A 57,357-nucleotide genomic window follows, 5' to 3' on the forward strand; every position below is an offset into this window, starting at 1 on the left:
GGGGGGGGTTTTGGGGGGTTTACCCCCGGGGCCCCCCCCCCCGGGGGGGGGGGGCCACAACCCATCGTGGCGGTCTCGCCACGCAGGCCGTATTGCTGATCTGAGGAGTGAACGATCATGGAGGCACTGCTCTTCCTGGGCAACCGACCCGTCGAACGGATCGCCGCAGACGCAATCCCCCAGGTCGTGCGCGTCCTGCGACTGACCGGCCACCGGGTGCGTTGGCAGCCCGACGTGGGGTGCCTGTTCGTCGACTCCCCCCTGGAGGGACGCATCATCGGCTGCCGTGTCCACGGCGACGCCCGCGGCGTCGCGGCGCAGTCGCTGGATGAGCTGTTCCGCTGGGTGCGCATGGCGGGAGGCGTTCCGGCCGCGCCCGGGATCGCGGCGGACGCGGTGATCCGTCTGGTGGCTGAACCGTGTGCGGCCGGGGACCTCCCGTCCATCCTGGTCGCAGGCGGCCGGCGCCGCTGGTTCCTGCGAAGGCAGGGCGGTCTGGTCACGGCGGTGGCCGACTGCCTGCGCGACCTGGTGGACGTGCCGGTCGGGGTGGTCTCCCGCCCGACCGATGGCGCTGAGGTCGAAGTGCGCATCAGGGTTCCCCCCGAAACCCGGGTGTCGCAAGCGGTCGCGCGGGCGATCTGGCTCGCGCTGATGGCGACCTGCGGCCGACCCCCGGGCGAGCGCACGCTCTCCACCGCCTGGGTCGTGCAGGTGCGGGAGTGGTGGGATTCCCGGGCGGCAGCCGAGGAGGCGGAACCGCCAGCCCCGCCGCGCCCGGCGGCAGGGCCGCGCGCGGTCCGCCCGGCGCTGCGCCCGCCGGTCGATGCCGTCGTGGCCCGGCGGCCGCGCATCGTGTGGGAGTCGGAGGGCCGCGATCCACTCCCGCGCACGGCCGTGCTGCCGGAGTCGGGGACTCCTGACGAGGGGGCGCCACCTCTGCCCGTCGCCGTCTTTGCTCCGGCGGCGCCGCCTGAGGGCGCGGCCGCTGGACTCGAGGGCACGGCCCCCGCCCAGGCCCCCTGGGTTGACCTGGCGGGCCCCCGTACGACCGCCGACGCCCCGGCGGAACCGGGGGCAACCGGCACCGCCGCCGATGCTTCACCGGCGCCGGGGATCAGCGCAGCCGCGCCGGAGGGCGCCGGCCCGAACACCGTGGCCGGTGCGGCGCCCACGCCGGCTGCGACGGCGGTCGTCACCGAGGCCGCGCCCAAGCAGGCTGTCACGGTGGCCGGCACGGAGGCGGCGCCGAAGCCGGCAGCGCCGGAGAATGCGGCACCCGGCGCCTCGCACGAGCCGGGCGGTCCCGGTGCAAGCGACGTTGCCCCGTCAACGCCGGCAGGGACGACCGGCGCAGCCGCAGCGGCGGCGTCGACGTCGAACGGGACCACAGGTGCGGCCGGGACCGTGCCGTTGGCGGCCGGCGCGGAAACGGCGGCCGAGCCCGCACCGCCGGAGAGCACGCGCAGGCGGGTAGCCGCGGCGTCGCACACCTACCGGTTCCCCGTGTTCGGGGGGCGGTCTTCCCAACGCTGAGCCGCCTCAGCGGAGCGTCACCCCCCGGGCCACGCGGTCCATGTCGGCCCGCACCATCATCTCCACCAGCTGGTCGAAGCTCACCGTCGGGGACCAGCCCAGCTTCTGGCGGGCCCGGGTGGAGTCGCCGATCAGCAAGTCGACCTCGGCGGGGCGGTACAGCGCCGGGTTCACCCGCACCAGCAAGCGGCCGGAGGCGCGGTCGAGACCCCGGGTCAGGGCGCCTTCTCCGTCCCACGTCAGTTGGAAGCCTGCCGCCTCGGCCGCGCGCTCCACAAAATCGCGCACCGAGTGGGTCTCCCCGGTGGCCAGGACGTAGTCGCCGCCCTCCGGCTGCTGCAGCATGAGCCACATTCCCCGCACGTAATCGCCGGCGAAGCCCCAGTCGCGCCTGGCCTCCAGGTTGCCCAGCTCCAGCACCTGCGCCTGGCCGTGCCGGATGAGCGCCAGGGTCGCCGTCACCTTGCGCGTGACGAAATCCATGCTCCTGAGCGGAGACTCGTGGTTGAACAGGATCCCCGACGAGGCGTGCATGCCGTATGCCTCCCGGTAGTTCACCGTGATCCAGTGCGCGTACACCTTCGCCGCACCGTACGGGCTCCGGGGGTAGAACGGCGTCTGCTCGCGCTGCGGGACCTCCTGCACCTTGCCGAACATCTCGGAGGTGGACGCCTGGTAGAAGCGGGCGTCAGGCCGCACCTGCCGCAGTGCCTCCAGCAGCCGCGCCACTCCCAGGGCGTCGGCCTCGGCCGTGTAGACAGGCATCTCGAACGAGACGCCGACGAAGCTCTGGGCGGCCAGGTTGTACACCTCATCCGGCCGGACCTGCTCCAGGACGCGCTGGATGTTGCTGAACTCCAGGAGGTCCATGGGCACCTTGCGGATCTGGTCCTCCACGCCCAGCTCCGCCAGGCGCCAGAAGTTCGCGGAGGCGCTGCGGCGGTAGGTCCCGTAGACCTCGTAGTTCTGCTCCAGGAGCAGCCGGGCCAGGTAGGCGCCGTCCTGCCCTGTGATTCCGGTGATCAGGGCGCGTCGCGCCATGCTCTCTCCCCCCTTGCGCCGTTCGGAGGAGGATATGAGCGAGGGCGACGCCCTTATGCTGCCGTCAGGTGGAACGGAATTCGACGTTCTGCAAATCCCACATGTATACCGCTAAGGGGAGTGATCCCATGCGCCAGAGACGCAGGCCGCATCCGCTCCGCCGCAAGGCCGCGCGGGGCGCGCAGCAGCCCGTGCCTTCCCACACCTGTCTCTTCACCGTGCCCCTTCCTTCTGCCGTCGCCGACGCGGTGGGCCGCCCGCACCTCAGCCTGCTGGGCGTGGAATCCGACATCAGCGTCGTCGGCGAGGTCCGGCGCAAGGGCCAGTATGAACCCCATGTGATGGAGGCCATCGCCCGCTTCCTCGCCCCCGGCGGCACTTTCGTCGACGTGGGCGCCAACTTCGGCATCCACTCCGTCCTGGCCGCGGCGCTCGTGGGCGAGACAGGCCGCGTGTTGGCCGTGGAGGCCTCGCCGGTCACCCACTGCCTGTTGGCGCACAACCTGGTGTCCTCTGGCTGCCCCGGGGCCGTCGCCATCCACGCTGCGGCCTGGAGCCAGCCCGAGGTCTTGTCGCTCCGCCACATCACACAGGTCGTCGGCGGATCCCACGTCACCTTCACCGGCGGGGAACGCCCGTGGGAGGGAGTGGCGTATCGGGTGCTGGCCATGCCGCTGGACACGCTCGTCGCGCTGGCGGGCCTGGAGCATGTGGACCTGATCAAGATCGACGTGGAAGGCTCCGAGTACCGGGTTCTGCAGGGAGCCAGGGAGACGCTGCGGCGCCATCGCCCGGCGCTGATCATCGAGTTCAACCAGGAGACCGCCCGGTTCTACGACGGGCGCACCGCACGGAACCTCCACCGCCTGGTGCGGGAACTGGGTTACCAGATGGCGTTCCTGAACCCCGCGTTCACAGCCTACGACGCCAACGACTACGCGGTGCTGGAGCGTATCTGGCGAATGCGCAATCAGGTGCTGGAGGTGGCCTGTACTCCCGCGTGAGGTGAAGGCGAGATGGCGATTGGCGTGATCAGCACCTACCCGCCCCGTCGCTGCGGCATCGCCAGCGTGGCCTTCCACCTGCGCCAGGCGCTGCTCGCAGCCGGCGAGGACTTCGTTCCCGTGGTCGCACTGGTGAAAAGGCCTACAGACATGCAGGTCGGGCCCGAGGTGGTGGCCCTGGTACGCCACCACGAGAAGGGCGACTATCGCAAGGCGGCAGCCGTCCTGAACGCCCTCCCCCTGCGGGCCGTCATCCTCGAACACGAGTTTGCACTGTTCGGCGGGCCGCTGGGGGCGCACGTGCTGGAGATCCTCGGGGCGCTGCGCACCCCGGTAATCACGGTCTTTCACACCATCCTGGCCAGCGCCCCTCCCCCCATGATCGAGGTGGTTCGTCGGGTGGCTGCCGCCAGCGCCGCCGTGGTCGTCCTCTGCGAGCGGGCCCGGGAGCTCATCCCCACCCGGTTCGGCGTGCCGGCCCGGAAGGTGGTCCACCTCCCCAACGGGGTTCCGCTGCCGCCGGAGGGAAGCAGCGCGGAGTGGAAGGAGCGGCTCGGCCTGGGAGGCCGAACCGTCGCCCTGACGCTCGGCCTGCTCAGCCCGCTCAAAGGGATCGAGACGGCGCTGGACGCGGTCGCCCAGGTTGCACCGGACCACCCCGACCTGCTCTACGTCGTCGCCGGGGCCACCCACCCCGAGGAGGTCCGGGAGCGCGGGGAAGGGTACCGGGCCCGCCTCGAGGAGCAGGTGGCCCGGTTGGGCATCGGCGCACACGTGCGCTTCGTGAACCGCTACCTGACCGAGGAGGAGGTCGTCCAGTACGTGCACGCGGCCGACCTGTATGTGACGCCGTACCTGTTCATGGAGCAGACCTCCAGCGCCACGCTGGCCACCGCGGCCTTCCTGGGCAAGGCGCTGCTCTCCACGCCTTACGACTACGCCGTCGAACTGCTGTCCGACGGAGCCGGCTACCTCTCTCCGCCGGGCGACAGCGCCGCGCTCGCCCAGGGGCTCCGGCGGCTCCTGGAATCGCCGGAGGAGCGGGCCCGGCTCGGCGAGGCCGCCCGCACTCGTACGGCGGGGTTCGCGTGGCCGGTGCTGGGCCACCGGTACCGCCAGCTGATCGACGAACTGCCGGGGCGGGGCCCGGTGCTGCCACCGGCGCCGCCGATTCCGCCGGGCACGGACATCCGGGCCCGCCCCCCTGTGTTCTGGCGGGGTGCGGCGCCCAGGCGGAGGTAGGCTACGGCCCCTCCCCGGCGAGGTGGATGCCCGCCAGCCGGATGAGGTGCAGCGCGTTGCTCGTGGTGGAAACCCCCGGCCGCAGCCTGTAGTCAAAGCGGATTGCGTCGCCTTCGTAGTGCTCGCGAAAGTGGTAGTTGACGATCCGGCCGCCGCTCTCCCGCTCCAGGTCGGCCAGCTCCAGGTCGTGGGTGGAGACGAGCCCGAACGCTCCCGCCTCCTGCAGCTGGGTGATGAGCGCCCTCGCGCCCAGGTGGCGGTCGCGGGAGTTCGTGCCCTTGAAGATCTCGTCCAGCAGGAAGAAGACCGGCCCGCCCGTGCGGGCGGCTTCCACGATGCGCTTGATGCGCAGGATCTCGGCGTAGAACGACGAGATCCCCTGCTCCAGGTTGTCCTGCGTCCGCATGCAGGTCCAGAGGTGTACCCGGGAGCAGGTGAACGCCTCCGCGCAGACGGGAGCGCCGGCGTAGGCCAGCACCAGGTTCACGCCCACGGTGCGCAGGAACGTCGACTTGCCCGACATGTTGGAGCCGGTGATCAGGGCCACCCGCACCGGCTCCTTCAGGGAGAAATCGTTGCACACGCGGTCGCTCCCCAGAAGCGGGTGACCCATCACCCTCGCCTCGAGGCCGGTCTGCCGGTCTTCCAACACCTCGGGCACCGCCCAGTCAGGGTGTTCGAACCGAATCCCGGCCAGGCTCGCCACGGCCTCCACCTCGCCCAGCGTCCTCAGCCAGGTCGGGAGCAGCCGGCCCGACTCCTGCTTCCACCGCTCCAGGGCGATCATGCTGTGGATTTCCCACAGAATCAGCAGGTTCACGATGATGGCGAACGCGTTCTGGCGGCTGGAGATCCGGTCGGCCAGCCGGGAAAGGCGGCGCACCTGTCGGTACGCGGGCTCACCGTCCGCGCTCCTCAGCCGCCGCTGCCGCTCCCGCAGCCAGGGTGAGGCGAAGGACTGCCGCTCCAGCCGCTCGAGCATCGCCGCGTAGGCGCCCAGGTTCTGCGCCTGGGGGTTGACCGCGCCGAGGGCAGCCGCGCGCTCCGCCCAGCCGGCGGCAGGGCCGGCGGACCGGTAGAGCAGAATGGCGACCACCAGCCCGCCCAGCGCCGCCGCGAGGCGGGCGTTGCTGAGCCTGACTGCCGCCCGCTCCTGCCGCGCCCGCAGCCGGTCGTAGGCCGCATAGCGTCGGGCGTAAACCTCCTCCGGTCGCATGGGCACACCCCCTCTGTACATGCCTCTCTCTATTCGGGGTCGCGCTCCCGCCCGCCTGCCGTCGCGCCCTCTGCGCATGGAGCATGGCGCAGCGGCGGGCCAGACATACGGAGGAAGAAACGCAACGAGGGCGAGGCGCCATAAGGGCCTCGCCCCCACACGGGGAGAGTTCGCACTACCGCGCGATCAGCACCGGGCACGGGGCCGTGCGCAGCACCTTGTCGGACACGCTGCCCAGCAGAAGCTCCTTGATGGGGCTCAGGCCCCGGCTGCCCATCACGATCAGGTCGATGTGCTCCAGGCGGGCGAAATCCACGATCTCCTCGGCCGGCTCACCCACCTGCACCTCCGTCACCACCCGGTCCTCGGGCAGACCCAGGGCAGAGACGGTCTTCCGCAGGATGGGTTCGCCCGTGCGCCGGATCATCACGTCCATGGGCACCTCGGGCGTCACCTTGTTGCCGAACTCGTCGGTGGCGTAATAGGAGCGGGGTACGTGCGCCACGAAGAGCACGAACACCTGAGCATCATCCCGGCCGGCGCAGAGTTCGCCGGCAATGCGGGCAGCGTGGAGCGAACTGTCACTGCCATCCGTCGCCACGAGAATCCTCTTCAAGCCCAAGACCCATCCGCCTCCTCAGCAGCTCCCCTTTCACGTGGTGGGGCAACCAAGTCTCTCTATTCTTAATGTCATCATAACCCTGTGTCGGCTAGACTTTCATCCTACCTTTGACCAGTTCTAATGTAGACTCCAATGCCCAATCTTCTGAGTGGGACCAACCAGAAAAAAGAACCACCTGTTTCCACAGGTGGCTCGAATCCCAGCACTACGGATCGCCCGCCAGGCCCTCGCGAATCGCGTAGCCAACCGCCTCGGACCGGTTGCGCAGGTGCAGTTTCTCGAGGATGTGGCGCATGTGGTTCTTGACGGTGGACTCCGCAACGTAAAGCTTGGCCGCAATCTCCTTGTACGTAAGACCGGTGGAGGCGAGCCTCAGCACCTCGATCTCACGCGGGGAGAGCGGTTGCCCGTCTTCCTTGCCGGCAGCGGTCGTGCGGGGCTGACGGAACTCCTTGAGCATCTTGGCGGCCATCACCGACGAGATGGGCGCCTCGCCGGAAATGGCGGAGCGCAGAGAGGAGACCAACTCCTCGGGGCCAAGGTTCTTGAGGAGGTAGCCGTCGGCGCCGGCCTTGATCGCCTCGAAGAGGTCCTTGTCGATCTCGGACACGGTCAGAATCACGACCTTGAGATCGGGATACTGCGCCTTCAGCCGCCTCGTGGCCTCAACGCCGTCCATCACCGGCATGTTGATGTCCATCAGTACCAGGTCGGGCTTCAGCTTTGGCACCAGGTCCAGGGCCTCCTGACCATTGGCAGCCTCCCCGACGACCTCCAGATCACTGTTCGAAAGGATACTCAGCACGCCTTTCCGCAGCATGAGGTGGTCATCCACGATCAAGACTCTCATTGCTAGGGTGCCCTCCTCTCCATCTAGCAATCTACCAAGTCTACGGATTTCGGACAACCCATCAAACACCCTAGTGCACACAGCACCTTCGGGCCATTTCTCCCTATTCAAATACCATTATAGCCTAGTGTTACCCTGTCTGTAAGTACGATACACGTGGCAACGACAACCGACACGGAGATACTACCGGCAGGAGTTCATGTCGCCCTGGTCGGTCCCAGGTCCAGCACTCGGTGGGCACCCCACCGTATCCTCGGAGACGGTTGCAAAGGAGGAGGCGGGAGCGTGTACACGGAGCTGCACCTGAAACTGCTCAACGGCCGTACCATCACCATTCACGTGGAGCCGGGGTTCGACGTGGACGACCTGGAGTACGTGCCGGGCATTCGGGCCGTATCGCTGGGCAACCTGACCGTGCTCTTCGAGGGCCTGGTCTACGACGTTCGCCCCAGCCGGAAGCTGCCCGCCCGGAGCGCGACTCCGCTCCTGACGCGCTGACGCGCGCTATGGCGCAAGCCTCCCGGGGGAGCCTGTCACGGCATCCGCCAGCCCGAGCTTGCGCCTTCCTTTGTGTCTATAAGCCTGTAGACCATATCGCCGCGCGTTAGATCTCGTCCAGTGAAATCAGGCCAGTCTTAATGGCGAACTTCGTGAGCTCCACCGCGTCATGCAGGTCGAGCTTCTCCATGAGATTCGCCCGGTGCGCCTGAACCGTCTTGATCGAAATGAAGAGCTTCTCGGCGATCTGCTGGTTGGTGAGGCCATGGGCGATGAGGGTGAGGACCTCCCGCTCCCGCTCCGTCAGCTGCTCGAGCTGTGCGTGGGCCGCGCTCGTGCTGCGCGGCTCCGGAGACGGGGCCGGCGCACTGCCGCCCTGCGCCTGGAGGTTGTCCATGACCGTCCGGGCGACGTCGGGGTGAAGGATAACCTGCCCGGAGGTGACCGCTTTCAGGGCGGAGACCAGCTCCTGCGCCGCGGCCCGCTTCAGCACGTAACCCGCCGCGCCCGCCCGCAGGATCGGCAGCACATACTCCTCGCTGTCGTACATGGAGAGGATGAGCACCGGCAAGTCGGGATGGCGCTTCTTCAGCTCCTTGGTCGCCTCGATGCCGTTCATGCGCGGCATGGCGATATCCATCAGGACGGCGTCGGGCTTGAGCTGTTCCACCATCTCCAGCGCCTCAAGGCCGTCCTGCGCCTCGCCGACGACCTCGACCTCGCCGCTGGCCGACAGCAGATACCGGATGCCTTCACGGAGAATGGCGTGGTCGTCCACCAGCAAGACGCGAATCGGTTTCAAACTGCCCTTCCCCCCCTCTGCGCTCCGGCACGGTGACCCGCACGGTAGTACCCCGCCCGGGAGCGGACTCGATCTCCACCTTGCCGCCGACCAGTGCGGCCCGTTCCTGCATGCCGAAGAGGCCGAGGCCGCGGTCGCGCACCGGCTTGCCGACCGTATGCACCACGTGGAACCCGCGCCCGTCGTCGCTGACGAGGCCCGTGATCTGCCCGTTCTCCCGGGAGAGCCGCACGACCACGTTCTTCGCGCGGGCGTGCTTCACCACGTTGTTGATCGCCTCCTGGAGAATGCGGAACAGCGCCGTCTCCAGCTCCTCCGGCAGACGGTCGCTGAGCCCGCTGGTCTGCAGGTCCGCGGTCAGCCCAGCCGGCAGGACCCGCTGGTTGATGAACCAGCGCAGGGCCGGGACGAGGCCCAGGTCATCCAGCACCGACGGCCGCAGGTCCATCATCAGCCGGCGGGTCTCGTCCAGCGTGCGCTGGGCGATATCTTTCGTCAGGCGCAGCCGCTCCCGCAGGGCCTCGTCGTTGTCGCTGCCGACCAGGCGCTCCACGGCCTCCAGGTTCACCACGATCGAGGTGAGCGACTGAGCGGTCTCGTCGTGCAACTCCCGCGCGATCCGCTTCCGCTCCTCCTCCTGCGCACGCAGGATCTGCGCCGCCACGGCCTGGCGGTGCTCCGCCAGCCGGTCGAGCATCAGGTTGGCCATCTCCGTCAGCCGGGCGATGTCCGGGTCACCCTCCACCTTCGGCACGCGGGCGGAAAAATCGCCCCGGCGCACCTTGTCGAGGGTGGCGTGCAGGGTGAAGAGAGGATGGAACGCAAGCCGGAGCAACGCGTAGTTCACCCCGAGGGAGACGGCGAGGCCCACAGCGATCAGGCCAATCTCCCAGGCCGGCGAGTGCGCCTCGCCGTGCCAGAAGTGCGTCGCGATCAGCACCGCCGAAACCGATCCGATCACCACGATGGCGGCGTTGGCCACCAGCACTTTGGTGAAGAGGCTGGTCCGGCTATGCAGGTACGTGAACAGCCGCATCTAGACCTCCACAACCTCAAAGGTATACTCGGTGCTGGCGGTCTTGTTCACCATATGCAGCACGCCGCAGTACTTCTCATCGATGTAATCCAGGGCCTTCTTCACCTTCGCCGGGTCGATCCCGCGGCCGTAGAGCCGGTAATGCATGACCACCTTGGTGAAGACCATAGGATCGGTATCGGCCTGCTCGGCCTCCACGCTGATGTCGATGCGCTCCACGTCCTGGCGCATCTTCTTCATCAGCGTGATCAAGTTGGAACCGCTGCAGGCGCCCAGGCCGAGGCAGACCAGTTCCTTGGCCCGCGGCCCCACGGGGTTGCCATTCTCGTCGCTGCCGATGCTGAGCCGCACCCCGCCGCCGGTGACGGCATCAAACACGTAACCGGAGCCGGACCAGGTCATCTCCGCCCTGTGCGTCATCCCCGTCTCATCCTCTCGCGTCATCTCCCCCGGCGCGGGGCATGCCCCATGCGCTTCCGGTCCGCGCCCGATGCGCAACGGTCCACAAAATATAAACTGAAAGGAGGAATTCGCCCCCGCCCCGCTGGAACCCTGCCGGGGCCTGGTCTGTTCTATCTACTCCTTGGACGGTACAAACTGAGGTTTGGATATTCGTGTGCAGGTGTGCGCCGAAAGGCGCACGCCTGCCTACCCCATTCCGGCGGCGTCCGGCGCGGCTGCAGCCCGGCCCCGGATCGTCGCGATGCCCGTCGCCACGAGGTAGAGCGCCACCACTGCGGAGCCGCCCTGGTCCACGTGCCGGGTGAGAGGGGCCGCGGGTGCCGCCGCGACGCAGGCCAGGGCCGCCGTCACGCAGGCGTCCACCAGCGTCTTGGCCCGGTAGAGCCGGCTCTGCACCGCGAGAATCGCGTCCGGCCGTTCCCGGTTCAGCCTGCTGTAGCGCCACCAGAACCACCCGTTGGTGGTCACCCCCAGCACGGCGATGATAAGCCCGGGGATAACGTTCCCCTTCTCTGCGCGCGTTGATAACAGCGCCACCAGGAGCATGGCCGCCCCCGAGAGGCACATGGCCGCGCCCACCCCGAAGTTGGCGGCCCGCTCCAGCCGCTCCTTCCGGGCCGGGTCGGGGGTGGCGCTGCCGTGCACGACCCGGTAGACGGCCCACGACACGATGATCGCCACCAGCTCGGCCGTACGGCGCACGAAGTCAGCCAGCTGCGTGGCCGAGCGGCCCAGCAGCAGCCCGATGCCCACCACGACCGGGCCGGGCGAACTCAGCACCACCGAGGCGAGGAGCGTGCGCTCACCAGACGTGCTCTGCACGGCGTCACACTCCCCACAGGCGGACCAGCGCGATCAGCACGGCCGCCGCCGCAAGCGGACAAGTGAGCGTGTCCAGGCCGCGCCGGGAGTACAGTTCCACCAGGGCCGTGACCGCCGCCGTCGCCGCGGCGATCAGCAGGGATGCATACCCGCCCGCCGCGCCGTGCAGCGAGAGCACGGCCGCCACGCACAGGAACGACGCGGCGAACATGGCCGTTGTGCCCTCCAGGGACTTGTTTCCCGGGAGCAGCCCCGTCTCGATGCGGTGCTTCCCAAAGCGGGTGCCCACCAGGGCGGCCGCGGCGTCGCCCGAGCCCCAGGCGAGTACCGCGGCGACCACCAGGTACCTCTCGCCGGCCCAGCCCCAGCAGACGAGGAACAGGGCCACGAACATCGTGAAGGCCAGCACCAGGCTGCTTTTGATCTCGCCCTGCCTGCGCTCGGTGAGCAGTTCGGTGTAGTCCGGGACGTAGCGCTCGGCGAGGGCGAGCAGCGGGTAGACCGCCGCCGCGAACGCCGCAGCCGCTGCGGCCGCCGCCCACCACGTGGGGAACGCATAGGCGAACACGAACACGGAGCCGACCAGAATGAGATGCAGGGTCTTGCGGAAGACCTCCCTGGGAACCCGGGCGAGGCGGTGCAGGAGCAGCGCACTCGCCGCGCAGACTGCGAAGTAAGCCAGCAGTTTCCCGAACGATGTCGCAAAGGCCAAACCCATTATGTATAACCCCCGCGGTGGGTCTCACGCCAGCAGACGCCCTGATTATGGAGCCCAATCGCCCGCCGGTCAACTCCCTCCGGGGGACAAAGTACCAGCCGCCCCCCGGCCTGTGAGGCTGGCGAGGACGGACGGCTGCGCGGCGGAACCCCGGAGGAAACGCCCGCTGGGGCGGCGAACCCTGTGCCATCCGCTTTCTTACAGGAGGTGGGCGATCCGTGACCAGCCCGACCGACGCGCTGGCCCGCCTGGCCGAAAGCTTCTCCGGCACCATCGGGGTGTGGGCCCGGGACTTCCAGACCGGCAAGGTCATCCAGTTCGGAGCGGCGGAGGAGTCGTTCCCCAGCGCCTCGACGATCAAGCTGGCCATCTTCTACGAACTGATGCGCCAGGCCGGCGAGGAGAGGCTGAGCCTGGACGAGATGCGGGAACTGAAGGCCGAAGAGAAGGTGCCCGGCTGCGGGGTTCTGCGCGACCTCACGCCCGGCATCCGGCTGCCCCTGCGCGACCTGGCCACCCTGATGATGACGATCAGCGACAACACCGCTTCCAACATGTGCATCGATGCGGTGGGAATCGAGGCGGTCAACCGGGCCATGGACGACCTGGGCCTCAGCGGTCTCCGGCTCCGTTTCAAGTTCTTTCGCGCCCTGCCGGGCCACCCGGTCAACTCGGCGGTACCGGCCCAGCTCGGGCAGCTGATGGACCGGATCGTGCGGCACGAGGTGCTCACCCCCGCCGCCTGCGAGGAGATGCTGGCCGTGATGAAGCGGGTGCAGTGCCCCTTCGCTGCCCGCTACCTCCCCGGTGGCGCGCAGTACGACCGGCCGCCCGAGGGTCCCGTCATCGCCGCCAAGTTCGGCATGATCACGGGCTGCCGGCACGAGGTGGGCGCCATCTGGAAGGGAGACCGCGGCTTCGTCTACTGCGTGATGACGAAGGACTGCCAGGACGAGCGGCCGGTGGAGGACAACGAGGGGCTGCTGGCCGTGGGCCGGGCGGTGAAGATCCTGTACGACTGCTTTGTAGCTTGAGGGAACCCGACCCTGCCCCACTCTGCGAAACAGGACCCCTGAGGCTGCGGCCTCAGGGGTCCTGCCGTGCGCGCAGACAGCACCTCTGCCTAGTCCTTCTTCCGCTCCCGCGGCTGGAGCACCTCGTCCACGATGCCGTACTCCCGGGCCTCCTCGGCCGACATCCACCGGTCGCGCTCGGAGTCTTCCTTCACCTTCTCCAGGGGCTGGCCGGTGTGCCTGGCGATGATCTCCGCCAGCTTCTCCTTGGTGTGCAGCAGTTCCTTCGCGGTGATCTCGATGTCGGTCACCTGGCCGCCGATGCCGCCCTTCACCCAGGGCTGGTGGATCAAGACGCGCGCGTGGGGCAGGGCGTAGCGCTTGCCGGTGCCGCCGGCCAGCAGGACGGCGCCCATCGAAGCCGCGATGCCGATGGCGTAGGTGTTCACCCGCGGCTTGATGTGCTGCATCGTGTCGTAGATCGCCAGACCGGCGCTCGTGATGCCGCCGGGGGAGTTGATGTACATGTTGATGTCCTTGTCGGGGTCGTCGCTCTCCAGGAAGAGCAGCTGCGCCGTCACGGCATTGGCCACCTGGTCGTCGATGCTGGTGCCCAGGAAGATGATGCGGTCCTTGAGCAGGCGGGAGTAGATGTCGTAAGAGCGCTCGCCCCTGCTCGTCTGCTCAATCACAATCGGGATAACCTGATTCCACGCCGTTCTCTCCATGACCGACTCTCCTTCAGAACAGGGGCTGCGCCGCCCCCGCCTTCTTTCCTTATCTTTTCATTGCCTAAGACGACGCGAATCAGTCCGCGGATGCTGTCGGTTCCGGCGCCGGGCCGACGGTCACGATCGTCAGCCGGTCCGGCCTGAGGTATCGCGCCGCCACCTCCTGTAACTTCTCCCCGGTGAGGGCGGCCACCTCCCGGGGATAGCGCTCCACCCAGTCCAGGCCGAGGCCGAACCGCTCCATCTCGGCCATGCGGGCTGCGATGCGCTCGGGCGCCTCGTTCTGCACGGCCGGGTAGCCCGCCAGGAAGTCCTGCAGGGCCTCCAGCTCGGCGGCCGGCACCGGTTCGCTGGCCAGGCGGCGCAGTTCCGACAACAACACGTCCACCGCGAAGTCCAGGCGGGCGGGGTTCACGCCCAGGTGAGCCGTCCAGGGCGCCGGCCCGCTGGTCCCGGCGAACAGCGCGTACTGGTAGTAAGACACGCCGTAACGCTCCCGCACATCCCGAAAGAGGCGGCTGCTCACGGGCGTTCCGTTGCCGCCGAACAGCGTCGCCAGCACCTCCAGGGCCAGGTAGTCGGGGTGGGTCCGGCCGACCAGCGGCCAGCCGAGGGCGATGTCGGTCTGGCTCTTGCCGGCCAGCGTCACGTGGCTGCGGCCGCCCTCCGGGATCGGCACCGCCGGGATCGCGGGCCTTCCCGCCCCGCCGCTCCACCCGGCCAGGGCGGCCTCCAGGGCGGCAGTGACCCGCTCGGGGTCGATGTCGCCCACCACGGTGATCACGGCGTCCTTTGGGCCGTAGTGGGCCCGGTGAAAGGCGGCCAGGTCGCGGGCGGTAAGGGCGCTGAGCGTGGCTTCGGTGCCCTGGACGGCGTGCCGGTAGGGATGGCCCGGCGGATACAGCCGCTCGGTCAGCCGTCGCGAGGCCACCGTGCGCGTGTCGTCCTCGGCGCGCCGGACGGCCACCAGCATCTGCGTGCGCACCCGCTCCAGTTCGTCAGCGGGGAAGGTGGGACGCCGGACCACCCCGGCCAGCAGCTCCAGCCCCCGCTCCAGGTCCTCCGGCAGGCACTTGAGCGAGGCGACGGCGGTCTCACGCCCCGCATCGACCCGGAGCACCATCCCCCGCGCGTCGGTCTCCACCGCCAGTTCGGCCGCCGAGCGGCCCTCGCTGCCCCGCGTGAGCATCGCCGCCACCATCTGGGCCAGGCCCGCCTGCGCCTCCGTCTCCCACACCGCGCCGGCCTCCATCTGCACCCGCACGAAGACGCTGGGCACGGAGGGTGCCGGGAGGACCAGCAGTGCGGCGCCCGAGGAGAGCGTCCGGCGGATGACCCGCTCGGGGGAGAGCACCGGCCGGGCGGGTGCGGCGTCCGGGCGCTCCGCGGGGCGGCTCGCCGGCCTCTGGTAGGCGGGCGTCGTCCCCAACTCGCCGGCCCCCTCCGCCCGGCGCCCCGCAGGGGCGGGGGCGGCGCCGGCGGAAGCCGTGCGCCCGACCGGCTCGAACCGGGCCACGGTGCGCCGCCGGGGCTGCAGGTAGGTGCGCGCCACCCGCTGCACGTCGGCCGGCGTCACCGCCTCCAGCTCCGCGAGGGCCCGGTCGAAGTGCTCCACGCCCCGGGTGAGCGCCGTGCTCCCCAGCTGGACGGCCTGGTGCATGGCCGACTCCAGCGCGTACAGGTAGGCGGTCCGCACCTGCTTCTGCGCCCGGGCAAACTCCTCCTCATCCACGGGCCGCTCCCGCAGGGCCTCCACCTCGGCAAAGAGCCTCGCTTCCAGATCGTCCAAGGCCACGCCCGGCGCGGGGGTGGCCGAGAGCAGGAAGAGACCCGCGTACTGCAGGGCCCGCGGCGAGGCGCTCGCCGCGACAGCCAGGCCCGGCTCCACCAGTTTCCGGTAGAGCCGGCTGGACCGGCCCGCGGTTCCCCCCTGGCTCCCCAGCGACGGACTGCCGGCCAGCAGACCACTCAGCACCATCAGGGCCGGCTGATCGGGGTGGGACGCCTCCGGGATCTTGTACCCGGCCAGCAGGATGGGGTGCGGGCCCGGGCGCCGCACGGTGACCCGCCGCTCCTCCGCCTGCTCGGGCTCGGCGACTGCGGGCGGGGGCACCGGGTCGCCGGACGGGATGGAGCCGAAAAACCGCTCGGCCAGCGCAAAGGCCCGGTCCGCCGCCACATCGCCCACGATGACCAGGGTGGCGTTGCTGGGCCGGTAGTAGCGGCGGTAGTGGGCCTCCAGCGCGTCGGAGGTCATGGCGCCGATGTCAGCCTTGCTGCCGATGATCGGGTTCCGGTAGGGATGAACCTGGTAGGCCGTGGCCATGAAGGCCTCCTGCAGCCAGAAGGAGGGCTGGTTCTCGCCCCCTTCCCGTTCGCTCGTGATGATCCCCCGTTCCCGCACGGTGAGGTCGGGGTCGAAGGTCATGGCCGTCATCCGGTCGGCCTCCACCTCCAGGGCCCAGGCCAGGTGCTGGGCGGGCAGGACCTCGAAGTACGCCGTGTAGTCGTACGATGTGAAGGCGTTCCAGAGGCCGCCGCGGCGCTTCACCCCCTCCTCCAGCGCCCCGTACGGAAAGCGGGGCGTTCCCTTGAACATCATGTGCTCCAGGAAATGGGAGATTCCTGTCTGGCCCGGAGCGTCGTCGCGGCTGCCCACGCCATACCAGACCATGGCCGCGACCACCGGTGCGTGTCGGTTCTCGCGCACGAGCACGCGCAGGCCGTTGGCCAGGCGCGCCGCCCGGGTCGGTGCAAATCTGTAGCCCATCGGCACCCTCCTCTACTCGCCGCGTGTGCGGGCTCTCCGCTCCGCCCACCAGGCAACTGCCAGGCCGGCGGCCGGCAGGAGCAGCAACCCCAGCCCCCACGAGAGGGCCGACAGCACGTGCGGGTTGCCGGCGAGCTGCCGGATGTACTGAACGACAGCCATGACGAACAGGACGATAATCAGGAGGCCAATCAACTGACGAAACCGGTTCTTGAGCACGGGCTTGCGTCCCCTCTAACCTGTGTTTCCCATTGCGGCTTGCAGATCCCCGGGCGAGTGGTTCCGGCCGCGGGTGGGCTTCAGCGTTAGGACGCCGCTGATTGACATCCGGATACTTGGACTCCCTCTCCGCGAGCGCCTGGCCCAATCGGACTACGACGATGAGTGTGAACGGTTACACGGCTCATCGTCCCAAGGAGGGCCGGCGCATCTCCTGACGGCCTCCATACCGAGCGCAGTTTGTCTATTCCGTTCACTCCCGTTGACAGCGGTTTCCGAACAAGGCTATTATGGTGGTGTAAACGGTTACATCCATTTCAGCTCCGAGCAACGAACGGCTGTCGGAGCACTTAGCTGAGGGAGACGGACTCATGCGTTTTCATGCCGCTTTGCTGGGCAACGGCCACACTGCAGCGCTGGTTGAACCCGACCTTTCCCTATCCTGGCTCTGCATTCCACGCTTCGACAGCCAGCCGCTCTTCGCCGCGGCCCTTGACCCCCGCCGGGGCGGCAGCCTGCGGCTCCAGGTGGAGGTCGATGGCCGGCCCGTGGCCCTCGCTCTCGTACACCAGGAATACGTGGACCGCTCGGCCGTGCTGCGGACGGAAGTGGCGGGCGACGGGATCCGCCTCGTGAGTACCGATTTCATGCCCTGGGGCAAGCACGGCCTGGTGCGCCGGATCAGGGTGGACGCCCCCGGCCGCCGGGTATGTCTCCGTCTGACCGCGGATCCGGTGCGGTCGGTCCACCTGCCCGTCAGTCGGGAGGAGGGACTGCTGCGCACCGCCGACGGCACGTTGCTCATCCGCGGCGAAGGCCTCGACCCTGTGGGGGAAGAAGCACGGGTCTACCTGGCCTGGGGCGGAACGACCGACGCGGCGCTGGCCGCCCTGAGGGAGGTGCAGACCGCCTCGGCCGAGGCTGAACTGGCCCACTGGGCAGACTGGATTGCTGCCGCCCGCAGGCCCCTTTCCGTTCCGCCCGCGTGGGCGGAGGCCTATTGGCGCAGCTTGGTGGTGCTCCGACTCCTGACCTACGAACCCACGGGGGCGCCCGTTGCAGCGGCCACCGCGTCGCTGCCGGCCATCCCGGGCGGAGACCACCAGTGGGACTACCGGTACCTGTGGCTGCGCGACGGCTACTACACCGCCATGGCCTTCGACGCCGCAGGGCTCCACCGGGAGGCCCGCCGTTTCTACGACTTCTGCTTTACCCTCCAGGGGCCGGACGGCCACTGGCAGCAGCCGCTGTATACCGTTGACGGGCAAACCCCCCACGAGCATCTGATCGATGACCTGGCGGGCCCGGGGGGCGAGGTGCCCGTGCGGCTGGGCAATGCCGCATCCGGCCAGCTCCAGCTTGACAACGAGGGCAGCATTCTGCACGGGCTCTGGTTCCACTACCGCTGCAGCGGCGACAAGGATGCGCTCCTCCGCCACTGGGAGGGCGTCCGCCGTGCGGCCGAATGGACCCTGGCGAACTGGCAGCGGCGGGAATCGGGCATATGGGAAATTCGCGAGTACACGGGGCACTGGGTGCACGGCAAGGCGATGTGCTACGCCACCCTCACCTCCGCCGCCCGCATCGCTCGCACATTGGGATATGCGGAGGAGGCCGGTCGGTGGGCTGAAGCTGCCCGCCGGATCGCGGCGGTCACGGTGGAACGGGGCTGGGACCGCGAGCGCCAGGCCTACGTGCGCCACTGGGGGGCCGAACCCCCCACCGTCGCCCCCATGGACATCTCCGTGCTGGCCCTGGTCTTCTACGGGCTGCTGTCGCCCCATGATCCGCGCATCCGCAGCACGGTGGAGCACATGTACCGTCCGGCCGACGACGGGGGACTTCTCCTCTACGGCGGGGTCTGCCGGTGGGAGAACGCCGCGGTGCCCTTCTACCTCCCCACCTTCTGGCTCGCCCGTTACCACCTGATGGCAGGCGAGATGGATCGGTGCGATCAGTGGGTCGAGGCCTGCCTGAAGGCGGCCACCAGCCTGCGGCTGATGGCCGAGCATTTCGACGGCCGCGACGGCACCCAGTGGGGCAACTTCCCCCAGGCTTTCAGCCACGAGGAGATCGTCCGGCTTGTCATCGAACGGTCGCAGGGCTGGACGTTCTTCGACTGGGAGTTCCAGGATTGAGGTGATGCCCGTGGCTGGGCCGACGATTCGGGACGTGGCCCGTCTCGCCGGGGTTTCGGTCGCCACCGTCTCGCGCGTGCTCACCGGCTCGGCGCCCGTGGCTCCGGCCACTCGGAAGCGGGTGGAAGAGGCGATGGCGCAACTCGGCTGGCGGCCCAACAGCACGGCTCGCAGCCTGGTGCGGGGGCGCACGGGCCTGTTCGGCGTGATCGTGCCCGACGTCGCCAACCCGTTTTTCGGCGAGCTGGCCACGGCGATGGGCTCGACGGCGGACAGCCTGGGCGTGCAACTGGTGCTGTTCCAGACCAGCTTCGCTGAAGAGCGCGATGTCCTCGCCCTCCGCCTCTGCAACGAGCACCGAGTCGACGCGGTCATTTACACTTCCGGAACCGTGGGCGACGGGCACAGAGAGGCGTTTCGTCAACTCGGACGCCCCGTGGTCCTGGCGGCGACCTTCGACCCGCAAGGCACAGCCCCCGGCATCCTCGTGGACTCGGAGGTGGGCGCCCGGATGGGGGCGCGCTACCTCCTCCAACTGGGCCACCGGCGCATTGCGCTCGTGGGCGGGCCGATGACCGACACGGTCTCTGCCGGCCCCCGTTGGACCGGCTGGCGCAGCGAGCTGGCCGCCGCAGGGTGCCTGCCCCCACCGGAATGGCAGATGGAAGTGGGCTGGAAGCACGAATACGGCTATCAGGCAGCAGTTAAGCTGCTGCGAGGGCGGAACCGGCCCACCGCCGTGCTGTGCCACTCCGACGTCATCGCCCTGGGGGTGATGGCGGCGGCGGCCGACATGGGCGTCTCCGTGCCGCACGAACTGTCGGTCATCGGCTTCGACAACATCTACCTGGCAGGCCTCTCCCGACCGTCGCTCACCACCATCGGGCAGCCCATCAGCCGCATCGGTCGGGAAGCGGTGCGCCTGGCCGCCCGGCTGGTGGCCGGCGAACCGGCCCCAGCCACCCGCTGGCACACGCCGGAACTGGTCGTGCGCGGCTCCACCTCCACGCCGCCGGCAGACCGGTGAGCGGGCGGCCGTATCCCCCTGCAAGCAAGTGTGGCCGGGCCGGGCACGGGGGAACACAATTCAGCCCCGTGGCTGCAGGCCCGAGCCCTGAATCACTCGCATCAACCCAAAACCCCGAAGGAGGGCAGAACCGTGCGACGCAAGTATTGGCTTCTCTCCCTCGTGCTCGCAGGCTCCCTCGTGCTGGCCGCATGCGGCGGACAGTCACAACCATCCCAGTCGACAGCCCCTGACACCGGCAGCAACACGTCTCAGACCCAGACCAATCAGTCCACCCAGTCCACGAGTTCTCAGAAGAAGACGGTCACGATTCTGGGCGCCGTGGTCGGCGTCGAAGAGGCAGGTTTCCTGGACGCGATTGCCGACTTCGAGGCGGCCCACCCCGATATTGACGTCCAGTACACCGGTACCAGCGAGTTTGCGACCCTGGTCGAAGTCAAGGTCCAGGGCGGCGACGCCCCCGACATCGCCATGTTCCCGCAGCCCGGCGGCGCCCAGCGCATGGCCGAGCAGGGCCAGCTCGTTCCCATGTGGCCCGAGCTGGAGAAGCTGGTTGACCAGAACTACGAGCCAATGTGGAAGGAGCTGGGCACCTTCAACGGTACCCCCTATGGCGTCTTCCACCGCGTGAACGCCAAGGGCTGGTTCTGGTACAACAAACCCGCCTTTGAGGCCGCCGGCTATCAGGTCCCCAAGACCTGGGACGAGCTGATGGACCTGATGGCGCAGATGCGGCAGACCGGCATCGCCCCGCTCTGCGAAGGTATCGCTGACGGCGACGCGACGGGCTGGAAGGGCACCGACTGGATCGAGTCGATCCTGCTGCGTACCCAGTCGCCCGAGACCTACGACAAGTGGGTCAGCCACGAGTTGAAGTTTAACTCCCCGGAGGTCCGCAAGGCCTTCGAGCTCCTCGGCGACATCTGGATGACCGAGGGCAACGTGTACGGCGGCGTGCCGGCCATCGCCTCGGGGGACGTGCAGGACGTGGCCCAGGGCCTGTTCACCGATCCGCCGCAGTGCTGGCTGCACTTCCAGGGCAGCTTCGTGACGGGCTTCTTCCAGGAGGATGTCCAGAAGGATCTCGACAACAAGGTCGGCGTCTTCATCATGCCGCCCATTGACCCGAACGTGGAGCCCGGCCTTGCCGTAGGCGGTGACATCCTCGTCGTCTTCAAGGGCCACGATCGCCCCGAGGTCAAGGAGTTCATGGAGTGGATCGCCTCCGTCGACTCCACGAAGACCTGGGCAGCCAAGGGCGGCGCCCTGTTCCCGCACAAGGGTCAGGACCTCTCCATCTATCCGACCGAACTGGAACGCACCATGGCGGAGACGATCATCAACGCCAAGGCCGGCCGCTTCGACGGGTCTGACTCGATGCCCGCCGAGCTGAACCGGGCGTTCTGGACCGGCATCACCAACTGGGTGACCGGCGCAGCCGACCTGGATACGGTACTGCAACAGATCGACGCCTCCATGGAGTAATCAAAGGGGCGAGTGGCCGGGCGGGTACACCCCGTGTGCCCGCCCGGCCTAGCCCCCGCCCCCGCTACCTGCCCCGGACCGATCCGCTTGCAGAGGAGGAGCGTCATGCGATACGGAACCGAGCCGTCGCTGCGGCGCAGCCGCCGCCTGCCGATGTCGAGCCCGCTGATGAAGGGCTCGTTGCTTGCCTTGGCCACTGTGTTCAGCGTGTGGGTCCTGGGACGGACTTTCCTGTTCCTGCGCGACGCCGCCCTCCCGCAATGGTTCCTGGCCCTGGCGGCCATCGTATGGGGTGTGGGCGGGTCCATGCTGCTCTTCACCCTGCTGGCCAACTTCGTGGAGCAGTTCCCTCCGCGGTGGCGGCGGGGGCTGGTACCCCTGGTGTTCGTGGGCCCCGCGGCGGCCATCGTGGTGATCTACCTGGCCCTGCCGGCCCTGCGGACCCTGATCCAGAGCTTCTACGACGCCAAGGGCGAGAACTTCGTCGGCCTGGCCAACTACGTCTACGCCTTCACCAGCCAGGAGATGCTGGTCTCGTTTCGGAACAACTTCCTCTTCTGGCTCCTCTTCGGCACGGGGTTCAGCGTGATCCTCGGCCTGATCGTGGCCGTGCTGGCCGACCGCACGCACCCGGTGTTTGAGCGGATCGTCAAGGCGGTCATCTTCATGCCGATGGCGATCTCGATGGTGGGCGCGTCGGTCATCTGGAAGTTCGTGTACGAGTACCGGCCGGCGGGCGTCAACCAGATCGGCCTCCTGAACGCGGTGCTCACGGCACTGGGCGGCGAGCCGCGGGCCTGGCTCTTGACTCCCTTCTGGAACAACCTCTTCCTGGTGGCCATCTTCATCTGGCTGCAGACCGGTTTCGCCATGGTCGTCTTCTCGGCCGCCATCAAGGCCGTACCGGAGGAACTGCTGGAGGCGGGGCGCATCGACGGGGCCAACGAGGTCCAGGTCTTCCTTCACATCACGCTGCCGAACATCCGGGGATCGGTGCTCACCGTCACCACCACCATCATCCTGGTCGCACTCAAGATCTTCGACATCGTGCAGTCGATGACGGGCGGCAACTACGGCACGCAGGTGATCGCAAACGTGCAGTACACGCAGATGTTCCGGCTGTTCAACTACGGCCGGGCCGCAGCGGTGGCCATGGTGCTGCTGGCGGTCGTTCTGCCCATCATGATCTACAACCTGCGTGACTTCAGCAAGCGGACGGAGGCGTTCTGATGAGCAGGAATTCGCCTGCAAGCGTGCAGCGCAGGAAGTCTCACCTGACGCCGGGACGCATCTTGGTGTATGCCATCCTGATCTTCCTGGTTGTCATCTGGATTACGCCCACTCTCGGCCTGCTTGTCAGCTCGTTCCGCCCGGCCGAAGACGTGCGCAGCACAGGCTGGTGGACGGTCTTCACGCAGCAGTCCGAGGCGAGGTTCACCCTCGATAACTATCGCCACGCCCTGGGGCTGCCGGTCCAGGGCCAGGTGAATCCCCGCTACAAGACCGTCGGCCTGCAGAACGCCATCCTGAACTCCCTGGCGGTGGCGATCCCCTCCACCGTCATCCCCATCCTGATCGCGGCCATCGCCGCTTACGGCTTCGCCTGGATCCGCTTCCCCGGCCGGCGGTGGCTCTTCATCCTCATCGTCGGGTTGATGAGCGTACCCTTGCAGGTTTCGCTGATTCCGATCCTGCGGGACTACATCAAGATCGGGCTCAACGGCACCTACCTGGGCGTCTGGCTCGCCCACACCGGCTTCGGCCTGCCGCTGGCGGTCTACCTGCTGTACAACTACATCAGCACGATCCCCCGCGACATCTTCGAGTCGGCCTTCATCGACGGGGCGAGTCACTTCACCATCTTCACGCGGCTCATCCTGCCGCTCTCCACGCCGGCACTGGCCTCCTTTGCCACCTTCCAGTTCCTCTGGACGTGGAACGACCTGCTGGTGGCGCTGGTCTTCCTCAGCGCCGATTCGAGCACGCAGGTGCTCACCCAGCGACTCCTCGGCCTGATGGGCTCCTTCGGCCAGGACTGGCACCTGCTCACGGCCGGCGCGTTCATCTCGATGATTCTCCCGCTGACGGTCTTCTTCTTGCTGCAGCGCTACTTCGTGCGGGGCCTCACGGCGGGTTCGGTAAAGGAGTAACAGCACAATGCCGGCGGGGAAGGGTTCACCCTTTCCCTGCTTGACGTTTATGGTTCCGCTGTAACCCCGGTGGTCCGCCATACGCGGTGCCGGGGTCACCGCATCCCCTCGACCACCAACAGGTCCCGCCACCGCCGGACGCGCTCGGCCTGCCGCTCGTGCTTGCGCCGGGTGTAGACCCGTTCCAGATCGCCCAGCATCCGGTGGAGCATCACCCGGATGCTGCAGGGCGCCAGGACGCGGCCGGTCGTGATCACGCCGCGCCGGCGCAGCAGGTTGCTGAGCGCCTCGTGCCGGTAAATGTATCCGTTGTTGTAGCAGTCGATGTACGCCGGCTGGTCCGGCTGCTCGTAGAGCGCCAGGAAGTGGTCGGGCATGGCGACGCCATAGACCGGCAGGCCCGCCCGCCTCCCCACCAGGATGTAGACGGCCGCCAGGGCGATGGGCACGCCCCGCCGCTGCTCCAGCACGGTGGGCAGGAAGTGGTGGTCCGGGTTGCCGAACTCGCCGCCCCGGAAGCGGAGGTTGTCGAACAACACCTCGCTCATGGCGCGCAGGCCGCCGATGACCGGCACCTGGGCGCGCACGCTGCCGGCCACCGCGTCCAGGAACGAGGCCACCTTCCCCTCCTGCCCCTCGCTGCCGCCCAGCGCGGCGAGGAGCATGCACCCGTGCTCCAGATCCATGGCCTCCTCCTCCTGCTGGACGTAGCGCACCCAGCGCTCCTCCAGGGCCGCGAGGCGCAGTTCCTCGAGCAGGGCACGGGCCCGGCCCCGCAGGCGCGGGTCCGGGTGGTCGAAGGCCGCCTCCAAGAAGGGCACCGCCGCGGCGCCGGCGCGCAGGAGTGCGTCCCACGCCGTCCGGGCGATGCCCTCGTGCTCATCCGCGAGCAGGCTGACCAGCGCCCGGAGCTCACCTTCGCTGCGCATGCGGTCTCAGCGCTCCTCCACCTCGAGGTTGTACCGCTCCAGGAATTCGATGACCGCCCGCGTGACCTGCGTGGGGGTCGAGGCGCCGGAGGTGACGGCCACCTTCCGCTTCCCCTTCAGCCACGCCGGGTCGATGTCGTCCACGCTGTCGACGAGATACGCCTCCCGGCCGGCCCGCTCACGGGCCACCTGTACCAGCCGGTTCGAGTTGTTGGAGCGGCGGTCGCCCACCACCAGCACCAGGTCGGCCTCCGGCGCCATGCGGGCCACGGCCTCCTGGCGCAGCTGGGTGGCGAGGCAGATCTCGTTGTAGATCTCCGTCTGCGGCCAGCGCTCCTTCACCTTCGCCATGAGCCTCTGGGTGTCCCACTGGGAGAGCGTGGTCTGGTTGGTCACCGCCAGTTTCTGGTCCGGCGGGAAGGAGAGCGCCTCCAGGTCCTCCTCCCGCTCAATGAGGTGGACATGGCCGGGCGCCACCCCCACCGCCCCCTCCGGCTCGGGGTGCCCCTTCTTGCCGATGTAGATGACCTCGTACCCCCGGCTCACCAGCTCGGCGATGAGGTCGTGGGTCTTCGTCACGTCCGGGCAGGTGGCGTCGACCACGTGCAGTCCCTTCTCCCGGGCCCGGATCTTCACCGCGGGCGACACGCCGTGGGCGGTGAAGATCACGGTCCCCTCCTTCACCTGCTCCAGCAGGCGGAGGCGGTCCTCGCCGTCCAGCGTGATCACCCCGAGCGACTCCATCTCCTCCACCACGTGGCGGTTGTGCACGATCTGCCCCAGCACGTAAATCGGCCGGGGCACGCTGGGGTCCCGGGCCACGCGGCGCACCAGCTGGATCGCACCCACCACGCCGTGGCAGTAGCCCCGGGGGGTAATCTTGATGACATCCATGCAATCGTGCCCCCCTCTGCTCTGGCCGGGCGGCCTTCAAACCCGCCGCAGTACGCAAACCCGCCGTGGCCTCTCCGTCACGGCGGGCTGCACTGCGTTCCTGTTAGTGGCCGTGCCCGTGGCCGCCCTCGCCGGCGCCGGTCGGCTCCGTCTTCCCGTTGATCGACAGGGCCAGGATCACCACCAGCGAGGCCACGACCCAGCCGACGACCCACAGCCAGAAATTCACCGGAGACCCTCCCATCCACCGGAGAATCGCACGTTGTGACTCTATTCTCCCCCAGAACCTCCTCCCTGGCAAGCCCCCGATCGACCGCCGGAGGGTGGGCCCCGAGGGCGCCGGCGGTCGCACGCGCTTCCGGCGCTGCCAGGCTGGGCACCGGCACCGGCCATGCAGGCGGCTCCCCGGCGTCGCCCGCGGGGCGTGCCTCTCACGCCTCAGCGACTCAACGAGCGCACTTCGAGGCCCGCGGGGGTCAGGATGTGGAGGTGGTCGCCGACGATCGCCACATCCACAGGCACGTCGGAGAGGAGCTCCGTGTACCGTTCCGCACCTTCGGCATCGATGACCCAGACCCCGACGCCCTCGCCGGACTGCGCCACCACCGCGGCCATGTCGCCTCCGGCCGAACTCACCGTGTTCAGGATCACCCCGCCGTCGCCGGCCTCGGCCACCCAGAGCGGCTGGCCGGTGGCCTCCTCCAGCAGGGTCGCGGTCTCCGCATTCCAGGCGAGCACGTGACCGCCGGCCGCCACGGCGTGGGTTGCGGCGAAAGGAAGGGTCCAGAGGAGCTCGCCGGAAGTGCGGTCATACACCTCGCTGCCGGCCGCGACCTGGCTGCCGCCCGACAGGAAGGCGAGGGCTGAACCGCCGGCGGTGGTCTGGTCCAGGATCTGGTTGCCGGTGGCGTCATAGACCCGCAACCGGGGCGTGCCGGCGGTGTCGCTCAGTCCGGCGAGCGCACCGTCCTCCGCCAGGGTGATGGCGTCAAATCGCATCCCGCGGAGGCGGAACGCCTGCGTATCGCCTGCGTAGACCGTGACGCCGTCGGCATCAGCCACCGCCGTCCGGTCGAACGCCACGGAAACCTGAAGCGGGGCCGAATCCGTCGCAAGCACGCCGGAGAGCTGTCCACCCGCTCCGTAGCGGGCGATCACGCCGTCTCCGACCACCACCGCTCCATCGGCCGCTCCGTCTGCGAAAGCAGCCGGTGCGTAATCGAGGGGCTCTTCGGCGGTGACGTTGCCGTGCTGATCGACGACCCTCAGCGACGTGGAAGTGAGCAGCGCCACGCTGCCGTCGGACAGAACAGTCAGGTCCAACATCGCAGGCGCGGCCGACATCACGGTAACCCGTGGTTCACCGGTGCTCTCGTGGCTCTCCGCCTGCGCTGCGCCCTGGGCTTCCGGGCCAGCCGCATACAGCGCCTTCACCTTGAGCTCCAGCTTCACAGGCTCGCCCGGGGGCAGGGCGCTCAGCGCAAAGAGGGGTTCAGCCGTGAGTGCCACGGCTTCCCCGTTTCTCTCCTGGGTCTGGACCGCGCCGTTCTTGGTCCGGGCTGTCTCCGCGGCGGCATCGGCAGCCGCCTCCGCACCGGAGGCGCCGCCCGTGCTCTCGGTCTGGGCGACGCTGGACGACTCCGGAGCAGTCCCGCTGCGCGGTCCCGACGGCATGTCGGGCCACAGTTTGACGGCCAGAACCAGGGCGGCGGCCGCCGCGACGATCCACGTGGCAGGTCTCAGCAGCGTCCGGCGTGCGGGAGCAGGAGTGGCCAGGGGCTGCTCCTCCGCCGCGATGCGCTCCAGGACGGCCCGGCGCATCTCCGGCGTGAAGGTGAACCCCTCGAGCGACCGCTCCACCTCGGCCTGGATGGCCTGGCGGAGTTCCCTGTCGAGGTCGCTCATCTGGCCACACCCCCTTTCTGCAGCATCTGTTTCAGCATGGCCCGCGCACGGAAAAGGCGGGTCTTCACGGTGTTCTCATTCTGCCCCGTCACCTCGGCGATCTCCACCGTAGTGAGGTCATGGTAGTAATAGAGGATCACCACTTCCCGGTACGGCTCGGAAAGCTGCAGTACGTGCGCCATCAGGCGGTCCCGCTCATCGCTTTGCAGTGCCGCCTCCTCGGGGTTGCTGCCCGAAACGTCCGGCTCCACCTCCGTGCCGGCGGCGCGGGGATCGTCTGTGGGCAGCAGCCTCCGCCACCAGGCGCTGCGCGCCTTGTCACGGCAGAGGTTGACCGTAATGCGGTACAGCCAGGTATAGGCCGAGCTCTCGCCGCGGAACGAGTCCCAGTTGCGGTAGGCCTTGATGAAGACCTCCTGGGCCACGTCCTCAGCCAGGTGCCGGTCTTTCAGGTAAAAGTAGGCAAGATGGAGTACCTTGGTGCCGTACTCCCGCATCAGGCGGTCAATGGCGGCCGACCGATCCGCCGGCAGAGCTGCCCTATCGGTTTGCGACATTGAGGCGTCTCCCTTCGCGTGGGTCCTCTCTCTTGACGAAGGTTTACGCCGCGTACTTGCACAGAACCTGCCTCTGACCGCCTTTCACCGTGACAGACGGGAGCACGGGCCTGTCCCGTTTCACCCGCTGCCCTTTCTGTCACCTGTTTCCTGCTTCACAAGCCGTCCGGTGCGCCGGTGCCATCCGCGCGTTCTTCCAGGGCGTCCCTGCGGCAGGAATCGGGAGCCGGCGCCGCCAACCCTTAGGGGAACGCAACACTGGGGGGAGATCGCGTGACCACCCGGAGACGACTCTCAGCCGAGGACCTGCTGGCCATCCGCCTGGCCGGCGACTGCCAGATCGCGCCGGACGGCAGCCGCGTGGCCTACGTGCTGCAGGAGATTGACAAGGAGAAGAATGAGTACACCTCCGCCATCTGGCTCGCCCGGGAGGGCGCGGCGCCGCTGCGGTTCACCGGGGGTCGGCGGGACACGCAGCCCCGCTGGTCTCCCGACGGCCGCCATCTGGTCTTCGTGTCCAACCGGAGCGGGTCCAACCAGCTCTGGCTGCTCTCGCTGGAAGGCGGCGAGGCCCGCCAGCTGACGCGGGTGAAGGGGGGCGTCGAGTCCCCCGTCTGGGGCCCCGACGGCCGGCTCATCGCCTTCCTGGCCAACCTGACGGAGGCGGGGCTGGAGCCCGAGGGGCCGGATGAAGAGGAGAAGGATCTTTACAAGAAGTTCACCAAGGATGTGCGGGTGATCACCCGGCTCCACTACAAGATGGACGGCGAGGGGTACTTCACCGACAGGCGCAAGCACATCTGCGTGATCGATGTAGAAGGCGGGGAACCGCGTCAGCTCACCCGGGGCGACTTCCACCACCGGGACGTGAGCTGGACCCCCGACGGCCGCGGGCTGCTCTTCGCCGCCAACCGGCGGGAGGACCGGGACTGGTACCCCGACCACGTGGACCTCTGGTACCTGCCCCTTTCCGGCGGCGAGCCGGAGCGGCTCACCCCGGGGGACGGCACGCTCTGCTGCAGCGGCCCCGTCGCCTCGCCCGACGGCCGCCTGATTGCCTTCCTCGCCAGCGACCCCGCCGAGTCGGGATACGGGCCCACGTGCCTCCACGTGCTTGACCGGACCACGGGCGAGATTCGCCGGCTCGCGGCGGGCCTGGACCGCACGTTCGGAAACGAGGCCGTCTCCGACCTGGTGGCCCCGGCGGGCGGCCGGCTCACCTGGTCGCCTGACTCCCGCTGGATCTACGGGCTCGTCTCTGACGGCGGACAGGTGCACCTGGTGCGGGTGGGAGCCGCCACAGGCGCCGTGGTGCCCGTCACCGGCGGCGACCGGGTGGTCTACGCCTTCTCCCTGACGCCCGACTGCCGCCGGGCCGCCCTCGCCTTCGCCACTCCCCGCTCCCCGGGCGACGTCTACCTCGCCCGGCTGGACGATCCGTGCCCGACGCCGGCAGTCCCCGCCGCCGGAACGGCGCTGCGCGGAGGCGGCGTTCACGAGGTGCGGCTGACCGCCCACAACGAGGCGTTGCTGGACGAGCTCGAACTGACGGTGCCGGAGCGGTTCCAGGTGAACGCCGGGGAGGGCGAGCCCGCGGTGGACGCGTGGATCCTGCCGCCGGTGGGGCGTGAGCCCGGGAAGAAGTATCCCGCCGTGCTGGAGATTCACGGCGGGCCGATGTCGATGTACGGGGCCAACTTCTTCTTCGAGTTCCACTGGCTGGCCGCACAGGGCTACGCCGTGGTCTACTCGAACCCGCGGGGCTCCCAGGGGTACGGCCACGACTTCTGCCGCGTGATCCGGGCCGACTGGGGCAACAAGGATTACGCCGACGTCATGGCCGTGATCGAGGCGGCGGTGGAGCGCTACCCCTACGTGGACGGTGACCGGCTCGGCGTGGCCGGCGGCTCGTACGGCGGCTTCATGGTGAACTGGATCGTCAGCCACACCGACCGCTTCAAGGCAGCGGTCACCATGCGCTCGGTGGTCAACCGCTGGTCGGCGATGGGGACGTCGGACATCGGCTACTACCGGCTGCGCCAGTTTGGCACCGAGAACTGGTGGGAGGTGAAGAACCTGGGCCCGTACCTGAAGCAGTCGCCGCTGGTCCATGCCTCCCACATCAACACGCCGCTGCTCATCGAGCACCAGGAGAACGACATGCGCTGCCCCATCGACCAGGGGGAGCAGCTCTACGTGGCGCTGAAGTTCCAGCGGAAGCCGGTGAAGTTCGTCCGCTACCCCGGCGAGTCTCACGGCATGAGCCGCACGGGCCAGCCCTGGCACCGGGTGCACCGGCTGCGGATGATCGCCGAGTGGTTCGCCGAGTACCTGTAGGAACAGTCGAGCCCCCGACCGGGCCTAGCCCGTCGGGGGCCGTTTTCTGGGCGTGCGATTCCGTCCGGGCGTTCCCCCACTGATCAGGCCGGGCGTGGCGAGGCTAATCCCGTGGCTCCGGTCCGTCCACCTCGGGCAGCATGGCCGTCCGGGCCCCAGGCGGCGGCTCCACCGCGCCGTGCTTCACGAGGAACGTGGCGAGGCCCTTGGCTACCAGCTTCCCGTCGGTGTCGGCGACCTCGACCTCCGCCACCGCGGTGGTGTTCCCCACGTGGAGCACCCGGGCGTGAGCAAGCAGTTCGCCCCGCCCCGGTGCGATGAAGTTGATCTTCATCTCAACCGTGACCACGGCGTCCCCGGGCTTGAGCGCGCTGCGCAGCGCCGTGCCCATGGCGGTATCAGCCAACGTACACAGGGCGCCGCCATGCACGATGCCCAGGTTGTTCAGCGTGTGCTCGCTGGCGGGCATGCGCACGGTGCAGCGGCCGTGCCCCACCTCCACCACCTCTGCACCGATGACGTCACGGAACGGGATGCCTCCCATCTGTCGCCTTTCCCCTCTTTCGCTGCAAGGAATGGTTTAGATCATGATACTTAACCTACGCCACAAGGGCAACGGCGCACGCAGGCGGGCCGGATGGCGCCAGAGCCGGGGCAGCGCATCCTGCCCCCGCTCCAGCACCCCTCCGGTCCGCCTGTTCCTGCCCATATAGTCTGCCCCGGATGACACTCCTGGTCATCCCATCGCGAGACCCGCATCCGATCCGCCTATCGCAGGATCGCGTCCGGCCCGCCCGTCGTGCCGCCGACGACCTGGATGACCACCCGGTAAGGCACGCAGACGATCATGTCGCCGGGGGCAGAGATCCACCCCGTCAGCACGCAGATCTGATCCGGGCAGTCCGACTCCCGCACCCGCACGGCTCCTCCGGCCACCTCCACCACCAGGTGGCCTCCGGCGGGTTCCACCGGGTAGACCCCGTCCTGCCGCAGGTCGAGCGTGCGCCAGGTGCTGCCCGCCACCGTGACCACCGCCTGGGTGGCCGTGCCCGTCCCGGCGGCCCACCAGGGGCGGCCGAACACGAGGACAAGGGCGAGGGCGACGCTGCCGCCGGCCAGGAGGAGGTCGGCCGGGCGGATCACCCGTCCTCCGTCCCCCTGCCGCACGCTCCAGCCCGGCTGCGCCCCGGTGTCGGCAAGCGCTCCGGCGGCACGCAGCCTTCGCAGGATCATCCCCACCAGGATGCCGGTGAGGAGGCCGACGGGGGGACCCAAGAGCAGCAGCGGCGGCAGCAGCCAGAGGACCCCGGGCGTCGCCGTGACGACGGCGGCGGCGGCCAGTTGCCCCAGGTGGTGGAACACGGCCCCGGCGGCGCTCACGCCCGCGGCGCCGAGGCGGCGCGAATGGGAGAAGACGGCCATCGCCGCCCACGCCAGCAGTCCGCCGGCGCCGCCCACGAAGAAAGCCGGGCCGAACAGGCTGCCCGAGAAGACCTGCACCAGGAAGAAGCGCACGGCCCACACGACGAAGCCCGCCCCCGGCCCTCCCAGGGCGAGCGCGGCGAGGGTGGCGGCGTTGGCCAGCCCCCAACGGACCCCCGGAACGGGCGCGGGCGGCGGCAGCTGGCGCTCCACCAGGGCGAGGACCAGCCCCACCGCCGTCAGGAGGCCGAGGCGGGTCAGCTCCCGAACGCTGGAGCCTACCCTCGGGTTCCCCCGGGACACGCGAACACCTCCTCACCGGGCCCACAGACCCCCGGTCCGTCATTCCGGCCAGTCGCCGGGCGTCACCTCCGCCAGGGCGGCCATGCCGGGAGTCATCCGCACCTCGCCCGAATCGCTCACCAGCAGCCCCTCCACCCCGTGGTCGACGAGGAACCGGTACCCCTCCTCCATGCCCAGCACGAACGCTGCGGTGGCGTAGGCGTCGGCCCACTCACCCCGCGGAGCGACCACGGTGACGCTGGCCATCCCGGTGGCCGGGAAGCCGGTGGCCGGGTTGAGGATGTGGTGGTAGCGCACGCCGTCCTGTTCGAAGTAGCGCTGGTAGTCGCCGGCGGTGTCGACGAAGCCTCCCTGCAATGACAGCGTGGCCAGGTAACCCTGGGGATTGCGGGGGTGTTGGACGGCGATCTGCCACGGCCCACCCCCCGGCTTGTCCCCGTAGAGGGCGATGCTGCCGCCCAGCTGCACCAGGGCCGCCTGCACGCCGTCCGCTTCCAGCTGTTCCCGCACCAGGCGGGCGGCGTAGCCCTTGGCCACCGCGCCGAAGTCCACCTGCATCCCGGGCCGGGCGAGAAAGAGCGTACCCGCGCCTTCATCCACCTTGAGGTCGCGCCAGTTCACCAGCGCCCGGGCGGCGGTGCGCGCGGCGTCATCAGGCACCCGGCCGCCCTCGCCGAAGCCCCAGGCCGCCGCGAGCGGCCCGATGGTGGGGTCGAAGGCGCCGCCGCTCTCCCGGGCCACCTGCAGGGCCAGCGAGGCGAGTTCCAGCGTCTCGGGGGCGACGGAGACCGGGGCTGCTCCCGCTGCGGCGTTCACCCGGGCGACGTCGCTGTCGGTGCGGCCGGGGCTCCAGAGCGCGTTCAGGCGGGCCACCAGCTCCAGCGCCCTGTCGGCCGCTTCCTCGGCGCGGCCCCGGGAGGCATAGACCACCACCCGGACGGGGGTGTCCATGAGCAGGGCCGTACGTTCGACGCGCTGCGGCCGGCTCCACCACACAAAGACCAGGAGAGCCGTGGCCACAAGCAGGGCCACGGCGGACCACCACTTGGAGCGCACGGCTCATCCCTCCACAATGCTGCATCGCAACGAATCTTCCGCCGACGGCCCACCGGGCCCGGAGCGCCCGGGGGCCCGCCGAGCACATTACACCGCCTGCACCACCGGAACCTCCCGGGTGGCCACAATGCACTTCGTGGGGCACTTCTCCACGCAGGTGCCGCAGCCGTCGCAGCCGCTGGGGTCGATGTAGGCGACGTTGTTCACCAGGGAGATCGTCTTCTGCGGGCAGCTCCGCACGCAGAGGCCGCAGGCGATGCAGCCGGCGCTGCAGACCTTCCGCACCTGCGGGCCCTTCTCCACGTTCCGACAGGCGACGAACGTGGGCTGAGAGACCGGCACCAGGGCCAGGATGTTCTTGGGGCACTCGTGCGTGCAGATGCCGCAGCCGGTGCACTTGTCCCGGTCCACCACCGGCAGGCCGGCGACCGGGTCCATCGAGAGGGCGTCGAACGGGCAGACCTTCACGCACGTGCCCAGGCCCACGCAGCCGTAGGAACATGCCTTCGGGCCCCCGCCGGGCATGATGGCCGCGGCCCGGCAGTCGTCGATGCCCAGGTACTCATAGGATCGCCTGGCTTTCTCGTTGCTACCCACGCAGTGGACGGCGACCACGAGCCGCTCGCCCGCAGATACCTCCAAACCCAGGACCTCGGCCACCGCGGCTGCGGTGGACGGGCCGCCGGCCGTACAGCCTTCCGGCTTCGCCTCGCCCTTCACCAGGGCGGCGGCCATGCCGTCGCAGCCCGGGAAGCCGCAGGCGCCGCAGTTGGCACCGGGCAGCACCGCCCGCACCGCGGCCACCCGCTCGTCGGGCGGGACGGCGATCTTCACGGCGACGAAGGCGAGACCGGCCCCCAGAATCAGGCCCGCACCCCCGAGCACAAGCACTGCTGTTAGCATCGCGCAATCACCTCACCTAGAAGAGGATCCCGCGGAACAGGCCCTGGAAGCCCATGAACGCCAGGGCCATCAGGCCGGCCGCCACGAAGGCGATGGGCATGCCCCGCAGGGACTCGGGAATGTGCGGCCCCTCCACCCGCTCCCGCACGCCGGCGAAGAGCAGGGTGGCCAGGGTCCAGCCGATGCCGCAGGCAAAGCCGTTCACCACCGAGGCGATGAAGCTGTAGCCCGAGGTGATGTTCAGCAGGGCAGCGCCCAGCACCGCGCAGTTGGTGGTGAGCAGCGGCAGGTAGATGCCCAGGGCAGCGTAGAGCGTGGGGCTCACCCGCTGGATCACCATCTCCACCGACTGCACCAGGGCAGCAATGACCAGGATGAAGGCGACCGTCTGCAGGTAGCCCAGGCCCAGGGGCTCCAGCAGCAGGTGCTGCAAGGGCCAGGTGATGGCCGAGGCCAGGGTCATGACGAAGACGACGGCGGCGCCCATGCCGTAGACCGTCTCCAGCTTGCTGGAAACCCCGAAGAAGGGGCAAAGGCCGAGGAAGCGGGAGAAAATGTAGTTGTTGATCAGGATGCCGCCTACCAGAATGGCCAGGAACTCCATTTAGTCAGCCGCCCCCTCTCCCGGAACCGTGCAGTGCTCCACGGACCGCTGCGCCTGCTTCTTCTGGCGGTTCTGCAGCAGGGTCAGGCCGGCCATCATGAAGCCGATCACGAAGAAGGCGCCCGCGGGCAGGAGCATCACCACGACCTCCAGCGGCAGGCCGCCGCCCAGCAGGGCGTGACCGAACAGCTTCAGGTTGCCTGTACCCAGCAGCTCACGCACGCCGCCGATGGCCATGAGCGACACCATGAAGCCGATGCCCACGCCGATCGCGTCGGCCACCGAGTGCAGCGGCCCGTTCTTGGAGGCGAAGGCCTCCGCCCGGCCAAGGATGATGCAGTTCACCACGATCAGTGGGATGAAGATGCCAAGGATGGCATGCATCTCGGGCACGTACGCCTTCATCACCATGTCGACCACGGTGACGAACGTGGCCACGATAACGATGTAGACGGGGATGCGCACGCGGTCGGGAATCAGCTTCCGCAGAAGGCTGATCAAGAGCTCGGAGCAGGCGAGGACGAAGATGACGGCCAGGCCCATCCAGAAGCCGTTCTCCATGGCGGTCGTCACCGCGAGGGAGGGACAGAGGCCCAGCAGAAGGCGGAACGGTGGCGCCTGGCGGATGCCCTCGGTGAGCACCCCCATGAACGAGACGTTGGACGTTGACTTGCTCACGGCCCTCACCTCACAATCTGCCGGGCGGCATCAAGCGCCGCGTTCACGCCGCTCAGCACGGCCCGGGAGGAAATGGTGGCGCCGGTGACGGCCTGGATCTGATTCCCGACCGGTGCCTGGTTCTTCACCAGCTCGATGTTCGGGCCCAGCCCCAGGAACTGGTCCAGGAACTTGCGCTCGGCCGCCTTGGAGCCCAGGCCCGGCGTCTCGCCGGAGGCGTCGAGGATCTTCAGCTGCCCGAGGGTGCCGTCAGGCTTCACGCCGACCAGCATGGAGATCGCACCGCCGTAACCGTCGGGGGCCGCCTGCACCACGACGCCCACCAGGTGCCCGGCGGCGTCCAGCCCGCGCCAGGCCGCCTGCACGGGCTCGCCCGCGCCGGCCAGCTCCTCCGCGGCGACGGCTTCAAATGTTGCGGCCTCGGGCAGGACCTCGGCGAGGCCCTCCTGAATCGCCTTCTCCTCCATTGCGGCGATGATCGGCGCCGTCGTGCCGTTCACCGCGGCCAGCGCGCCGCCGGCCACCACGCAGACCACCAGCAGGGTCAGCACCATCCGGAGTGCTTCACGCACGACCCTTCACCCCCCCGAAGGGCGCCGGGACCAGGAACCGGTCGATCAGCGGCGACACCACGTTCATGAGCAGGATGGCGAAGAGCACGCCCTCCGGGTAGCCGCCGTAGAGGCGGATCAGGGCGGTAATCAGGCCGCAGCCGACGGCGAAGATCCAGCGGCCCTTCGCCGTGATGGGCCCGGTAACGTAGTCGGTGGCCATGAAGAAGGCACCGAGGATGGCACCGCCCGCCAGCAGGTGGTAGAGCGGATCGCCGGTGAAGAGCCCGCCCTGGCCCCCGAAGACCCAGGTAAACAGCGCCAGCGTGCCCAGGAAGCCAACAGGGATCCGCCAGTCGATGACCCGCTTCACCAGCAGATAAGCGGCGCCGACCAGGAGCAGGACCTTCGAGGTCTCCCCGAGCGAGCCGCCCACCGTGCCCACGAGCAGGGCGGTGTAGGAGGGCAGGTCGCCCGCCATCACCTCGGGGCTGAACGGATTGGGCAGCACCGCCAGGGGCGTGGCGGTGGTCACCGCGTCGAACGGGCTCGTCCAGGTGGTCATCGCGGCCGGGAAGGCGGCCAGCAGGAAGGCCCGGGCCGCCAGGGCCGGGTTGACGAAGTTGTGCCCGAGGCCGCCGAAGGCCATCTTCACCACGGCGATGGCGAAGGCGGCGCCCACCACGGGCAGCCAGAAGGGCGAGGCGGGCGGCAGGGTCAGGGCCAGGAGCAAACCCGTCACGAGGGCCGAACCGTCGGCCAGGGTGGAGGGCTTGCCCGTGAGCCGCTCACAGCCCCACTCGGTGAGGGCGGCGGCGGCCATACTCAGGGCGATGATGACGGCGGCCCGCCAGCCGAAGAAGACGACCGCTCCCACTGCGGCGGGCACCAGGGAGATGAGGACGTCCCGCATGATGCGGCCGGTGGAGACGCCGGCCCAGATATGAGGGCTTGAGGCAACCAGCAGCTCGCCGCTTTCCGTCTTGCTCATACGCTATCCCCTCCCCTGCCGGGCGCGGCGCCCGAGTTCAGCCTTGGCCAGCCGGAAGGACTGCACCAACGGTCGGCGGGCCGGACAGACGTAGTTGCAGCTGCCGCATTCCATACAGGCCCGCACGTAGAGCCGGTCGGCCGCCTCCCAGTCGGAGGCCAGCGCGGCGGCACAGATCTGCGCCGGCAGAAGGCCCATGGGGCAGGCCGCCACGCAGCGCCCGCAGCGGATGCAGGGGCCGGCGGGCGTGTCGTCCAGATCCTCCGGGCCCAGCAGGATCACAGAGCCGGTGGTCTTGGTCACCGGCACGTCCAGGTCGGGCTGGGCGACGCCCATCATGGGACCTCCCGCGATCACCCGGGCCAGGGAGCCGGTAAGGCCACCGGCCGCCTGCACCAGGTCCACGAATGAGGTGCCCAGCGGAACGCGCCAGTTGCCGGGCTTCGCCACCCGGCCGCTGACGGTGACGATCCGGTCGATGAGGGGACGGCCCTCCGCCAGGGCGGTGGCGGCCGCCGCGGCGGTGGCCACGTTCTGCACCACGACGCCCACGTCCAGCGGGATGCCGCCCACCGGCACGGCCCGCCGGAGCAGGGCCCAGACCAGCATCTTCTCGGCGCCTTGGGGGTACCGCACCGGCAGCACCTCCACCGAGATGGCCGGGTCGCCCGCGACCAGCTGTGACAGCCTGGCGGCGGCGTCGGGCTTGTTGGCCTCGATGCCGATGATGCCGCGCCTGGCGCCGCTGGCCCGCATGAACAGTCGGAGGCCGAGCACGACCCGCTCAGGCTCTTCCAGCATCAGCCGGTGGTCCGACGTAATGGCCGGTTCGCATTCGGCGCCGTTCAGGATGACCACGTCGGGCTCGGACCCGGGCTTGGGGCTCAGCTTGACGGCGGCCGGGAAGCCGGCGCCTCCCATGCCCACCAGCCCCGCCTGCCGCACCCGCTCGCGGATGAAGGCAGGGTCGAGCGATTCGGGATCCAGGTTCCAGCCGAGCCCCTCCGGCAGCCCCTCCCAGGGCGTGTCCTCCGGTGCGGCCTCGATGACGACGCACTGCTCCATCCGGCCGCTGGGGGTCATGCGGGGCTCGACGGCAGTCACCTTGCCGCTGACACTGGCGTGCACCGGGGCCGACACGGCTGCCTCGGAATCGCCCACGGGCTGGCCGAGGGCAACCTCATCCCCCTTCTTCACCAGGGGCGCACACGGCGCGCCGATGTGCTGCCGGAGCGGCAGCACGACCCGCGCCGGGCGAGGCAGCGGCTGCGTGGCGCACGACGCAGTGCTCTTGTGGGCGTCGGGGTGAACTCCCCCGCGAAAGCGGGCCCACAAACTCATGAGCTACGCCTCCCTCTTTTCACTGGGTGTTCACTGGTTCGTTTCAGCTGCGATCGATGCTCAGGTCAGGCGCGTTCGCCGGTCCACCCAGCCTCCCGGCAGGAGCACGCTTCGACAGACGAAACGACGCTGGCACGCCGCTTCCGCTCCAGCAGGGCCACCGCGGCGTAGGCCGCTGCGGCGCCCAGCAGGCCCCCACCCAGTGCAGGCAGCGGAGCCCCGTGGAAGCCGGCGTGCCCGGCGAAGAGCCCCGCCATGAAGCCGGCCAGCGGGAGTACGTAGGCCAGCATCACCGCCCGCCCGGGTGAGGGCAGCGGGGCGTCGACCACGATCGTCTGCCCGGGCGTGAGCGGGGTGGCAGACTCCACCAGCAGGTACCGCCCGCTGCCCGTGGAGTGTGCCGCACACGGGTGCGAGCACGCCGAGCACGGATTCACCGCGACCTGCACCCTGGCGACCCCGTCTTTCCAGCTCAGGACAGTACCGTGCAGCTCCATGGCATCACCCCACTTCCGCACGTTTCTGAAACGCTGGCACGAACCTTGTAAAGCTTACACGTCCTTATTGTCGGCCTTCAGAGCGATGGTGGTCAACGCGACCTCTCCCCCATCCTGTGGATGGATAGAAGGACTGTGCGCATGGGCGTTCGGTACTATAAGCGGGCTGCGGAATAGACCCTAGAGCCGCCTCGCCTTGCCACCAAGTGAGAAGGGAGCGCTCCCCCCACAGGAGGATCTCTCCCTGCGCTTACGTCGGAATATCCTGGACAGGCCCCCATTCTTAAGAACCCGGATCATCTACAGGCGCGAGGCCGCCCCTGCACGATCAGGACAGCAGCTGCAGGGCTGCGTGAAGCGCAGCCAGCGTGGCCAGCAGCACCGGCGGGGTGATCACCAGCGCGGTGCGCAGGTACCCACCCCACGTCACCCGCAGCCCCCGCGCCTCCAGCGTGTGCAGCCACATCAGCGTCGCCAGCGAGCCGATGGGCGTGAGCTTGGGCCCGATATCCGCGCCGATGACGGTGGCCATCACCATGCCCTCGCCGATCGCGCCGGTCGCGCCCGCGGCGGCCACCGCCAGGGTGCCGATGAGGACGCCAGGCAGGTTGTTCACGCCGGCCGAGAGCAGGGCGACCAGCACGCCGGTGCCCATGATGGTGGCACCGAGCCCGTGGGCCGCGAGGCCGTTCAGGGCGCCCGCCACCAGGCCGGTCAGCCCCGCCTTGCCCACGGCGAAGACCACCAGGTACATGCCGAGGGCGAAGGCGACCACGTGCCACGGGGCCTGGCGGATGGCCTTCCAGGGCTCCACCACCCGGTTGCGGAGCGACGCCAGCAGGAGAAGGATGGCGCCGGCCGACATGATGATCGAGGTGGGCACGTGCAGCAGCGTGCGGTTGAAGAGGAAGGCCAGGATCATGCCGCAGACCACCGCCACCCCGACCCGGAACAGGAAGGGGTCGCGGACCGCATCAGCCGGAGCGGCGAGCGCCGAGGCATCCACCTGGCGGGGGATCCGCCGCCGGTAATACCAGAGCAGCACCGCCGTGGTGACGGCGAGGCAGGCCGCGCTGGGCAGCAGCATCACCAGCGCGAAGCGGGCGAAGTCGAGGCCGAAGTAGCGGGACACGATCATGTTGGTCAGGTTGGAGACCGCGAGCGGAATCGACATGGCGTCGGCCATGAAGCCGCAGGCCATGGCGAAGGGCAGGAACGCCTCGCGGCGGAAGCCCAGCGCCTCCACCATCTCCAGCACGATGGGGGTGACGATGAGCACGGTGGCGTCGTTGGTGAAGAAGGCCGAGACGGCGGTGGCGAGGAGGATCACCGCCACGAACAGGCCGCGCCCGCTCTCGCCCGCGTGCCGGGCCATGTGCAGGGCGGCCCAGCGGAAGAAGCCGGCCTGCTCCAGCAGGGCCGAGATTACCATGATCGCCACCAGGGCCAGGGTGGCATCCCAGACGATGCCGACGACGGACTCCACGTCCGCCAGGGTGATGGAACCGGCCAGCAATGCGAGCAGCGCCCCCAGGAGCGCCGAAACACCAGTGTTCAGGTTCCGGGGGCGCCGGATCACCAAGTATAAGGTTCCCGCGAAGATGGCCGCGGGGGTAAGAATCGTCTCCATGGTTGATCGCTTCGTCTCCGTTATGTCCGAGAATAGGAGCAGGCCGCGCACACGCGGCCGGTGCAGACCCTTCGGGGCAACAGCATCACAGCAGCCGCGCCACCGCCTCGTGCAGCGCGGCGCGGTACTTGAAGAGGCCCCGGCCCGTCGCCCGCATCGCGTCGGCGATGGGCCCGCAGAGCTCCGCCAGCGACCCCCACCGCACGGCCGCGATCTCCCGGGGGTCATGGGTGGAAGGCACGCCTTCCGCCTCCGCCAGCACCACGTGGGTGGTCCAGGGCTGCTCCCTGTCGCCGCAGGTAAAGACGACGTGCACCCGCAGGAGATACCGGGTCACCCGGACGGAGAGCCCCGTCTCCTCCCACGCCTCCCGCGCGGCCCCGTCGGCCAGTTCCTCGCCGGGGTTTACGCCTCCGCCCGGCGCGCGCCAGACGCCCGGCGGGTAGTGGTGCTTGCGGATCAGGGCCACCTGCCCCGCCGGGTTGAAGATGAACAGCGTGACGTCGTGAAGGCGCTGCTGGCCCCGGGTGGAGGCGACGACCATCGCCATCTCCTCGGGGCCAATGGCGCAGCGCCAGGTCAGGACCGCCGGCGTGCCCAGCGCGGCCTCCGCGCGGGCCAGCACCTCACCGGTCATATGAGCCAAGGCTAGTTCGCCACCTTACTTCCGCTACATGGCCGCCATGCCCATCAGCACGAGCGCGAGGAACAGGCGTGCGCAGACCATCAGGACCCGGGAAGCAACAGCCGCTCCCCGAGCCAGGTGATCGCCCCCGGCACACGGCCGAAATCGGTTGCATGTAAGCTTCAATCACCTGCCCGCCGAATCCTGCCCCCTCCGCCACGGCATGCTATGACGGGGGGTGGATTCCATGACAGAGGATGCGGTGGAGAAGCGCCGGCGGGCGGCGCGGGAGACCAGCGCGCTGGGCCCGGGCACGGTGGGCTACACCAGCAGCGGCGCGGCGTACCGCGGCATGGAGGTGGCGGCCGGCACCGGCGCTCCCTCGCCGGCCGATCCGGGCTTCCCGGTGACCGCCGTCGGGCTGCACCCGGGAGCGGGCCAGGGCGTCCAGGGCACCACGGCGCCGCAGGCGGATCGCCGGTCCAGCGGGGCCGCGCGCACCTCCGGGCCGGACGCGCCCGAGCCGGGCGGGGAGCGGGGCTGACGAGGCGCGCAGAGATCCGGCCCGGCGGGACGGCCGGCAGGTCAAGCCGGCGAGCCGGGCCGGGCGGGCGCAACGGCTGCGGGTGAGGCCGGCGGAGCGATTACAGGTCCGCCGGCCAGAAGCCCGCCCGCAGCGCCTCGGCGTACCGGTCGGGGTCGAAGCAGAAGTCCCGCTCCCGGGCCGCGGCCACCGTGGCGTCCACGTCGTAGGCCACCCGCCGGAGCTCGAACCGGCTGCGGGCGGTGTCGAGCACCGCGTACGCCGCCCGGCCGTCGCCGTCCAGCGAGAAGCCGACGGCGCCAGGATTGGCCAGCCAGCGCCCCTCGAAGCGGAAGGCGTAGGCCTGGTGCACGTGGCCGGATATGATCCAGTCGGCCCGCTCGTCCCGGAGCAGCGGCCGGATTTCGTCCGCACCCATGGTGGGCACGACGCCGGTGGCCGCATCCTGCGGCGAGGCGTGCACGAAGAGCACGGACACGCCGTCCGCCTCCAGGCGGTGGTCGAAGGGGAGCCCGGCCAGGAAGTCCAGGTCGGCGGCCGAGAGGCGGGCCAGGGGCCAGGCGAGGGGCGGCGGAGGCGGGTCGGGCATCCGGAACCCCTCGGGCAGCGGCAGCGGGCGGGAGGGCTTGCGCCCCGCGGCCATGAGCAGCATCACGTCGGTGTTGCCGTGGATGCAGGGAATCCCCAGCTCCCGGATGCGGGCGATGCACTCGGCCGGCTGCGGCCCCTTGAAGGCCAGGTCGCCCAGGCAGACGATCTGGTCCACCGCGTCCCGGGCGATGTCGGCCAGCACGGCTTCCAGGGCGGCCAGGTTGCCGTGGACGTCCGAGATGATGGCGATGCGCACCGCAAGCACCTCGCTTTCGAACTCTTCCTCCATCTTAAGCCTGTGGTCAGGCGCCGGCAAGCCCGAATTGGCGAGGGTCCCAGGCGGGAAATCGGTAAGTGCAGGGCGAACAGGATGATGCCAGAGACACGCATGGGGAGGCGGACCACCACGGAACGGGATGAAAAGACAGCGACCGCCGGCACCGGCAGTGCGGCCGCACGCGACATCTACAAGTGGCTGGTTCTCATCGTGGCCGGCACCAGTTCCTTCATGTCGGCCCTGGACGGCAGCATCATCAACATCATCATCCCCCAGATCCAGGCGCAGTACCAGGCCACCATGGGCGACGTGAGCTGGGTCTCCACTGCCTACCTGGTGACCATCTCCTCGCTCCTGCTCTCCGTCGGGCGGATCGGCGACATGTGGGGGTACAAGTGGGTCTTCGGCTCGGGGTTCATCATCTTCGGCCTGGGCTCGCTCCTCTGTGGCCTGGCGCCCACCCTGCCGGCGCTCATCGGCGGCCGGCTGGTGCAGGGGGTGGGCGCCGCCACCATGATGGCGCTCTCGCCGGGCCTGGTCAGCACCACCTTCCCCGCCCGGGAGAGGGGCCGGGCCCTGGGCATGCAGGCGACGCTCACCTTCACCGGCCTCACCCTGGGGCCCAGCCTGGGCGGCTTCATCTCGGGCCAGTGGGGCTGGCACTGGGTCTTCCTGATCAACCTGCCGGTGGCCGCCATCGGGGCGACGCTGGCCTTCACGCGCCTCCGGCCCACGGAGCGCCGCAGCGGACAGGTCTTCGACATCGCCGGGGCGCTGCTGTTCGCGGCGGGGCTGGCCTCGCTTCTGCTGGGGCTGAGCCAGTCCGAGACCTGGGGCTGGGCCGACGCCCGCATCCGGTGGCTCCTCACCGGCGGCATCCTCCTTCTCCTGCTGTTCGTCTGGCAGGAGTGGCGGACCGCGCACCCGATGCTGCCGCTCTGGATGTTCCGGGAGGCGGCCTTCAGCAGCGGCATCGCCGCGTCCTTCCTGCAGTTCTCCGCCTCCAACGTCCTCACGTTCCTACTGCCCTTCTACCTGCAGCAGTTTCGCGGGCTCACTCCCGGCGCCGCCGGGACAGTGATGACGGCGCAGCCCATCGCCATGGTCTGCGTGGCCGAACTGGCCGGCTGGATCTCCGACCGCATCGGCACCCGCATCCCGGCCACGCTGGGCATGTCCACCATCGCCGTCGGGCTCTGGCTGGTGGCCGCCTCCCACGCCACGACCCCGGTGGCGCAGGTGGCGGCCTACCTCGCCGTGATCGGCCTCGGCGCCGGCCTCTTCAGCCCGCCCAACAACAGCTCGATCCTGGGAGCGGCGCCGCGGGACCGGCAGGGGGTCGCCGGGGCGCTGCAGGCCGCGGCCCGCAACGTGGGCATGATGACCGGCATCACCATCGCCAGCACCCTTTTCGGTCACCTGAGCCAGCGCATGGATTTTCTCCCCGCCTTCCGGTCCACCCTGGTGGTGTCGGTGGGCCTGGCGGTGGCCGGCGCCCTCCTCTCGCTGGTGCGGCCCACCGTGGCGAAGGGGAACGGTGAATAGCTGGCTGACGGGAGGTGCACCGCATGACCCTCGAGTCCTTCCACCCGGCGGTGCGGGCGTGGTTCGAAGAGCGCTTCGGCCGGCCCAGCCCGCCCCAGGCGCAGGGCTGGCCCGCCATCGCCCGGGGCGAGAACGTGCTCATCCTCGCCCCCACCGGATCGGGCAAGACCCTGGCCGCCTTCCTGAAGTGCCTGGACATCCTCTACCGAGAGGGCATCCGCCGGGAGCCCGGGATCCGGGTGCTGTACATATCTCCCCTCAAGGCCCTCAACAACGACGTCTACCGCAACCTCGAGGTGCCGCTGGCGGAGATTGAGGCGAAGGCGCGGGAGCTGGGCCTTTCGCTCCCCCATCTCACCCACGCCGTCCGCACCGGCGACACACCGCAGCGGGAGCGGGCCGAGATGCGGCGCCACCCGCCCGACATCCTCATCACCACCCCCGAGTCGCTCTACCTGCTGCTCACCTCCCGCTCCCGCGACATCCTGCGCACGGTCCGGTACGTGATCGTCGACGAGATCCACGCCCTCTGCACCACCAAGCGCGGCGCGCACCTCTCCCTCTCGCTGGAGCGGCTGGAGGCCCTCCTTCCCCGCCCGCCGGTGCGCATCGGCCTCTCGGCCACCCTGCGGCCGCTGGAGGAGGTGGCCCACTTCCTGGGCGGAACCGGGCGGCCCGTCACCATCGTGGACGCCGGGGTGCGCCGGAACCTGGACCTCAGGGTGGAGGTGCCGGTGGACGACATGCGGGCCCTGCCGGAGGGCTCCCTCTGGCCGGCGATCCACCGGCGGGTGCTGGAACTGGTGGAGGCCCACCGGGCGGCCATCGTGTTCGTCAACAGCCGCGGGCTCGCCGAGCGGCTCGCCGGCCAGCTGAACGCGCTCGCGGGGCGGGAGGTGGCCCGGGTCCACCACGGCTCCATGAGCCGGGAGGCGCGGGAACAGGTGGAGGCGGAGCTGAAGGCGGGGCGGCTGCCCTGCCTGGTGGCCACCTCCTCGCTGGAACTGGGCATCGACGTGGGCGCCGTGGACCTGGTGATCCAGATCGAGTCGCCCGGAACGGTGAGCCGCGGCCTGCAGCGGGTGGGGCGGGCCGGCCACGCCCTGGGAGCGGTGTCGAAGGGGCGGCTGCTGCCCAAGTACCGGGGCGACCTGCTGGAGACGGCCGGCATCGTGCGGGAGATGCGGAAGGGTGAGATCGAGGAGATCCGGGTGCCCACCGGCGCCCTGGACGTGCTGGCGCAGCAGGTCGTGGCCATGGCCGCCATGGACGAGTGGCGGGTGGACGATCTGCTGGCCCTCGTGCGCCGCGCCTGGGGCTACCGGGACCTCACGGAGCGGCAGCTCCGCAGCGTGCTGGACATGCTCGCCGGCCGCTACCCCTCCGAGGAGTTCCGCGAGCTCCGTCCCCGCATCGTGTGGGACCGGGAGGCCGGGGTCATCCGGGGGCGGGAGGGCGCCCGCGCCCTTGCGGTGCTCTCGGGCGGCACCATCCCCGACCGGGGGTACTACGAGGTCTACCTGGAAGGCCGCAACGTGAAGCTGGGCGAGCTGGACGAGGAGTTCGTCTACGAGTCGCGGGTGGGCGACGTCTTCCTGCTGGGCACGGGCACGTGGCAGATCCGGGCCATCGAGCACGACCGGGTCGTGGCCGTGCCGGCCCCTGGCCGGATGCCCCGGATGCCCTTCTGGAAGGGCGAGGGCTTCGGCCGCCCCCTGGAACTCGGCCGGAAGCTCGGCGCCTTCACCGGCGAGGTGGCCGCCCGGCTGGCAGACCCCGGCCTGCCTCAGTGGCTGCAATCCGAGTGCTGCCTGGATGAACGGGCGGCGCAGAACCTGGTGCAGTACGTGCGGGACCAAGTCGCCCATACCGGCGCCGTGCCCACCGACCGCCGGCTGGTGCTGGAGCGGTTCCCCGACGAGCTGGGCGACCAGCGGCTGGCGCTCCTCTCCCCCTTTGGCGGCCGGGTGAACACCGCCTGGGGGATGGTGCTGCGGGCCCGCATCCGGCAGCTGCTCCACCTGGAGGCGGAGGTGACCACCAGCGACGACGTCATCCACATTCGCCTGCCCGGCGCCGACCGGCCGCTGGACCCGGAGGCCCTGGTGCGCATCGACCCGGACGAGGCCGTGGAACTCCTGCTGCAGGAGGTGGGCTCCACTCCGCTCTTCGGCGCGTACTTCCGCATGAACGCGGGGCGGGCGCTGGTGCTGCCCCGCCCCCGGCCGGGCAAGCGCCGCCCCTTCTGGCTGCAGCGGCTGAAGGCGGCCGACCTGCTGCAGGTGACCCGCCGCTACCCTGACTTTCCCCTGGTGCTGGAGACCTACCGCGAGGTGCTCCGGGACGTGCTGGACCTGGAGGGGCTGCGCCAGGTGCTCACGGATCTGGCCAGCGGGACCATCGAGCTGGCGGTGGTGGAAACCGACTCCCCCTCCCCCATGGCCAGCCAGATCCTGCTCCAGTTCGTGGCCGAGTACATGTACGAGGGCGAGGCCCCCAAGGCGGAGCGGCACGGGACCCTGCTGGCCCTGCACCGGGAGCTGCTGGACGAGCTCCTCGGCACCGGCGCCCTGCGGGAACTGCTGGACCCCCGGGCCATTGCGGCGGTCGCCGCCCGTCTGCGGGGGCAGGCCGAGGGCTGGCACCCGCGGGGCCCCGACGAGGTGGAGGACCTGCTCCGCCGGGCTGGAGACATGAGCCAGGCGGAGCTCGAAGCGGCAGGCGCCCGGCCGGAATGGCTGGCGCAGCTGGAGGCGGAGCGGCGGGCGCTGCGGCTGCACGCCGCCAGCCGTGACCGCGGCGGGGCCTCCCCCGCCGGCGATGCCGGTGCGGTCCACTGGGTCCATGCCGACGACGCGCCCCTCTATCGCCGGCCGGAAGCCGACGTGGCGGCGGTGGTCCGGCGGTACGCCCGGGCGCACGGTCCGTTCCGGCCCGAAGAGGTGGCCCGGCGCTACGGCCTGCCGCCGGCGGAGGTCGCAGCGGCGGCCGAGGGGCTGGCCGCCGCCGGTACACTGGTCGCCGGCGAATTCACCCGGGGCGCCGGGGGCCGGGAATACTGCGACCGGGAGGTACTGCGCCAGATTCGGCGGCAGACGCTCACCCTGCTCCGGGCCGAGGTGGAGCCGGTGGACGGTGCCGCCTACGCCCGGTTCCTGATGAGCTGGCAGGGGGTTCAGGCAGGCAGCCCGATGCCGGGTGCACCGGGGGATTCGCCAGCCGCCGGTACGCCCCCGGCCGGAGCACCGGCAGAGGGGCCCTGGTCGGGCGCGCTCCTCAGGACGCTCCGCCGCCTGCAGGGGATCCCGCTGCCCGCCGAACTGTGGGAGCAGGAGATCCTTCCCTGCCGGGTGCCCGGCTACCAGCCGCTCTGGCTGGACCAGTTACTGGCGGCAGGCGAGCTGCACTGGGTGGGTGCGCCCGGGAGGCGCCTCGCCTTCTACCTGCCCGATCAGGTGGGCCTGTTTGCCGGCCGGCTGGAGGCCGCGCCCTCCGAAGGACTCGCCCCCACGCAGGCGCAGGTACTGGAGGCCTGCCGGGCCACCGGAGCAGCGTTCCTGGGAGCCATCGCCCGGCGGGCCGGCCTGAGCCCGAACGAGGCGCTGGAAGCGCTCTGGGAGCTGGCCTGGATGGGCCTCGTGACCAACGACACCTTCGCGCCGGTGCGGGAGGTGCTCCGGTCCCCTTCCCGGTCTGCCCGGCACCGCGGGCGGGCGGCGCCCGTGCTGCGGGGAGGCACCGGCCGCTGGTGGCCGACCGCAGCGCTGGTGGAAGCGGCGCCGGCGGTCCTTCCCGGCGGTGAGGGGACGCCCGGAGGCGCCGCGGATCGGGCCGAGGCTTACGCCCGCCTCCTCCTGGACCGGTACGGCGTGGTCAGCCGGGAGGTCGCGGCGGCCGACGGCGGCCCGGCCCCGTGGGGCGAGGTGCTGGAGCGCCTCCGGCGGATGGAGTGGCGGGGTGAAGTCCGCCAGGGCTACTTCGTCGCCGGGCTGAGCGGCCTGCAGTTCGCCCGGGCCGACGCGGTGGAGCGCCTCCGCCGGGCCCGGGATCTGACCGGCGGCCCGCCCGTGCTGCTGAACGCCACCGACCCCGCCAACCCCTACGGCGCCATCCTGCCGTGGCCGGAGGGGGAGCGCCTGGCCCGTCTCCCCTCCACCTATCTCGTGCTGCTGGACGGCCTGCCCGTCCTGGGCGTGGAAAGCCACGGCCGGCGGCTCGTCCCCCTCGCGCCCCTGCCGGAGGAGCGGCTCGGCGCGGTGCTGGCCGCCCTCCCCGGCCTGCTGCGGAGGCCCGCGGCGCGGGCTGTGCGCCGTATCGAGGTCCACCAGTGGGGGGACGCACCGGTGCAGCAGAGCCCGGCCGCCGAACCTCTGCGGGCCCTGGGCTTCGAGCCGTCGCCCCGCGGTCTGGTCTACTACGGTCCGCCCCGCAGGGGCGGCTGAGGCCCCGTCGGGGCAGGAGCGGGGTGTTCGATGCCGAAAGGGGAACTGCACCGCACACCAGAGGCCGACAAGGAGTGGTATCGAACTTGCGACTGGCCACAAGGGTTCTGCTGTTCCTCAATAAGTTCTTCCGCCCGCCCGTACACCCGTTCAACCTGGCCAACCAGGGCACGATGCGCTACGCCGACTGGCAGTTCGAGCGGGGGCACCTCACGCTGGAACACTACCGCCCCTTCGCATCACCCGAGGAGATCATGAAGGGGAAGACGGTGCTGGACATCGGCTCCGGCGCGGGCGGCAAGACCCTCTACTACGCCACGCTGGGCGTGAAGAAGATCTACGGCGTGGACGTCGTCCCCCACTACGAGGAAGAGGCCCGGGCGATGGCGACGGAGAAGAACCTGGCTGACCGGGCGGAATTCCTCACGGCGGACGCCACGCAACTGCCCTTCGCCGACGACTTCTTCGATGTGATCATCGCCAACGACGTGATGGAACATGTGGCCGAGCCCGAGGCGGTGCTGCGGGAGGCCTTCCGCGTGCTGAAGCCCGGTGGGAGGTTCTTCACCAACTTCCCACCGTATTACCACCCTTACGGCGCCCACCTCTCCGACGTCATCGGCATCCCCTGGGTCCACGCGCTCTTCAGCGAGCCCGTGCTGATCGAGGCCTACCGCGAGCTGGTCAGGGGGCTGCCCGACGCCGACATGCGGCTGCGCCTGCGGCTGGGGGACCCCGAGCGCAACTCGACGCGGCTGACCTACATCAACCACATGACCATCAAGCGGTTCCGCCGCATCGTGGCGGAGTCGCCGTTCCACGTCGCCCACTGGCGGCTGGTACCGCTTCGCTCCTTCCTCCGGCCCCTGGCGGTGCTGGCCCCTGAGTTCTTCATGAAGGCGGTGGTCTGCATCCTGGAAAAGCCGGCGCGCGCGTGAAACCGACGGTTGACGCCGGGACGGTGATGTAGTTACAATGGGCTACATCGGATCGGGCATGTAGCACCAATCGGCTACAGGCACCGGGGCTACCATCCTTGATGACCCGATCGCACGTGCGACCCCGGATATGCGGCAGCCTCCGAGCCCCCGAGAACCGAGGGCCTGGAGGCTGTTGCGCATACTAGCCTAAGGGAGGTGTGAGGGTGAGCTTCTTGTTGGAAACCAGCCTGATCCTGGTCTCCGTGCTGGCGGCCGGCCGCCTGAGCCAGCGGCTCGGACAGCCCGCCGTGCTGGGCCAGTTGCTCGTGGGGGTGCTCCTCGGCCCGGCCCTGCTGGGCTGGCTCCATCCGGGGCCGCTCATCAGCGAGCTGGCCGAGATCGGCGTGGTACTCCTGATGTTCATCGCCGGTCTCGAGACGCAGTTTGAGGAGATCAAGCGGAACGCGTTCGCCGCTACGCTGGTGGCCACCCTGGGCGTGGCCCTCCCCTTCGTCGCCGGCTGGGGGCTGGCCAACTTGTGGGGTTACGGATTCGCAGTAGCGATGTTCACCGGTGTGCTGCTGGTGGCCACCAGCGTCTCCATCTCGGCGCAGACGATGAAGGAGCTCGGTCACCTCCAGTCCCGCCCCGGCGTCACGGTTCTGGCCGCTGCAGTACTGGACGATGTGCTGGGCATCATCGTCCTTTCGGTGGTTCTGGGCAGCCTGGGCGTGTCGGGCAGCACCGAGCCCCTGCCGGTCCTCCTGGGGAAGATGGCAGTCTTCTTCGCCCTGGCCGCGCTGGTGGGCTACAAGCTCCTGCCCCTGCTCCTCCGGCCCGTCGCCCGCCTGGAGAGCAGCCTGCCCCTGCTCACGGTCGCCATCAGCGTTGCGCTGGCCTTCGCCTGGGCGGCCGAGTTCGCCGGGCTGGCGGGCATCATCGGCTCGTACCTGTGCGGGCTGATGCTGAGCCTCACCGAACTCAGGGAGAAGATCATGCACGAGGTGGAGCACACCGCGTACGCCTTCTTCGTGCCGTTCTTCTTCGCCAACGTCGGTCTCTCGGCCACGTTCTCCGGCATGACCGCCTCCTTTTTGGGTTTCATCCTGATCCTCGTGCTGGTCGCGGCGCTGACGAAGATCGTCGGCTGCGGCGCCGGCGCGCTGCTCGCCCGGTTCTCGCTCCGCGAGGCGACGCAGGTGGGTATCGGCATGATGGCCCGCGGCGAGGTCGGCCTGATCGTCGCCACCATCGGCCTGAACGCCGGACTCCTCCCCCCTGACCTCTACACGACCATGGTGTTCGTGAGCCTGGGCACGACCCTGCTCACCCCGCCGCTGCTGAAGGCCGCCTTCCGGGCGGAACCGGCGGGGGTGGAGGTCCAGCCGGCCGCAACGGACTAGACGCCGGCTGCAGGTGCACACAAGGGGCTGCCCCGAGCCTCCCGCAAAGGGGTCTCGGGGCAGCCCTGGCTTTTGTGCGATGGCTCGGCCTCACTGTCCCCGGCCGCCCTGGTAGCCCGCCACCGCGCGTGCGACCACGTCCTTCAGACGCCAAGCCGTGATGGCGTGGTGTGAGGCATGCCACACGGCCCGGCCGTCCCAGATCAGCAAGGCCTGGGGCGACTGGTGGGCCACCCCCACCCGACCCGCCAGGGCGAGCGAAAGGGGCCGCTCCTGGATGACCCGCACCCACGCATGCCCCACCCGGGCCGCCTCCGGGCTGGCGAGGAACGCCTGCCACTCCCGGTGCGCCTGAGCCGAGATCGGGCAGGTGGTGGAGTGTTTGAAGACCAGCACGGGCCGGCGCCGGGATTCGCCCAGCACCCATTCCACATCGGCCGGGGTGCGAATCTGCCTGACCTCGGCCATGCGGCTACCTCCTAACTGTGTCTCAGGCTCTCTCCCAGTCTATGGCCCTCCGGGATGGCTGGCCTGCGCCTCCACCGGGCGCACGGGCTCATCCACCGACCAGACCGAGACCTCCTGGCTGCCCACCGCCTGGACCGTGGTGTCTGCCCAGACGGCCTGCAGGCGCTCGTAGTCGGCCACCGTGATCAGCGGGTCCGAGCCGCTCTCGTAGTCGCGCATGGCCTGCTCCACCGCCACCACCCGGTAACGCTTCTGCCCGTCGACCGTATACGGGTGCACCCAGGTGGGGATGAACGAGACCCGCTCGATGCGGGTGACCCCGCCCTCCTTCGCCACATCGATGAGCAGCATCAGGCCGGCCTCCCGGTGGAGCCCCTCCTGGTTGGAGATGAAGTTGCCAAGGCTGTAGATTACGGCCCGGGGCAGGTCACGCCCGAACTCGTCCTGCACCTGGCGGACCTCGATGGGCTGGATCACGTGGGGGTGGCAGCCCAGCACGATGTCCGCGCCCGCCGAGAGGGCCAGGTCGACGAAGTAGCGCTGCTCGTCGTTGGGCTCCCGGGCGTACTCCTCGCCGAAGTGGAGGGCCACGGCCACCAGGTCGACGCCCTCCATCTGGCGCGCCCGCCGGATGTCGCTCGGCAGCCGCTCCGCGTCCAGCATGTTGACCGACCACGGCTCGGGCAGAGGGATGCCGTTGGTGTACCCGGTGTAGGCCAGCACCGCCACGTTGATCCCGGGCGCCGCCTCGACCACCAGGATCTGCTCTCGCTCCTCGGCCGAGCGGAACGAACCGGTATGGGCAACGCCGTACTGATCGAGGGCCTCGTTGGTCTTCCGCACGCCGAACTGGTCGTAATCCAGCGAATGGTTGTTGGCGTGGGTGAGCACGTCAAAACCGACCGCCTTCGCATCGCGGGCAAACTCGGGCGGCGTGTTGAAGCTGGGGTAGCCCGACCAGGGGTAATCCGGCCCAGTCAGGGTAGTTTCCAAGTTTGCAATTGCGAGGTCGGCGCCTTCTATCCACGGCCGAACCGGCTCGAACAGCGGCCGGAAATCCCAGCCGCCGTCGGGCAGTGCCGAGGAGTAGACCAGCGGCAGGTGCATGAGGAGGTCGCCCACGGCCAGGATCCGGGCGGTCGTTCGGGGCGGCTCCGTCTCTTCCGGGGGCGGCGCATCCGGTTGGCCGGGTTCTGGCCCGGCCGGCTCACTCCCGCCCGGCGCGGGAAGCGCCGCCCCGGGCGGCGGCTCCGAAGCCGTGTCGGGCCCCTCCGGGGCGGCGTTGCTGCAAGCCGTGAGAAGCACGAGCATGAGGGCGAGGAAGGCCCGGAAGAAAGGGCGAACGCGCGTCACGAAGATCCCCACTTCCTTGTTACCGTTCATTCATTTCTTATTGTGACGCTGCCGCCCTCGCACCGGTTCCCGGTCCTAACCGGCGTGCCACGCCTTCCGGCACTCGGCCAGCAGGTCCAGGATCTCCTGCGACAGGGCGACGACCTGTTTCACCTCCCGGGCCGCCTCCTCCCGCTTCCCCTCGTTCCAGAGTTCGACGGCGTGCCGCACCGCGTCGTGCAGCTCCCGATGGGGCCGCTCCAGGTCGTTGAACGCCCGGATCGACCGGCCGGCTGCGCGGTTCGCATCGTACCAGCGGCCCAGACGACAGGCATGGTGGTCGCCCACGTCTTCGGGGGAGATCTGCTCCCGCCCCAGCAGCATCCCATGCAGCCGCTGGACCCAGAGCACGTGATCCCCCCGGGTGACCGTCAGCAGGTCTTCATCCGACAGGCCGATCTTGCACTGCTCGGTCAGCGAGCGGAGGGTGCGGAGGGCCCCCTGCAGGTCGGCGACCATCACGGCCAGCTCCGACGTGGCCTGCTGCACCTTGCCCATGGTGCCGGCGATCTGGTTGATGCTCGTGGCGGCCTGCTGTACCGCGCGCGACTGGTCCTCGGCCGCCTTCGCGATGTCCGTCATGGGGGCGGTGCTGTCGGCCACCGATTTGCGGATCGTCTCGAGGGCCAGCTGACCCTGCTCGGCGAGGCCGATGTTCTCGCTGATCTGGCGCGCCAGCTGCTCGGTGGCCTCGAACACGGCGTTGGCCCCCTGCCGCAGGGTGGCGATCTGCTCCTGCACCTCGCGCACGGCCTTGTGCGACCGCTCGGCCAGGCGGCGCACCTCCTGTGCCACGACGGCGAAGCCGCGGCCCTGCTCGCCCGCGCGGGCGGCCTCGATGGCGGCATTCAGCGCCAGCAGGTTAGTTTGCCCCGAGATGTCCTCGATCAGCTCCAGCACCTGGTGGATGGGCTCCACCGTGCCCAGCAGCCGGTTCACGTTCTCCTGCAGGCGGGCCATGTTGGCGGAGATGGCGGTCATGCCGTCCAGGGCCCCGTGCACGTGGGTCACGGCCGTTTCGGCCTGCTTCATGGTCTGGTTCGCCGTGCTCACCGCCGCATCCGACGAGGCGGCCACCTCTTCCACGGATGCCGCCAGTTCTTCCGCCAGTGCAGCCACCTGGTTGATCTCGTCGGCCTGCGCCCGGGTGGCCTCCACCAGGTCATCGGCGGCCAGCAGCGGCCGCGCCCCCTGTTCGATGGCGCTGGCCGAGGCGGTCGCCAGGGAGGCCAGCATGCGCTCCTGCTGGGTGATCATCTGCAGCATGCCTTCGCGGACGGGCTCAGGCACAGCGGCCGCCATCGCCCGCGCCTGGACCAGGTCGCCCCGGGCGAGACACTCGAACGTGCGGTTCAACGCCTCCCAGTCCGGTTCTTCGGCCACGTCCGGCACGACCGGAACCTCGGCAGGCTCTGCTGCGGTCGGCTGTGGCGTCTCTTGCTCACTCAGGTTCGGGGGATTCTCCACAACTGTGCGCTTCCGGAACCACACCGGCGTCACCCCATTTCCTATTCCGTTTTGCCTGATAACCTATAGGTTATGCGACAATTGCGTTGCCTCAAGTTCAATGTATTGCGATTAAGGCCCTGGTCAAGGCGTTCGAATTGTTTATTGAGAGGCCGGGGCCGCCCGCATGGCCCGGCAGGCACGGGAAAATCGCCCGGGCGCGCAGCAGCGGGACGGGTCGCCGTCCCGCTGCACGGTTGCGCTCTCGGTTAGCCCGCCTCCCTGGCCTCGTACTGCTCCCTCAGTTTGGCCACCACGTTCGGATCGGCCAGGGTGGTGGTGTCGCCCAGGGCACGGCCCTCGGCGATGTCCCGCAGGAGCCGGCGCATGATCTTGCCGGAACGGGTCTTGGGCAGGTCGGCCACGAAGTAGATCTCCTCCGGCCTGGCCAGCGCGCCGATCTTGCTTACCACGTGCTGCTTCAGCTCGTCGACCAGGTCGGGGCTGCCGCGCCGACCCTCCTTCAGGGTGACGAAGGCGGCGATCGCCTGGCCCTTCACGGCGTGGCTGCGGCCGATGACGGCGGCCTCGGCCACCATCGGGTGGTCCACCAGGGCCGACTCGACCTCCATGGTGCCGATGCGATGGCCCGACACGTTGATCACGTCGTCCACCCGGCCGATGACCCAGAAGTAGCCGTCCTCATCCCACTTGGCGCCGTCGCCGGTAAAGTACGTGGCCTTGCCGAACTTCTCGAAGTAGGTGGCCGCATACCGGGCCGGGTCGCCCCAGAGGGTGCGCAGCATCGACGGCCACGGCGACTTCACCACCAGGTAGCCGCCGGTGCCATAGGGCACCTCCTCACCCTTCTCGTTCACAATGGCCATCTCGATGCCCGGGAAGGGCCGCGTGGCCGAGCCAGGCTTCGTCTCCACGACGCCCGGCAGCGGCGTGCACATGATCGCCCCGGTCTCCGTCTGCCACCAGGTGTCGACGATCGGGCATCGCTCGCCACCGATGTACTTGTGGTACCACATCCACGCCTCGGGGTTGATGGGCTCACCCACCGTGCCCAGCAGGCGCAGCGAGGAGAGGTCGTACTTGCCCGGCCAGCCCTCGCCCCAGCGCATGAAGGAGCGGATGGCCGTCGGCGCCGTGTAGAAGATGTTCACCCGGTACTTCTCAACGATCTCCCAGAAGCGGCCCCGGTCGGGATAGTCGGGGGCGCCCTCGTACATGAGGGTGGTGGCGCCCTCGGCCAGCGGACCGTAGATCACGTAGGAGTGCCCGGTGATCCACCCGATGTCGGCCGTGCACCAGTAGACGTCGCTCTCCTTCAGGTCAAAGACGTACTTGGTGGTGGCCGCCACCTGCGTGAGGTAGCCGCCCGTGGTGTGAAGCACACCCTTGGGCTTGCCGGTGGAGCCGGAGGTGTAGAGGATGAAGAGCGGATCCTCGGCATCCATCTCCTCCACCGGACAGCTCGAGGGGGCGTTGCGCATCAGGGTGTGGTACCAGTTGTCGCGCCCCGGGTGCCACCCGTGTTCCACCAGCGACTCGTGGCCAATCCGCTTGACCACGATCACCCGCTCCACCGACGGGCAATCGACGATGGCCTCGTTCACGATCTGCTTCATGCGGATGATATTGCCGCGCCGCCAGCCGCCGTCGGCCGTGACCACGACCTTGGAGCGGCTGTCGTTGATGCGGTCGCGCAGCGACTCCGCGGAGAAGCCGCCGAAGACCACCGAGTGGATCGCGCCGATGCGGGCGCACGCCAGCATCGCCACCGCGGCCTCCGGGATCATCGGCAGGTAGATGGTCACCCGATCGCCCTTGCCGACGCCCATCTGCCGGAGCACGTTGGCGAAGCGACAGACCTCCCGGTGCAGGTCAAGGTAGGTGAGCACGCGCTCCTCCCCCGGCTCGCCTTCCCAGATGAGGGCCGCCTTCGTGCGGATGTGGCTCTCCAGGTGACGGTCGAGACAGTTGTACGCGACGTTGAGCTTTCCCCCCACGAACCACTGGGCGAACGGCGGGTTCCACTCCAGCACCTTCTCCCACCGCCGGAACCAGTGCAGGCGCTCCGCCATCGACGCCCAGAAACCCTCCCGGTCCCGCGCTGCGTGCTCGTAGAGGCTGTGGTCCGCCACGTTGGCCGCCGAGGCGAACTCGGGCGGCGGCGGGAACCGCCTGTTCTCCTGAAGCAGCGCCTCGAACTGCTTCGCATCCATCGCTCCGAACCCTCCCCCTGAAATCCGGTAGCAGTCGTGTTTAATTCGTCGGACTATACGTATTTTCCTCTAAGTTCTTACAATCACATGGGTGCCGGGTGTGAAACCAACCCGCTTTCCAGATCGTCCCAGTATTGAGCGCAGCTGCAGCCGCCAAAGGGGGAACCCACATGCGTCGCCTGGTTACCTGCTTCCTGGCCGCCGCCATGCTCTGCGCGGGCTGCACCCCGACCGCACGGGAGGCGACCGTGAGCTCTCCGCCCCCACAGACGCAGAGCATGCGGAGTCTGGCGTCAACGATCACTGCGCCGGATCCGTCCGACCCTGTCTCGGTTCAGGAGCGCCGCACCGAGAACGCTCCGGCGGACGCCCGGCCGGCAGAGGGGTCCGCCCCGGCCCCGGCCCAACCCCCGTCAACCCTGGCGGACGTCTCGCTGCCCCGCCTCCCCCTCTGGGGCCGGCCCGGGCTGCACCTGGCCAAGGCGGATGCCGGCGCCGGTCCGGCTTACGCCTACGCTCCCGTCGAGATGCTGGGAACCACGCTCCAGCCGGTGCGCCTGCGCCAGGGAACGGCCTATTTCCGGGTGGAGGACGACGCGGTCTACCTGCACGGTGTGGAGACGCCCCGGGGCGGCTTCAGCGCCCTGCCCGAGCCGCAGCTCGTGCACCGCCTGCCCGTGCGGGCGGGCGACACCTGGACGATCCACTTCCCCGGCCTCATGGGCGATCGCTTCACGTACACTGTGGAGGCGATCGAGCCGGTGGAAACGCCCACCGGCGAGCAGCCGGCGGTGCGCGTGGCGGTCGCGGCGGAGGACGGATCAGGCGCCGTGGAATGGTGGGTGCCGGGCTACGGGTTGGTGAGCTACGCGGACGCGTACGTGTCCTGGCGTGCGGAACGAGAACTGAACCGTGAACCGGAGTGGCCCGCCGCCGTCGGCCGGCCGGCCCCCGGATGGCAGGCCCTCCTCTGGGACGACGGCAACCAGTACTGGATCACCACGAGCGACGGAAAGCAAGAGCTGTTCCGTGTGGCCGACTCCTACTGGCGCAGCTACTACGGCTGGGCGCAGGCCGGGGAGTACGACCTTCTCACGCACTACCTCTACCCCGGCTCCTGGGGGGTGGGCCGCTTCTCCGCCTTCCGCTACAGCGAGCAAGCCGGGCAGTTCCAGCAGCTGAACTGGATCTCCTCAGCGGGAACCACTCCCCAGGTCGTCGGGGACGGCGGTTGGGGAACGACCGGCACGTTCACCCTGTGGGACTTCACCGGCTACCCGACCCGGGTCTACGTCTATCGTTTCGACGGCGAGGCCATGCGTTCTGACCCCGGCGAAGAGCGGATGGTCCGCGCCCAGTCTCCGGAGGCGTTCGTGCGACGCTTCTTCAACCCGCCGCCTCTGAATGAGGCGGACGCACGGGCGATGTTCCGTGACCCCGGGCTGTATGAAGAGGCGCGGCAAATCATCAGGGAGCTCGGCATCCCCGTC

The 57,357-nt window shown here is 69.5% G+C and carries 51 protein-coding genes (1 of these 51 only partly in view); 17 read left to right on the forward strand and 34 right to left on the reverse strand.

Going from position 1 to position 57,357, the window contains the following annotated elements; translation table 11 throughout:
• Positions 1-117: 117 nt before the first annotated feature.
• Positions 118-1,536, forward strand: coding sequence for a hypothetical protein (locus AB2385_RS07475; RefSeq protein WP_367654331.1), 1,419 nt, complete (start codon positions 118-120; stop codon positions 1,534-1,536).
• 6 nt (positions 1,537-1,542) lie between these two features.
• On the opposite strand, the gene gmd is transcribed toward AB2385_RS07475, so the two are convergent.
• A complete protein-coding gene (gmd, locus tag AB2385_RS07480) occupies positions 1,543-2,577 on the reverse strand; it encodes a GDP-mannose 4,6-dehydratase (protein WP_367654332.1) in 1,035 nt (344 codons plus the stop codon).
• 128 nt (positions 2,578-2,705) lie between these two features.
• Between gmd and AB2385_RS07485 the strand changes: the two genes are divergently transcribed.
• Both AB2385_RS07485 and AB2385_RS07490 read left to right on the forward strand, forming a co-directional pair.
• Positions 2,706-3,581 carry an FkbM family methyltransferase gene (locus AB2385_RS07485; RefSeq protein ID WP_367654333.1) on the forward strand — a complete coding sequence of 292 codons (876 nt, stop codon included), beginning with the start codon at positions 2,706-2,708 and terminating at the stop codon, positions 3,579-3,581.
• 12 nt (positions 3,582-3,593) lie between these two features.
• Positions 3,594-4,823, forward strand: coding sequence for a glycosyltransferase (locus AB2385_RS07490; protein ID WP_367654334.1), 1,230 nt, complete (start codon positions 3,594-3,596; stop codon positions 4,821-4,823).
• Position 4,824: 1 nt separating this feature from the next.
• Here AB2385_RS07490 and AB2385_RS07495 read toward each other — a convergent pair whose 3' ends face one another.
• The 3 genes from AB2385_RS07495 to AB2385_RS07505 form a co-directional block, all read right to left on the reverse strand.
• Positions 4,825-6,039, reverse strand: coding sequence for a MutS family DNA mismatch repair protein (locus tag AB2385_RS07495; RefSeq protein WP_367654335.1), 1,215 nt, complete (start codon positions 6,037-6,039; stop codon positions 4,825-4,827).
• 175 nt (positions 6,040-6,214) lie between these two features.
• A complete protein-coding gene (locus tag AB2385_RS07500) occupies positions 6,215-6,661 on the reverse strand; it encodes a universal stress protein (RefSeq protein WP_367654336.1) in 447 nt (148 codons plus the stop codon).
• 205 nt (positions 6,662-6,866) lie between these two features.
• A complete protein-coding gene (locus AB2385_RS07505; protein ID WP_367654337.1) occupies positions 6,867-7,511 on the reverse strand; it encodes a response regulator in 645 nt (214 codons plus the stop codon).
• Positions 7,512-7,796: 285 nt separating this feature from the next.
• Here AB2385_RS07505 and AB2385_RS07510 point away from each other — a divergent pair, with 285 nt between their 5' ends.
• Complete coding sequence (locus AB2385_RS07510; protein WP_367654338.1) at positions 7,797-8,009, forward strand: hypothetical protein; 213 nt, start codon at positions 7,797-7,799, stop codon at positions 8,007-8,009.
• A gap of 106 nt (positions 8,010-8,115) precedes the next feature.
• On the opposite strand, the gene AB2385_RS07515 is transcribed toward AB2385_RS07510, so the two are convergent.
• The 5 genes from AB2385_RS07515 to AB2385_RS07535 form a co-directional block, all read right to left on the reverse strand.
• Positions 8,116-8,811, reverse strand: coding sequence for a response regulator (locus AB2385_RS07515; RefSeq protein WP_367654339.1), 696 nt, complete (start codon positions 8,809-8,811; stop codon positions 8,116-8,118).
• Positions 8,762-9,847 (reverse strand): histidine kinase, encoded by a 1,086-nt coding sequence (locus AB2385_RS07520; RefSeq protein WP_367654340.1) that lies wholly within the window; start codon positions 9,845-9,847, stop codon positions 8,762-8,764. The genes AB2385_RS07515 and AB2385_RS07520 overlap by 50 nt, the downstream gene beginning before the upstream one ends.
• The gene (locus AB2385_RS07525; RefSeq protein ID WP_367654341.1) at positions 9,848-10,267 is read right to left on the reverse strand and encodes an OsmC family protein; all 420 of its coding nucleotides are present in this window, start codon (positions 10,265-10,267) and stop codon (positions 9,848-9,850) included.
• A 228-nt stretch (positions 10,268-10,495) separates the two neighbouring features.
• Complete coding sequence (locus AB2385_RS07530) at positions 10,496-11,131, reverse strand: cation transporter (RefSeq protein ID WP_367654342.1); 636 nt, start codon at positions 11,129-11,131, stop codon at positions 10,496-10,498.
• 4 nt (positions 11,132-11,135) lie between these two features.
• On the reverse strand, positions 11,136-11,849 hold the full coding sequence (locus AB2385_RS07535) for a diacylglycerol/polyprenol kinase family protein (protein WP_367654343.1): 714 nt from the start codon (positions 11,847-11,849) through the stop codon (positions 11,136-11,138).
• Between the two features lie 218 nt (positions 11,850-12,067).
• Between AB2385_RS07535 and AB2385_RS07540 the strand changes: the two genes are divergently transcribed.
• A complete protein-coding gene (locus tag AB2385_RS07540) occupies positions 12,068-12,883 on the forward strand; it encodes a serine hydrolase (RefSeq protein WP_367654344.1) in 816 nt (271 codons plus the stop codon).
• 89 nt (positions 12,884-12,972) lie between these two features.
• Here AB2385_RS07540 and AB2385_RS07545 read toward each other — a convergent pair whose 3' ends face one another.
• The 3 genes from AB2385_RS07545 to AB2385_RS07555 all read right to left on the reverse strand — a co-directional run bounded on the left by AB2385_RS07545 (position 12,973) and on the right by AB2385_RS07555 (position 16,582).
• Positions 12,973-13,590: an ATP-dependent Clp protease proteolytic subunit gene (locus AB2385_RS07545; RefSeq protein ID WP_367654345.1), complete on the reverse strand. Its 618-nt coding sequence runs from the start codon at positions 13,588-13,590 to the stop codon at positions 12,973-12,975.
• A gap of 79 nt (positions 13,591-13,669) precedes the next feature.
• A complete protein-coding gene (locus tag AB2385_RS07550; protein WP_367654346.1) occupies positions 13,670-16,363 on the reverse strand; it encodes a M16 family metallopeptidase in 2,694 nt (897 codons plus the stop codon).
• Positions 16,364-16,375: 12 nt separating this feature from the next.
• On the reverse strand, positions 16,376-16,582 hold the full coding sequence (locus AB2385_RS07555) for a hypothetical protein (protein WP_367654347.1): 207 nt from the start codon (positions 16,580-16,582) through the stop codon (positions 16,376-16,378).
• A gap of 371 nt (positions 16,583-16,953) precedes the next feature.
• Here AB2385_RS07555 and AB2385_RS07560 point away from each other — a divergent pair, with 371 nt between their 5' ends.
• From AB2385_RS07560 to AB2385_RS07580, 5 genes are all read left to right on the forward strand, one after another.
• The gene (locus AB2385_RS07560; protein ID WP_367654348.1) at positions 16,954-18,720 is read left to right on the forward strand and encodes a glycoside hydrolase family 15 protein; all 1,767 of its coding nucleotides are present in this window, start codon (positions 16,954-16,956) and stop codon (positions 18,718-18,720) included.
• 4 nt (positions 18,721-18,724) lie between these two features.
• Positions 18,725-19,747: a LacI family DNA-binding transcriptional regulator gene (locus tag AB2385_RS07565; RefSeq protein WP_367654385.1), complete on the forward strand. Its 1,023-nt coding sequence runs from the start codon at positions 18,725-18,727 to the stop codon at positions 19,745-19,747.
• Between the two features lie 132 nt (positions 19,748-19,879).
• The gene (locus AB2385_RS07570; protein ID WP_367654349.1) at positions 19,880-21,232 is read left to right on the forward strand and encodes an ABC transporter substrate-binding protein; all 1,353 of its coding nucleotides are present in this window, start codon (positions 19,880-19,882) and stop codon (positions 21,230-21,232) included.
• Positions 21,233-21,337: 105 nt separating this feature from the next.
• Positions 21,338-22,462 carry a carbohydrate ABC transporter permease gene (locus AB2385_RS07575; RefSeq protein ID WP_367654350.1) on the forward strand — a complete coding sequence of 375 codons (1,125 nt, stop codon included), beginning with the start codon at positions 21,338-21,340 and terminating at the stop codon, positions 22,460-22,462.
• Complete coding sequence (locus tag AB2385_RS07580) at positions 22,462-23,382, forward strand: carbohydrate ABC transporter permease (protein WP_367654351.1); 921 nt, start codon at positions 22,462-22,464, stop codon at positions 23,380-23,382. The genes AB2385_RS07575 and AB2385_RS07580 overlap by 1 nt, the downstream gene beginning before the upstream one ends.
• 95 nt (positions 23,383-23,477) lie before the next feature.
• Here the strand turns inward: AB2385_RS07580 and AB2385_RS07585 are convergent, their stop codons facing one another.
• The 5 genes from AB2385_RS07585 to AB2385_RS07605 all read right to left on the reverse strand — a co-directional run bounded on the left by AB2385_RS07585 (position 23,478) and on the right by AB2385_RS07605 (position 27,667).
• Complete coding sequence (locus tag AB2385_RS07585) at positions 23,478-24,311, reverse strand: transglutaminase-like domain-containing protein (RefSeq protein ID WP_367654352.1); 834 nt, start codon at positions 24,309-24,311, stop codon at positions 23,478-23,480.
• A gap of 6 nt (positions 24,312-24,317) precedes the next feature.
• Positions 24,318-25,205 (reverse strand): 4-hydroxy-3-methylbut-2-enyl diphosphate reductase, encoded by an 888-nt coding sequence (locus AB2385_RS07590; RefSeq protein WP_367654353.1) that lies wholly within the window; start codon positions 25,203-25,205, stop codon positions 24,318-24,320.
• Positions 25,206-25,308: 103 nt separating this feature from the next.
• Entirely contained in the window at positions 25,309-25,434 is a 126-nt protein-coding gene (locus AB2385_RS07595; RefSeq protein ID WP_367654354.1) for a hypothetical protein, read from the reverse strand.
• Positions 25,435-25,643: 209 nt separating this feature from the next.
• The gene (locus AB2385_RS07600; protein WP_367654355.1) at positions 25,644-27,110 is read right to left on the reverse strand and encodes a hypothetical protein; all 1,467 of its coding nucleotides are present in this window, start codon (positions 27,108-27,110) and stop codon (positions 25,644-25,646) included.
• The gene (locus AB2385_RS07605) at positions 27,107-27,667 is read right to left on the reverse strand and encodes a sigma-70 family RNA polymerase sigma factor (protein ID WP_367654356.1); all 561 of its coding nucleotides are present in this window, start codon (positions 27,665-27,667) and stop codon (positions 27,107-27,109) included. The genes AB2385_RS07600 and AB2385_RS07605 overlap by 4 nt, the downstream gene beginning before the upstream one ends.
• A gap of 273 nt (positions 27,668-27,940) precedes the next feature.
• Between AB2385_RS07605 and AB2385_RS07610 the strand changes: the two genes are divergently transcribed.
• Complete coding sequence (locus tag AB2385_RS07610; RefSeq protein WP_367654357.1) at positions 27,941-30,004, forward strand: prolyl oligopeptidase family serine peptidase; 2,064 nt, start codon at positions 27,941-27,943, stop codon at positions 30,002-30,004.
• Positions 30,005-30,107: 103 nt separating this feature from the next.
• On the opposite strand, the gene AB2385_RS07615 is transcribed toward AB2385_RS07610, so the two are convergent.
• The 12 genes from AB2385_RS07615 to AB2385_RS07670 all read right to left on the reverse strand — a co-directional run bounded on the left by AB2385_RS07615 (position 30,108) and on the right by AB2385_RS07670 (position 40,617).
• Positions 30,108-30,548, reverse strand: a complete 441-nt coding sequence (locus AB2385_RS07615; protein ID WP_367654358.1) for a PaaI family thioesterase — start codon at positions 30,546-30,548, stop codon at positions 30,108-30,110.
• A gap of 224 nt (positions 30,549-30,772) precedes the next feature.
• A complete protein-coding gene (locus tag AB2385_RS07620) occupies positions 30,773-31,729 on the reverse strand; it encodes a Gx transporter family protein (RefSeq protein ID WP_367654359.1) in 957 nt (318 codons plus the stop codon).
• Positions 31,730-31,768: 39 nt separating this feature from the next.
• Positions 31,769-32,785 (reverse strand): FAD:protein FMN transferase, encoded by a 1,017-nt coding sequence (locus AB2385_RS07625; protein ID WP_367654360.1) that lies wholly within the window; start codon positions 32,783-32,785, stop codon positions 31,769-31,771.
• Between the two features lie 87 nt (positions 32,786-32,872).
• Complete coding sequence (locus AB2385_RS07630; RefSeq protein WP_367654361.1) at positions 32,873-33,688, reverse strand: RnfABCDGE type electron transport complex subunit B; 816 nt, start codon at positions 33,686-33,688, stop codon at positions 32,873-32,875.
• Between the two features lie 16 nt (positions 33,689-33,704).
• On the reverse strand, positions 33,705-34,292 hold the full coding sequence (rsxA, locus tag AB2385_RS07635; RefSeq protein WP_367654362.1) for an electron transport complex subunit RsxA: 588 nt from the start codon (positions 34,290-34,292) through the stop codon (positions 33,705-33,707).
• A complete protein-coding gene (gene rsxE / locus AB2385_RS07640) occupies positions 34,293-34,970 on the reverse strand; it encodes an electron transport complex subunit RsxE (protein ID WP_367654363.1) in 678 nt (225 codons plus the stop codon).
• Positions 34,971-34,975: 5 nt separating this feature from the next.
• Positions 34,976-35,542: an RnfABCDGE type electron transport complex subunit G gene (locus AB2385_RS07645; protein ID WP_367654364.1), complete on the reverse strand. Its 567-nt coding sequence runs from the start codon at positions 35,540-35,542 to the stop codon at positions 34,976-34,978.
• Positions 35,535-36,512, reverse strand: coding sequence for an RnfABCDGE type electron transport complex subunit D (locus AB2385_RS07650; RefSeq protein ID WP_367654365.1), 978 nt, complete (start codon positions 36,510-36,512; stop codon positions 35,535-35,537). Before AB2385_RS07650 ends, AB2385_RS07645 begins: the two co-directional genes overlap by 8 nt.
• 3 nt (positions 36,513-36,515) lie before the next feature.
• Positions 36,516-37,853, reverse strand: coding sequence for an electron transport complex subunit RsxC (gene rsxC / locus AB2385_RS07655; RefSeq protein ID WP_367654366.1), 1,338 nt, complete (start codon positions 37,851-37,853; stop codon positions 36,516-36,518).
• 65 nt (positions 37,854-37,918) lie between these two features.
• A complete protein-coding gene (locus AB2385_RS07660; RefSeq protein ID WP_367654367.1) occupies positions 37,919-38,350 on the reverse strand; it encodes a SoxR reducing system RseC family protein in 432 nt (143 codons plus the stop codon).
• 328 nt (positions 38,351-38,678) lie between these two features.
• Positions 38,679-39,980 carry an arsenical efflux pump membrane protein ArsB gene (gene arsB / locus AB2385_RS07665; protein WP_367654368.1) on the reverse strand — a complete coding sequence of 434 codons (1,302 nt, stop codon included), beginning with the start codon at positions 39,978-39,980 and terminating at the stop codon, positions 38,679-38,681.
• 85 nt (positions 39,981-40,065) lie between these two features.
• Positions 40,066-40,617, reverse strand: a complete 552-nt coding sequence (locus AB2385_RS07670; RefSeq protein WP_367654386.1) for an NUDIX hydrolase — start codon at positions 40,615-40,617, stop codon at positions 40,066-40,068.
• A gap of 235 nt (positions 40,618-40,852) precedes the next feature.
• Between AB2385_RS07670 and AB2385_RS07675 the strand changes: the two genes are divergently transcribed.
• Positions 40,853-41,149: a hypothetical protein gene (locus AB2385_RS07675; RefSeq protein ID WP_367654369.1), complete on the forward strand. Its 297-nt coding sequence runs from the start codon at positions 40,853-40,855 to the stop codon at positions 41,147-41,149.
• A gap of 100 nt (positions 41,150-41,249) precedes the next feature.
• On the opposite strand, the gene AB2385_RS07680 is transcribed toward AB2385_RS07675, so the two are convergent.
• Positions 41,250-42,029 (reverse strand): metallophosphoesterase, encoded by a 780-nt coding sequence (locus AB2385_RS07680; RefSeq protein ID WP_367654370.1) that lies wholly within the window; start codon positions 42,027-42,029, stop codon positions 41,250-41,252.
• An 84-nt stretch (positions 42,030-42,113) separates the two neighbouring features.
• On the opposite strand from AB2385_RS07680, the gene AB2385_RS07685 reads away from it, so the two are divergent.
• The 4 genes from AB2385_RS07685 to AB2385_RS07700 all read left to right on the forward strand — a co-directional run bounded on the left by AB2385_RS07685 (position 42,114) and on the right by AB2385_RS07700 (position 50,327).
• Complete coding sequence (locus tag AB2385_RS07685; RefSeq protein WP_367654371.1) at positions 42,114-43,562, forward strand: MFS transporter; 1,449 nt, start codon at positions 42,114-42,116, stop codon at positions 43,560-43,562.
• Positions 43,563-43,585: 23 nt separating this feature from the next.
• Positions 43,586-48,004: a crosslink repair DNA glycosylase YcaQ family protein gene (locus AB2385_RS07690; protein WP_367654372.1), complete on the forward strand. Its 4,419-nt coding sequence runs from the start codon at positions 43,586-43,588 to the stop codon at positions 48,002-48,004.
• Positions 48,005-48,090: 86 nt separating this feature from the next.
• Positions 48,091-48,942 carry a class I SAM-dependent methyltransferase gene (locus tag AB2385_RS07695; protein WP_367654373.1) on the forward strand — a complete coding sequence of 284 codons (852 nt, stop codon included), beginning with the start codon at positions 48,091-48,093 and terminating at the stop codon, positions 48,940-48,942.
• Positions 48,943-49,148: 206 nt separating this feature from the next.
• Positions 49,149-50,327, forward strand: a complete 1,179-nt coding sequence (locus AB2385_RS07700) for a cation:proton antiporter (RefSeq protein WP_367654374.1) — start codon at positions 49,149-49,151, stop codon at positions 50,325-50,327.
• 90 nt (positions 50,328-50,417) lie between these two features.
• Here the strand turns inward: AB2385_RS07700 and ytxJ are convergent, their stop codons facing one another.
• From ytxJ to acs, 4 genes are all read right to left on the reverse strand, one after another.
• On the reverse strand, positions 50,418-50,795 hold the full coding sequence (gene ytxJ / locus AB2385_RS07705) for a bacillithiol system redox-active protein YtxJ (RefSeq protein ID WP_367654375.1): 378 nt from the start codon (positions 50,793-50,795) through the stop codon (positions 50,418-50,420).
• A gap of 39 nt (positions 50,796-50,834) precedes the next feature.
• Positions 50,835-52,148, reverse strand: a complete 1,314-nt coding sequence (locus AB2385_RS07710; RefSeq protein ID WP_367654376.1) for a CapA family protein — start codon at positions 52,146-52,148, stop codon at positions 50,835-50,837.
• A 75-nt stretch (positions 52,149-52,223) separates the two neighbouring features.
• Positions 52,224-53,579, reverse strand: coding sequence for a methyl-accepting chemotaxis protein (locus AB2385_RS07715; protein WP_367654377.1), 1,356 nt, complete (start codon positions 53,577-53,579; stop codon positions 52,224-52,226).
• Between the two features lie 323 nt (positions 53,580-53,902).
• The gene (acs, locus tag AB2385_RS07720) at positions 53,903-55,867 is read right to left on the reverse strand and encodes an acetate--CoA ligase (RefSeq protein ID WP_367654378.1); all 1,965 of its coding nucleotides are present in this window, start codon (positions 55,865-55,867) and stop codon (positions 53,903-53,905) included.
• Positions 55,868-56,037: 170 nt separating this feature from the next.
• Between acs and AB2385_RS07725 the strand changes: the two genes are divergently transcribed.
• On the forward strand, positions 56,038-57,357 hold the 5' portion of the coding sequence (locus AB2385_RS07725; protein WP_367654379.1) for a hypothetical protein. Its footprint extends 150 nt past the window's final position; 1,320 of the gene's 1,470 nt are visible here — the first part of the coding sequence; it begins with the start codon at positions 56,038-56,040; its stop codon lies off the right edge, out of view.

The sequence above is a fragment of the Symbiobacterium sp. genome, assembly GCF_040797425.1.
Taxonomy (GTDB): Bacteria; Bacillota; Sulfobacillia; order Symbiobacteriales; family Symbiobacteriaceae; genus Symbiobacterium.

Bases quoted from the DNA above. Each gene is read 5' to 3' on its own strand.
- AB2385_RS07475 (WP_367654331.1), top strand. From the start codon at position 118: ATGGAGGCACTGCTCTTCCTGGGCAACCGACCCGTCGAACGGATCGCC.
- gmd (WP_367654332.1), bottom strand. From the start codon at position 2,577: ATGGCGCGACGCGCCCTGATCACCGGAATCACAGGGCAGGACGGCGCC.
- AB2385_RS07485 (WP_367654333.1), top strand. From the start codon at position 2,706: ATGCGCCAGAGACGCAGGCCGCATCCGCTCCGCCGCAAGGCCGCGCGG.
- AB2385_RS07490 (WP_367654334.1), top strand. From the start codon at position 3,594: ATGGCGATTGGCGTGATCAGCACCTACCCGCCCCGTCGCTGCGGCATC.
- AB2385_RS07495 (WP_367654335.1), bottom strand. From the start codon at position 6,039: ATGCGACCGGAGGAGGTTTACGCCCGACGCTATGCGGCCTACGACCGG.
- AB2385_RS07505 (WP_367654337.1), bottom strand. From the start codon at position 7,511: ATGAGAGTCTTGATCGTGGATGACCACCTCATGCTGCGGAAAGGCGTG.
- AB2385_RS07520 (WP_367654340.1), bottom strand. From the start codon at position 9,847: ATGCGGCTGTTCACGTACCTGCATAGCCGGACCAGCCTCTTCACCAAA.
- AB2385_RS07525 (WP_367654341.1), bottom strand. From the start codon at position 10,267: ATGACGCACAGGGCGGAGATGACCTGGTCCGGCTCCGGTTACGTGTTT.
- AB2385_RS07535 (WP_367654343.1), bottom strand. From the start codon at position 11,849: ATGGGTTTGGCCTTTGCGACATCGTTCGGGAAACTGCTGGCTTACTTC.
- AB2385_RS07545 (WP_367654345.1), bottom strand. From the start codon at position 13,590: ATGGAGAGAACGGCGTGGAATCAGGTTATCCCGATTGTGATTGAGCAG.
- AB2385_RS07550 (WP_367654346.1), bottom strand. From the start codon at position 16,363: ATGGGCTACAGATTTGCACCGACCCGGGCGGCGCGCCTGGCCAACGGC.
- AB2385_RS07560 (WP_367654348.1), top strand. From the start codon at position 16,954: ATGCGTTTTCATGCCGCTTTGCTGGGCAACGGCCACACTGCAGCGCTG.
- AB2385_RS07565 (WP_367654385.1), top strand. From the start codon at position 18,725: ATGCCCGTGGCTGGGCCGACGATTCGGGACGTGGCCCGTCTCGCCGGG.
- AB2385_RS07575 (WP_367654350.1), top strand. From the start codon at position 21,338: ATGCGATACGGAACCGAGCCGTCGCTGCGGCGCAGCCGCCGCCTGCCG.
- AB2385_RS07580 (WP_367654351.1), top strand. From the start codon at position 22,462: ATGAGCAGGAATTCGCCTGCAAGCGTGCAGCGCAGGAAGTCTCACCTG.
- AB2385_RS07585 (WP_367654352.1), bottom strand. From the start codon at position 24,311: ATGCGCAGCGAAGGTGAGCTCCGGGCGCTGGTCAGCCTGCTCGCGGAT.
- AB2385_RS07590 (WP_367654353.1), bottom strand. From the start codon at position 25,205: ATGGATGTCATCAAGATTACCCCCCGGGGCTACTGCCACGGCGTGGTG.
- AB2385_RS07600 (WP_367654355.1), bottom strand. From the start codon at position 27,110: ATGAGCGACCTCGACAGGGAACTCCGCCAGGCCATCCAGGCCGAGGTG.
- AB2385_RS07605 (WP_367654356.1), bottom strand. From the start codon at position 27,667: ATGTCGCAAACCGATAGGGCAGCTCTGCCGGCGGATCGGTCGGCCGCC.
- AB2385_RS07615 (WP_367654358.1), bottom strand. From the start codon at position 30,548: ATGGGAGGCATCCCGTTCCGTGACGTCATCGGTGCAGAGGTGGTGGAG.
- AB2385_RS07630 (WP_367654361.1), bottom strand. From the start codon at position 33,688: ATGCTAACAGCAGTGCTTGTGCTCGGGGGTGCGGGCCTGATTCTGGGG.
- rsxA (WP_367654362.1), bottom strand. From the start codon at position 34,292: ATGGAGTTCCTGGCCATTCTGGTAGGCGGCATCCTGATCAACAACTAC.
- AB2385_RS07650 (WP_367654365.1), bottom strand. From the start codon at position 36,512: ATGAGCAAGACGGAAAGCGGCGAGCTGCTGGTTGCCTCAAGCCCTCAT.
- rsxC (WP_367654366.1), bottom strand. From the start codon at position 37,853: ATGAGTTTGTGGGCCCGCTTTCGCGGGGGAGTTCACCCCGACGCCCAC.
- AB2385_RS07660 (WP_367654367.1), bottom strand. From the start codon at position 38,350: ATGGAGCTGCACGGTACTGTCCTGAGCTGGAAAGACGGGGTCGCCAGG.
- arsB (WP_367654368.1), bottom strand. From the start codon at position 39,980: ATGGAGACGATTCTTACCCCCGCGGCCATCTTCGCGGGAACCTTATAC.
- AB2385_RS07670 (WP_367654386.1), bottom strand. From the start codon at position 40,617: ATGACCGGTGAGGTGCTGGCCCGCGCGGAGGCCGCGCTGGGCACGCCG.
- AB2385_RS07675 (WP_367654369.1), top strand. From the start codon at position 40,853: ATGACAGAGGATGCGGTGGAGAAGCGCCGGCGGGCGGCGCGGGAGACC.
- AB2385_RS07680 (WP_367654370.1), bottom strand. From the start codon at position 42,029: ATGGAGGAAGAGTTCGAAAGCGAGGTGCTTGCGGTGCGCATCGCCATC.
- AB2385_RS07685 (WP_367654371.1), top strand. From the start codon at position 42,114: ATGCCAGAGACACGCATGGGGAGGCGGACCACCACGGAACGGGATGAA.
- AB2385_RS07690 (WP_367654372.1), top strand. From the start codon at position 43,586: ATGACCCTCGAGTCCTTCCACCCGGCGGTGCGGGCGTGGTTCGAAGAG.
- ytxJ (WP_367654375.1), bottom strand. From the start codon at position 50,795: ATGGCCGAGGTCAGGCAGATTCGCACCCCGGCCGATGTGGAATGGGTG.
- acs (WP_367654378.1), bottom strand. From the start codon at position 55,867: ATGGATGCGAAGCAGTTCGAGGCGCTGCTTCAGGAGAACAGGCGGTTC.